The following is a 40799-nucleotide window of genomic DNA, read 5'->3' on the forward strand; positions in this document are numbered from 1 at the left end:
GACCAACCTACGAATACGAAGCGATCGCGCTTGAGCCAGTCGTCTAATACGTCAAACCACCCTCTACTAGGGGCGCGTCCAACTGCGATGGTCATCGGACTAAAATCCTCTTTTTACTAAAATTGCAACGTTTCTAAGACAGTGCGGAGAGCCAGTGTAACCGACTGCCGTGAGGAATTAACGTTTTTTTTGACAATCTCAACAGCATAAAAGCAACTGAGATTCTGAGAGAAATGCTCATTAGTGAAATCAGCATTTCTCTTTCTTTATGCCATTACACGTACCATCGGCTAGTAATCTAGCTTGTGGTAACTTAATGATTCTTAACTTATCATACTACTCAGGGTTTTTGCCTGATACACAGAAGCAAATCAGTCATGAAACACAAACCTTATAAATAATATGAATATCAGAAATTTTACAATTTGACACAACTTTTCTCAGAAATGTAAAAAAATTTAGTCTACCTCGACGTAGATAGGGAACTCATTCCCAAAAGGTGAAAAACAGGCAGGGAGCAGGGAAGAAAGAGGACAAAGGGGCAGGGGAAGCAGGGGGAAAAAAGAATTACTGAACAATAACCCTCTTTGCTCAAGAGCCTCTCCTGCTTATCCGAACCGCATTTGGGTAAAAAGAATTTTTATCAGCCATTGAGTGTAGAAATTTAAGACTTAGTGCCCTAACAAATTATATAAGTAGCAAGAACAGCGAAGGGGGCGGTTAAGTTTTTGTCAACAATGTTTGGTAAAATAGTCTAGATGGTTACTTCGCCGCCACAGTCGTTGATACACCTCTGGAAAAACTATGTGAAACGTTGGACAAGGGGAAAGGAAGTTGGCACATCTTGACTAATACAAATAGCCTAAGTGGTTTGTCCCTTAGTGCAGGTAAGGCATCATCCGGGACAGTAAAATTTGTAGGGTGCAGGGTAAAAAATTCATCGTCTACGGTAAAGTATACCGTGGACTTAAAACAGAGCTTCAATGCCTCCTAAGCAAGAGCCGGATTGGTATAGAAGCACACACTCCATGCAAGAGCATTGAGTGTGCAAGTATGTGACAGCGAGTATCTCACGGGGCAATGGTAGTTCAATGACGGCATCAATAACGATTAACAAAGGCGATCGCCTCCTGCATCAAAATGTTCTCGGTTCTCGTCGGTTCAGTAATTACTGCTGGGCAACTATCGTTACGTTGGGAGCAAGCGGCTTTTTATTAGCTGGGATATCCAGTTATTTAAAAGTTAATTTACTCATAGTTTCCGATCCAACTCAACTAGTATTCGTCCCCCAAGGATTGGTGATGGGTTTATATGGCACTGCTGGCTTGCTATTAGCCACATACCTGTGGCTAGTGATTTTATGGGACGTAGGAGGCGGTTACAACGAATTTAATCAGGAAACTGGCACAATCAAAATATTCCGTTGGGGATTTCCTGGCAAAAACCGTCGAATTGAGATTGACGGCCGTATAGAAGATGTACAGTCCGTGCGAATAACCGTCAAAGAAGGTCTTAATCCTCTTCGCGCCCTCTATCTACGCATTAAGGGCCGGCGAGATATACCCTTAACACGGGTTGGACAACCGTTATCTTTAACAGAGTTGGAAACAGAAGGCGCAAAATTAGCCCGTTTTTTGGGAGTGTCATTAGAAGGGCTGTAAGCGAGTGGGGAGTGGGATGAGGGAGCAGGGGAAGAAGAATTATTGCTTAATGACTAATTCCCAATGCCCCTCAAAACGATAAGATACTCTGGTTAAATCGGTAACAGGCAATGCGGTTAAAAATTTCACAATTTTTGCTTTCTCTTGTGATTATCAGTGCCTTGATGTTGGGAGGATGTTCAACACAGCAAGTCGCTTCTAATACATCTTCTCCAATCTCGACAGCTACCTCGACCACAAGCGAGGCAAGCAGCAAGACAACTACTGAAGCAACATCTTCATCTCAAACTAATAATGAGAGTATTCCTGGACTAGCAGATTTACCACGCCTCGATGGCAAGGCTACTGTGGTACTTACGGTTAAAGGCTCACCGATTACTATCGAAGTAGATGGCACTGATGCCCCCATTACAGCTGGCAACTTCGTAGATTTAGTGCAGAAGGGTGTCTACGATGGTTTAGTTTTTCATCGAGTTGTACGCGAACCCCAACCGTTTGTAGTTCAAGGGGGCGATCCCCAAAGCAAAGACCCGAAAGTTTCAGCAGATAGACTAGGAACAGGTAGTTATATTGACCCAAAAACGGGAAATGCTCGTTATATACCTTTAGAAATTAAGCCAAAAGGTTCAGATACTCCAATTTACAATAAACCCTTTGATGCTACTGCTCAAGCCGTAGTATTACCTCATAAACAGGGTGCAGTAGCGATGGCGCGATCGCAAGCACCAGACTCCGCTTCTGCCCAGTTTTACTTTGCTTTAACGGATTTGGCGTTCTTAGATGGTAACTACGCCGTGTTTGGCAATGTCACTCAAGGCTTTGATGTTGTGAACAAAATTAAGCAAGGCGATCGCATTGACTCTGCTAAAGTCACTCAAGGCGCTGAAAATCTGAAAATACCAGGGAAGTAGGAGAAAGAGGGCAGGGGGAGCAGGGGTAGATGAGGGAGCAGGGGGAGATAAGAGATTAGCGATTATTGTTCGGTTATCTCCCTCATCTCTCTCATCCTCTTATCCTCCCAAATTGCAAATTGATTAAGGTTTGTGTTACTGGTATTGGTTTAATTTCCGCCTTGGGTGGAAACTTAGAGGATAGCTGGCAAAATTTGCTAGCAGGTAAATCTGGAATTCGATTACATCAACCTTTTCCAGAATTTACACCACTTCCTCTAGGTTTGATTGGTCAACAACCATCTGAATTGACAATGTTAACTCAGATGGTTGTAGCTTCTGCTTTGCAAGATTCTGGGTTAGTTTCACATGCAGCTGATTGTGCTGTAGTCATTGGATCGAGTCGCTCTTATCAAGCGTCTTGGGAAATTCTGGCGCGGCAAATGTATGAAGACGCGGCGGATTTGCCCGTGTCCTCTTTTGGAAATTGGCTAGATACATTGCCTCACATGAATGCGATCGCAGCTGCAAGACAAATCGGTGCATCAGGTATAGTTTTAGCACCGATGGCAGCTTGTGCAACTGGAATTTGGGCGATCGCTCAAGCAGCTTTGCTTATCCAAACTGGGCAATGTCAACAGGCGATCGCTGGCGCAGTGGAAGCGCCGATTACACCCCTAACTTTGGCTGGGTTTCAGCAGATGGGTGCTTTGGCGAAAACTGGGGCTTATCCCTTTGATTTGCACCGGGAAGGCTTAGTATTGGGCGAAGGCGCAGCTGTCTTTGTCTTAGAATCAGCAGAGTTGGCAAAACAGCGTCAAGCAAAAGTGTATGGTGAAATTCTCGGTTTTGGCTTAACCAACGACGCATATCATGCTAATTCACCAGAACCTGAAGGCAAAAGTGCGATCGCTGCCATCAAACAATGTCTAGAACGTAGTTGTCTCTCACCAGGCGATATTGATTACATTCATGCTCATGGCACAGCTACCCAGCTAAATGACCAAATGGAGAGCATGGTAATCCAGCGTTTGTTTCCCCAAGGGGTAGCAGTTAGTTCCACCAAGGGAAGCTCAGGCCACACATTAGGAGCATCTGGAGCTTTAGGTGTGGCTTTTTCTCTCATGGCCTTAAAGCATCAAATTTTACCACCTTGTGTAGGATTGCAGCAGCCAGAGTTTGATTTAGATATTATTACATCTGCACGTTTAAGTAAAATTAGGCAAGTGCTATGTTGCAGTTTTGGCTTTGGTGGGCAGAATGCAGCGATCGCACTAGCAAGGTAGAAACTTGTTAGTTTAACTATCTGACCGACATTATATATAAGTTTTACTTAAGTATTTACTTTTAATATATAATTATCCTGTTTTTGCAGTAATATCAGGATATGAAAAATAAAACTGTAACAAAAACTACAAAATATCTATTTTCCCCAAAAAAAGGATAAGCTAAATACAGATGATATCCGGTTCGTAAAGATACCGTGATTAGGAGAAAATTTTATGATTTCAAAATCTCTGTTGCTGCCAGAACCTGCTTCTCCAGCGCATATATGCCCATTTGATCAAGCCTGTAGCTACTTAGAAGCGGCAGCTAAAGAATTAAATTTAAATCAGGGTTTGCTGGAAATTCTTAGCCACCCGCGTAAGGTTGTGACGGTTTCCATCCCCGTGAAATTAGATAATGGGGAAATACAGGTTCTTGCTGGACACCGGGTGCAGCACTCCGATGTTTTAGGCCCCTATAAGGGCGGAACCCGTTACCATCCAGCTGTGACATTGCGCGAAGTATCTGCTCTAGCAATGCTAATGACCTGGAAATGTGCTTTATTAGGTATTCCTTACGGTGGTGGCAAGGGTGGCATTGCTATAGATCCCAAACGCTACAGTGTTGGCGAATTAGAGCGAATCACCCGTCGTTATATCAGCGAGTTGATTAAAGATATTGGGCCTGCTGTAGATATTCCTGCCCCAGATATGGGTACTTCGTCCCGTGAGATGGCTTGGATGATGGACACTTACTCTGTGAATGTTGGTCATGCTGTACCAGGGGTTGTAACTGGGAAACCGCTTTCTATAGGTGGTTCACTGGGACGAGAAATGGCAACTGGACGTGGCGTGATGATTATTGTCCGTGAGGCGCTGGCACAGCAAGGTAAATCTTTAGCAGGTATGCGAGTAGCTATTCAGGGTTTCGGTAACGTTGGCTGTGCCGCAGCAGAATTATTACATCAAGCAGGCGCGAAAGTTATTGCTGTTTCAACGGGTGCTGGAGGAATATTTTCCGAAGTCGGTCTTGATATTCCCAAGTTGAAAGTCTATGCTGCTGAAAATCGCAAGAGTATTATGGGTTTCCCGCAATCTGTACCAATTAGCAATGCAGATTTATTAACTTTGCCCTGCGATGTTTTAATACCGGCGGCTTTAGAAAACCAAATCACTGAAGAAAATGTGAATCAAGTGCAAGCGCGAATTGTTGCAGAAGCGGCTAATGGGCCGATTACCCTTGAGGCTAACTTGGCGTTAGAGGCACGGGGTGTGACAGTGTTACCGGATATATTGGCGAATGCTGGCGGTGTCGTAGTTAGTTATTTGGAGTGGGTGCAGGGCCTTTCCTACGTATTTTGGGATGAGGAGCGCGTTAACCGCGAAATGGAGCATTTGATGGTACAAGCTTACCATCGGGTGATTCAGCAGTCGGAGGTACGGCAAATTCCTCTGCGATTAGCTGCTTATACTTTAGGGGTAGGTAGAGTGGCTCAGGCATTGACTGACAGAGGTCTTTATCCTTAAGATTTGGACATAAACAGCAGTTTTTAATTGAATAGAGAACATATAAGGGCACAATATTATTGTTGTGCCCTTATATGTTATTAATAGCGAGTATTTTTATTAAGCGATCGCTACAATATTACTAGTACTAAATGTCTGTTCTCTGACAATCATCCACTTAGTACATTCTTTATTTCACCAAACTTGATTTTGTGCAACTTCACCAAGAATTAGTATTAGTAATCATTGCCCAGAAGGTGCAGCAGCATGAATTAAGTCTGGCTTCTCGTCACTAGGAGGACGCTCAATAGTTTGATCCGATGTGGGACGTTGCTGGCGCTCGCTAGTTTGAATCTGCACAGGTTTACCTGTCTCAATTGACTCGTAAAGCGCTTGAATGATCGAAACATCAATCAACCCTTCCGTACCTGATGGTTCTGGGTTTTTATCTTCGAGAATACAATTAGAGAAGTAAGTAAATTCAGCTGCTAGTTGATCGTGATCCTCAAAGGTACGCTCTTGAGTTTCACCATTAATTGTCAGGTAATGCTTGATTTCTCCCTGCCAAGGATATGCAGGATTTACTCGTAAATCGCCTTGAGTACCTACAATCCGATAGGTTGAAACACTTGCTCCTCAAAAGCTACAGGTAAATGTTGCCAATCGCTCATTCGGGAAACGTAAAATAACGCTAGCCATTTCTTCCACTTCGCTGAAGCGTTGTTCTCCATTATTGGCAGCTACAGCAAATACTTCAATAGGTTCATCTTGAAATAAGTAACGTGCAGCATTAATGCAGTAGACGCCAATATCATAGAGCGTGCCACCACCTGTAACATCTCGTAAACGAATATTGCCTTCTTCTACTTGCTGAGTAAAAACCGAGTTGAAAATACGTGGTTCACCAATTTGTTTTGAACGCAAAATTTCAACTGCTTGTAAATTGGCTTCTTCTAAATGTAAACGGTAGGCAATCATCAGCTTCACATTATTGTCATTGGCAGCTTTAATCATTGCCTCACACTCTTCTTCTGTTACTGCCATTGGCTTTTCACATAATACATGAATTGCCTGATTAGCAGCCCGCACAGTGTAGTCGCAATGCAAGTGATTGGGCAGCGCAATATAAACTGCATCAATCTCGCCACTTGCCAAACACTCCTCATACTCTTCGTAAGAATATGTATGTTCTATACCATACTTTTTGCTCAGTTCTTCGTTTTTAGTGGAGTCATCTGAAACTAGTGCCACTAATTCTGAGTTTTCGGCGTTGGCAAAGGAAGGTAAAGCTGCTTCTTGGGCAAACCAACCTAAACCAACAACGGCGTAACGAATTTTGCGCTTACCATTTGTAGCAGTCATTATTTTACTCCCTGATGACGAATACTTTGGTGATTTAAATGCACTTATTACGTGCAAATCATGGTTTACTGTTTATGCAACATATTAGAGAAAATTGCATTATTACATTGCTAATACAGCTTCTATATCTGGAATAAATTTAGCTTTAGCTTCCGTTTTAGCCATTTTTTCCCCTCAGTAATAATCAATTTATTTATAGGGCTGAGAATTTGGAGGCTGATGAATGGGATCTCGTCTATTCTCAACGACTTGTTAAATTAAAACCTCATTCTTTCAGTAAGCTTTAGTTTAGACTTAGGGAATATTTTCGGTATTGTACCTTGACTGAAATTCATAACCTCAGAATGATGGATACTGAGTATGTAGCGTTAGCAGCCTAAGGCTATGACTTCAATTATCAAATCAACCACCTGTGGACGCAAAAAAGGTGGCTATGGCACTAAAATGATGAATGCGATCGCTTCTGAACTTACAGATGGTGCATGGGAAATGTCAGCTTTACCTAATGGACAAATGCGAGTCACACTGAGTTGGCATTTACCCTAATTCGATCTAGCTAAATTAAAAAAAATAGTAGGAGTTCGGTTAGTGTATGGTAAAACCAATAATCCAATCAGCAACTCAAACCTTATACGACGAAGATTATTATCTGTGGCTGAGGACAACTATAAACCAACTTCGTACTAAACAGTTTTCTGCTGTTGATTTAGATAATTTGTTAGAAGAATTAGAAACTATGGGTAGAAGGGAGAAGCGAATAATTGAAAGTTTATTAATTAAGCTTCTTCAACATCTACTAAAACTCAAGTGTTGGGATGACGAACGAGAACGCAATCAAGGACATTGGAAAGGGGAAATCAGGAATTTTCGTAGAGAGATTAAAAAAGCTCTGAAAGATAGTCCTAGTCTTAAGCCTTACATTTTAGAAATCTTTGATGAATGTTATCAAGACGCAAGGAAAGAAGCAAGCGATCGCTCTCAACTTGCCATTGACATATTCCCCATTATACCCATTGGCTCTTTAGAGCAAATTTTAGATGAAAATTGGTTTCCTGAATATAACCACAATCATCACGGTAAACCCGATTAAAATGAATACGCAATTGGGATTTCCATAGGAGTATGCAGCCGTGCAGCCGGACTTAATAGGCTTGGAAATTAGTAAGGGGGAACTGAGACGTTTGACTGGGTTCGATCCAGAAGACGTTTTTCGCCCCTCGGTTTTGCGAGATAGCAAGAAGCGATTAGGGTTTTTGATCAATGAAATGCTGGTGACGCTGGCGCTAACGCCAATAATTGTTGGTTTTATTTACGCATTTATTATTCTGCCAACAATTGGTTCTTCAATTCGACTAGGAATTCTTTTACTCATTTTAGTGCCAATGCCGATATTAGTGGGGCGATGGATGTGGCGACAGGTGACTTGTCCTGAAGGACTGACAATACTTTTAGATGAAGTTGATAAATATCATGACTTGGTTGCTGCTATAGATATTAATGACCAATTGGCAGCATCAGGAAACGTAGAAAGCAGTTTCCATGACCGAGATCAAGTAATCGCGGCCCTGCAACTCATTAGAGAAGATTTAGTCCGCGCTCTGAAAACGGAACGAATTTTGCGGGATAATAAAAAATTGCTTGCTAATAACCAAGAGTTATTTGTAAATAATTTAGCCAGTCTGCAAGCTTTACAAGTTAGTAGTCAAGCAGGCGAATATGCTCAACTGCTAAATCAATCATTGCAAATTGCGATCGATGTGCAAGCAGAAATCAGAAAATTGCACAAAGGCTGAGTAGAGTTTTTTTTTGCTGATGACTTTCTTAAATAACAATCGCCCCATTGACCTAAATGAGCAACAAACCAAAAATAATTGTCCTGGATGATGACCCTACGGGTTCTCAAACAGTCCACAGCTGCTTGCTGCTAATGCACTGGGATGTGGACACTTTACGCATCGGGTTGCAGGATGATTCGCCGATTTTCTTTGTGCTAACTAATACTAGATCGCTAACGCCAGAGTTAGCTGCATCTGTCACTAAAGAAGTTTGCCATAACCTGAAAATCGCTTTGAATGCTGAAGGAATTGACGATTTTCTGATTGTCAGCCGTTCTGATTCTACTTTGCGGGGACATTATCCTATTGAAACTGATGCGATCGCACAAGAACTTGGCCCTTTTGATGCTCATTTTCTTGTACCAGCTTTTTTTGAGGGCGGACGCATCACCCGCGACACTGTGCATTATTTAATTATTGCTGGTGTACCCACCCCAGTGCATGAAACTGAATTTGCCCGTGATTCAGTCTTCAGCTACCATCACAGTTACTTACCCAAGTACGTCGAAGAAAAGACTAAAAGACGAATTAGTGCCGAAGCTGTAGAAAGATTTCTCCTAGCTGATATTCGCGCTGGTAGTTTGGAACGCTTGTTACAACTGAGTGGTAATAAGTGCGCTGTTGTAGATGGTGAAACTCAAGATGATCTCAACCGCTTTGCAGTAGACATATTAGCAGCAGCAAGTCAAGGGAAACGCTTTTTGTTTCGCAGTGCAGCAAGTATTTTAACAGCTTTAGCAGCTTTACCACCCCAACCCATTACTGCCGAAAATATGGCACAGTACGTGCGCCAAGGCAAACCAGGTGCAGTGATTGTTGGTTCCCATGTGAAAAAGACTACCCAGCAATTAGAGGCACTATTGCAAGTAGAAGGAACGGTGGGAATTGAAGTGAATGTAGCGCAATTACTTGATGATGCAAATCAATCTGCCGCATTACTAACTGAAATCCAAGAAAGGACACGGGCCGCACACGAGGCTGGCAAAACACCAGTGGTTTATACTAGCCGTCAGGAACTGAATTTTAAAGATGTTAAAACACGATTGGAGTTTGGGGAAAAAGTTTCAGGTTTATTGATGGATATTGTACGCGGTTTACCATCTGATATAGGATTCTTAATCAGCAAGGGTGGCATTACTTCTAATGATGTCTTGAGTAATGGACTAGCTTTAACTTCAGCTCGTTTAATCGGTCAAATTTTAGCTGGTTGTTCAATGGTGTTAACGCCTTCCGATCATTCCCAGTTTCCTGATTTACCTGTGGTGCTGTTTCCCGGTAATGTCGGCGATGCTGATGCCTTGGGGACAGTTTATCAGAGGTTGACTGTGCCAATTTGAGATTTAAGATTTGAGATTAAATAATCTTTTGCTTCATGCCAGACTAACTTCTTGCTACGCGCTTTTAGCCCTCGTGGGTAATACAAATCCAAAATACCAAATTTAAAATTCAAAATCTGTGTATCCTTTGTCTTTTGGCTAGTAATGCATGACTTCTGATTCTGCGGTTCCCGATCTAAAGTCAAATTCTGCACTTCCTAATGCAGAACCAAACTCTATCCTTTCTGAGGTAGAGGGAAATCCTACTATTTCTGATGTAGAGTCAGATCCTATCCCCCCTGATGCGGAGTTAAAATCCGTCCTCCTTTATCTAAAATCAAATACTTTCCTTGAAGATGTAGAGTCAAATCCTGCTAAACCAGATGTAGAGTCAAATACTGATCCGGCATCAGATTTTATTCTTACTGATTTAAATCCTAATGAGTCAGCCATATCAGGGTATCGCGTAAATGACAATAGTCAAGTCCAGTTAAAAAGTAAGGAGGGACGGCTGTTATTAATTCTGCCCCCGGAATCTCAAGTATCTGCTTCAGAACTCAGTTGGTCTGATATTTGGCAACAAATAAGACAGCGTTTGAATGCAGGCGATCGCTTTCGGATATCTAATACACCTGTGCATCTAATGGCACAAGACCGCCTAGTAGATGCCAGACAACTCCAAGAATTAGCCGAGGCTTTGAGTGATGTCCAACTACGACTAATATCAGTCTCAACTAGTCGGCGGCAAACTGCGATCGCTGCCGTCACATCTGGGTATTCTGTAGAACAACTACAGCCCGTAACTTCTCTGAATTCTGAGGCAAAAGCTACAGCCATACCTCAAGAAGATGCGCTTTATTTAGAAATAACAGTCCGTTCTGGAATAGAAATTCGTCATCCTGGTACAGTAATTATCTTGGGAGATGTAAATCCAGGTGGTATTGTAATTGCAGATGGAGATATTATCATCTGGGGTCGCCTCCGGGGAATCGCTCATGCTGGTGCTGGAGGCAATCGTGAGTGTCTGATTATGGCCTTGCAAATGGAACCAACCCAACTACGGATTGCAGATGCTGTAGCTAGGGCACCAGAAAAACCGCCAATGCAGTTTTCTCCAGAGGTGGCACATATTACGCCCCAAGGAATTCGCATCGCTAGGGCTACTGATTTTTCCAGAAACCAATTTACCAAGAGCAATCAAGAACCATAAATATTTAGTTAAAGAATGAAGTATAAAGGATGAAATAACATAAATATTCATACCTAGCCCTTATCAGGAAGAACAGATATTTCTTCATACTTGATAAGATACTTCATACTTTATACTGCAATTTACTGTTTTATATTTTCTGAACCCTTATTGACCGCATTTCTATCATGACTCGCATTATAGTGATTACCTCCGGCAAAGGAGGAGTGGGTAAAACCACAGTTTCAGCAAATCTGGGCATGGCTCTAGCTAAAATGGGGCGTCAAGTTGCCTTGGTTGATGCGGATTTTGGTCTGAGAAATTTGGATTTGCTGCTAGGGCTAGAAAACCGCATCGTCTATACTGCGGTGGAAGTCTTAGCCAGAGAATGCCGCTTAGAACAAGCCTTGGTCAAAGATAAGCGCCAACCTAATCTCGTACTTTTGCCGGCAGCCCAAAATCGCTCTAAAGATGCAGTCACGCCTGAACAGATGAAGTTATTGGTGAATGCACTGGCGCAAAAATATCAGTACGTGATCATCGATAGCCCTGCCGGCATTGAGAATGGGTTTAAAAATGCGATCGGCCCAGCAAAAGAAGCACTAATTGTCAGCACCCCAGAAATTTCCTCAGTTCGTGATGCTGACCGGGTAGTGGGTTTACTAGAAGCACAAGGTATCAAGCGTGTTCATTTAATAATTAACCGTATAAGACCCGCAATGGTGCAGGCAAATGATATGATGTCAGTGCAAGATGTTCAGGAACTTCTCGCCATTCCCCTGATCGGGGTAATCCCTGACGACGAGCGTGTTATTGTATCTACCAATCGCGGCGAACCCTTAGTGTTAGCGGAAAATCCCTCTTTAGCTGCCACAGCCTTTGAGAACATTGCTCGTAGATTAGAAGGGGAAAGTGTCGAATTTCTGGAGATCGACTCGTCCCAAGACAGCATCTTCGCCCGTATACGAAGGTTGTTCAGGACAAAGATTCTTTAACTTACTTTTCCAGTCTTTGCGCCAGACATATTCGTAATGATTGAACTTCTAGAACGACTTTTTTCTCGCGGTACTGATAGCAGTCGAACTCAAGTTAAACGTCGCCTGCAATTGGTGATTGCTCACGATCGCGCTGATATAGATCCTCAAACGTTGGAAAAAATGCGGAAAGAAATCTTAGATGTAGTCTGTCGCTATGTCGAAGTTGAGACGGAGGGCTTAGAGTTCTCCTTAGAAAGCAACCAACGAACGACAGCTTTAATTGCTAATTTGCCCATCCGCCGAGTCAAAGGAGCTATACCTGAATGGGAAAGGGGTGATTAGTCTCTGTAGTTTTAATTTTAAGTAAAAATACTTAAAATTTTAGTTAAATAATCCTTAATTCTGACAAATCATACTAATTTTAGTTGATAGTTATGGACGAATTTTAGGATACGCTTCATAAAGTGAGTACTGCGAGAACTATTCTCTTCAGAGACTTATTGCGTGGGAGCGATCGCCTCAAGATTTTTCTCGGATTGCTGAACTGAATGCCCAGTACGCTGATTTAGCAGCAGATTTTTCGGACTTATCCCTTGTGGCAATTTCTGAACACCTGAATGTTGCTGCAATCGCCACACTGGATGAAGATTTTAATATTTATCGACGTTATCGTAACCAACCATTTGAACGAGTTTTCTACCCTTAAGTAACAATGCCCGGCAATGCCTGCCGTTCTTGCTAGCCTACGCACAATTCAGAACCCAAATATTCCAATAAATAAAAAAATCTCCCGTTGTCGTCACTGCTGACAACGGGAGTATATAAAATATTTAATAAATTATCGGTAGGCTACATGTGGCCCTGCCCAAATTTCTGTAACCTTTTTACCAAAAATAATTGGCTGATCTTCATCTGTTGTAGTTATAGTCTTGCCATCATTAGCAACTTGCATTAATGGCCAGTTTTCCTCACCTAATTCACCTGCACGGAACAATACACGATCCGGTTGCTTTTTACTCCAACCTAACAATACTGCAATTTTTTCATGTTCCTCCTCATTAGCATTAGCAGGAGCAACTGTATTAGCGTGATTTTTTTGCCGATCCCAAATCACTGCACTATCTGTAGAATCACCTGTATTAAATATACCTTCAAACTTGCGTGCTAAGAAGCGATCGCCTTTTTCTGACCAGCTAACTGGAACTAATACCCCAATTTTACCACTGGGATCAGTTTCTTCAGACGACGCACCCTTTACAGCCTTTACCTGTAATAAAGGATCGCTAACAGGAGTTGTTGAAGCCATTACCCACAACTTATTGGTGTGCATATCTTGGACAAACAGCACGCTAGTTACCCGACTGTTATACATTTGGGGTTTTACCTCCAGTTGCACCCGGCTATAAACTGCATATTTACCATCTGGAGAAACCACGGGTATGCTGCGGTAGTGACGCACTCCCGAACCACCCTTGGAACCAATAGCTTCTTGAGTCGCTGTAATCCATTTCCAAGGAATAGGATGAGGACTACCTATAGGATCTATTTGTTCTGCTTGGGACTCATCATGAGGTTCAGAAACAGGTATTTCCGTTGTTGTGGTTGGTTGTGATTCTGTAAGAGTTGGTACTACTTGAGTTGCTGTCAATGATTCAGTTAAAGACTTTTCTCTAGAGAGAGAATTTTCTTGTCCTTTTAAAGACTTTATATTAGCAGCTTTGAGTTTTCGGATTAAATTAAGTTGACTAACAGGAACATCTGTTAATGGTGCGAGTTCAACTGCTGCCAAAGAATCAGGAATAGTTAAATTGTTGCTTGACACAAAACTATGTATTTGAGCCAAAGAGTCTATTTTATCGGCTAGTAATACTTGCGGTTCCTGGACAGTAGTACTTTGTGTTGGCACAGAGTCAAATTCTTCTATTAAGGAGTCAGTTTGCTCTGTTTTTGATATTTCAGCTATCTCAGGTTCCCCAACTACAGCTATTTCCTTTGATACAGAGTCAGAATCTCCAGTCATTGAAGTTAGCTTAGATACTTCAAATTTTATCGGTAACGAGTGAGCCGATGCCCCTAGTAAGGGTGCAATCAGTATTGCAACGACAACGTAATTGAGAAATGGTTGGGCGCGGAACCATCCTGACAGCAAAAGGGGTTTAAGCATTTGTAGACTCTCTAGAGGGGCGGTTGCTATGTGAGAAGCAATACCTATGCAGCAATGGGCAGGCGGTAATTATATGTATAACAAGAAACTAAAAACTTTGACGAGATTTTTACTTCAAAGTTCGCAGAGTTTTACAAAATTAAGTATCATTGTCAACACCTTTTCTTGCTTAGGTACTTGATGTTTTTGTACAAGAATATGTGAGTATAGTAAATATGCTGACAAGTCAGTAATTACTACACAATATATAATCTTGCCGTTGCTATACCTAACCACACCAAAAACAGGTATTAGTCAAAGGAATATTCAGCGTGTAATAACGCTGGCAACCAAGAGTGAGATAAATCGGCGATTGGGGATCGTACTAGCGATCGCTAGTACACAACAAACAAGCCAGGTTACACACTAATATAAGAGGGCAAACCCTCATAATGGTAAACGTGAGGCGTTATGTGAAAAACTCTTAAGGCAGACGCACAATACATCATACTCAGAAAATACTGCTGTCAGCAACCTAAAGTTATAAACTGCAATCTTAACTACAGAAATAGTTAGAAGACGCAATACTTTTTTAGAAACCCAATTGTATTTAACGCTAATTAGGTGCAAGTTATCGGGAACACAACAAAACTTACTCGGTAGATGCTCTAGCGGCTCGTAACGAGACACCACTAAACTATTAGGCTCACTAAAGGTAGATGCAGTTGATACTAGTTATTACACTTGTCAACTTAACTATTAAGTTAATCAATAAGCCTTTCGTTTCACCAATACGAAAATATTGTACCACCAAACAGCCGATATTATTTACCATTAATTAATCACTAACGATTAACAACTAATTATTAATGAAAATTGTATTCTTTGGTACACCGCAGTTTGCTGTACCCACATTGGAAAAGTTATTGAATCACCCAGAATTTGAGGTGTTGGCAGTTGTCACCCAACCAGATAAACGCCGGGAACGGGGAAATAAACTAACTCCTTCACCTGTAAAAGCGATCGCTACTGCTCACAACTTACCAGTATGGCAACCCGAACGGGTGAAAAAAGACACCGAAACTTTAAGCAAACTCAAACAGTTAGATGCAGATGTGTTTGTTGTTGTCGCTTATGGACAGATATTATCGTCAAAAATCTTAAATATGCCAAAATTGGGCTGTATTAATGTGCATGGCTCGATTTTACCCAAATATCGGGGTGCAGCACCGATTCAGTGGTGCTTGTACAACGGTGAGAAGGAAACGGGGATCACGACAATGTTAATGGATGTGGGAATGGATACCGGCCCAATGCTACAAATAGCCACTACACCCATTGGATTACTAGATACTACCCAAGATTTAGCCTTTATACTAGCTGGGATCGGTGGGGATTTGTTGGTAGAAACTCTGTTGAAGTTGGAGCGTAAAGAAATTCAACCAATTCCTCAAGATAATTTGGAAGCTACTTATGCACCTCTGATTCAAAAAGAAGATTATGTTTTAGATTGGTCAAAAAGCGCTATCCAATTACACAATCAAATCAGAGGCTTTTACCCTAACTGTACAGCTACCTTTCGTAACAACCTGTTGAAAATCACTGCTTCTGCTCCCCTTGGTTCTGTAAGCGATGTCTGGCGACAAGCCGCTTTGCGTCTACGCGATCTCCCACCAGAATTACAAGAATTAATGCATAAATTGCCGGATTTGTCAAATGTATCAGACAGACCAGGAGAAGTAATTAACATTACTAAAGGAATTGGGGCAATTGTCCAGACTGGAGAAGGTTTGTTGCTCTTGCGAGAGGTTCAGCTAGCTGGTAAACGTCCCCAGTCGGGATGGGATTTTGTGAATGGTACCCGCTTAACCGTGGGAGAAGTTTTTGGTGCGGGTAGTTGAGGGAAATGTAGCTTTAGTTTCCCGCAGGGTGGGAGAGGAGGGAGAATAACTTTTAACTCCTAACTCCTAACTTCTAACTTTTCATAAAAGCGGCAAGATTCGCAAGGGCCATCTGGGTTGACTGCACAGCGAATGAGTTCTGAATGAGCATTGTAACAGCAAGTGGCATCACCAATTACCCAACGTCCCGCTACCAAACTTTTCTCAGATGGTCGTTTAGCAGACTGCACATAAATGGCAATATTATGTAAGCGGTAGCGCCCACCTTTAAGTTGGTATCGATGGCGGCGTTCTAAAACCGCGTAGGTTTTACCTTCAAAATCGAGATAGTTTCCGGGTTGGGGTGTCCAATCAAGTTGCACTTTACCGAGTGACTCACGCGGATGCGTCAGAATCACCTCAGTTTGTAAAGAGTCTGGCTCCATAAGCTTATGTGATTTGATTTACATTATAAGGATGGTATCGCAATAGCTTTCTTTAGCTTACCGAATTTAGATTACAATTAATGATTAACTCTTCGCGTCCCTACAGATTAGGGCAACCAAAATTCAGGTAAGATAGATTTGCCCAAGTCACGGAAAGTTTGGTTGAGCGATCGCGCCACTTGGATATGCGCTTCATCCTCTTCTACAGCTAAAATCTCAGATGGCTGACCTTCTCCCAAATAAGACACCACCAAATTTGCCGCCTCCAAACCCGTAACATAAGCTTTTTCTTGTGACCAGGAACCATGACGGTTCACAATCCAATCCCCACTCATAAACACATTCTTAAAACTTGTCTTAGCGGGCAACATATAACGATAGCTACCAGGTGCAAAGTGAGTCACCGCTTGAGGTAGCCGAATTACACTGCTATCAATTATCTTTGCCTCCCGAAACGCCGGGATACAAGTTGCTAAATAACCCTGAACTATTGCTAAAATTTCCTCATCACTCAAATTGAGAAACTGATTTGCGTGATAAAAATCAGCTTCAATTACTGTTCCTGGCTCATTCCGATATTCATCATGTAGAGTATTCAAATCAAAAAACGTCCAACCTGTAGTTGCGTCGAATCCAAAGCAAGCATTAGAAGGACGAGGAATATCAATTTTGCGGTCAAACCATAGTCGCGTTGCTAAAACATCAATTGCTCCTAAATTGCTCAAATTACGAAATTCTTCATGGCTTTGTAAACTAGGGCTAGTTGAGACAATTTTCTTCATCCCCGTGATCCCAACTGCAAAAATCACCGCATCTGCTTCAATTACTTCATCACCGCAAACTACACCCTTGGCTCGATGATTGCTATCAACAATTAAATCTGTAACTTGACGCTTGGGTAATACTCGCGCACCAGCTTTTTCGATACGTTCCACCCAAGGACGAAATATTTTTTCTCCAACAGTTCCTCGACACCAAACTACATCAAAATCGGGTTGATGAGCCAGAATAAAAAAGTAAAGCATCCCTAAAGTTGCGGCGGCTGAACATTGTTCACCAGGGGCAAACAACCCCACCAATAACATTGGTTCAAAGGCCTCGCGGTAAAGCCGTGCAGAAACGTTAAAATCTTTGAACAATTCACGGGCAGTTACAAAGTCATAGCGCCGCCAAGCCGCATCAGAGTTGTCAAAATCAACGACAGTATAAAGTAAAGGTAAGGCGCTGAGACGGTCAATTAGCGGCAGCCGCTTAAATTGAGTGTAGAGAAAAGTTCCCAGTGGCGAGGGAAGCCGTGGCAAGTCTTGAAAAATTGGTGATTCAACTTCCAAACCTGCTGGTGAATATTGCGAAGAACGAGTCCAAGTAGTAAAAGGATTAATTCCTAATTCATTGATTAGGGAAAAAATATTTTTGTAAGGATACCAAAAGCCATGAATGCCAGCTTCAACAGATTTTCCGGTGGTTGTTTGCCAACCTGCCACCAATCCACCAGGATAGGGGCCTGCTTCTAGAAGCGTCACATCATAACCTTGTTTTGCCAAATGGTAGGTTGCTCCTAAACCAGCCCAACCAGCACCTACAACTACCACCCGTTTTTGTTGTGACCCTTCTACCATCCCAGCCTCCGATTGTTGCAGTCTATCAACTAATGTATACGAACTTGCCGTTTTCATCAGATGACAGCTTGCTATTACAACGGTTTTCGTACCCTGCGGGTACTCCGTTGGAGAACTCGAAGAGTAGCCGCTACGCGTCTATGGATAAGCTAATCGTCATTCATTTTTCCAGACTGATTCGCTTGTAGTAACGGCTTCAGCCCTGGTGTTATGCAACTTAAATGCTCATCAGCTTACAATACGTGCTTTGGTAGCATAGCTGTGCTACCTTACGAACCATATTCCATTGAATTAAAAACAGTTATAGACTTTGAGAAAGGCTAAGGCAGAGTAATTCAGTACAAATTGCTTGCGGTTAATGCTGAGTTAAGAGTATAACAGGAAACAGACTTAACTATTGATGAGGAATAATCATAATGTCTCAATTAGCACATATAAAATCCAGTCTGAATGACTTTGAATTACGAGATGGCATTTATTTTCCTAGTGACTATGAACAATTGAATAATACTCAACATAAAAAAAGATGGGACGCAATTGGTAAAACATACTATGGTTCCCAAAAAGTAGAAAAACTTGCAGATACATCGCCCATCAAACAAGATTACACTCTGTTAACTGGCACACCTGGAGGTACTTGGAACAAATTTCCATTGAATAAATCTGTTGGTTCTATTTTAGAGATTGGTTGTGGTTATGGTCGCGCACCTTTACATCTATCTAAAGCTAAAAATTTGAAATGCGAAAAATATTATGGAATTGACATTTCTGAACCGTTGTTGCGGCGGTTAATCAAGGTTAAACAAGAATACAATTTTTTTCCTGAAGCTGAATTTAACTTGATTTGTAATTCTGCTGAAATATTGCCTTTAGAAGATAATTCTATAGATTTGGTAATTTCTAACTGTGTCTTTATGCATATCCCAGATGCACAATTAAGAAATTTGCTGGCTGATATATCTCGCGTACTAAAACCTGGTGGAATTTTCGTTTTTAATCATTCCTTTCACAACAAGTCTTGTCCTTCTCATATTATCCATAATTTTATCAGAAGGCTGAATCCATTTGTAAGAAATCCAGTTTATCTGAAGCAATATACATCTGCTGAAATCAATGAAATGTTAGCAACTGCTGGGATAAAAGCTAAGTGTCCCCAATACAGTGTCGAACCAACGCAAGAATATGCAATTTTGCCGGAAACCATTAAAGGAATTCCTCTGCCGTTTGCTAATGCCATTAATAGAAGCCTTAAGCCATCAGATAGTTTAAAGGAAACTTTAGCTTATGGTTTTAGTGCCTACAGTACTCAACTCGACTAATTAAGATGTTGTCACAATGAACTGAATACCAAAGAACTACGGAAGCACAACAATGTTGTGCTTTTATTTTTCCAATCAATGTAATCTACCAACTTTTACCAACATGTTTTGACTAAAGTTGGTAAATTAGGGATTAGTTGAGCTAATTCTTCCCTCTGCAACTATGCCATTGGATTTATCGCCTCTTTGGATATCACTCAAAACTTCGTTACTTGCTACATTTATCACATTCTTCTTGGGTATCGCAGCTGCCTACTGGATGCTGGGATATCGTGGCAAAGGGAAATCGTTGATTGAAAGTATCTTTATTGCGCCACTGATTTTACCACCTACGGTTGTCGGTTTCTTGTTGCTGCTATTTTTTGGCAAAAATGGCCCTGTAGGGAAACTCATGGAGGCTTTTGACTTCACCATCGTCTTTACTTGGTATGGTGCAGCGATCGCAGCTACCGTAGTTTCTTTCCCTTTGATGTATAAAACTACATTGGGAGCTTTTGAACAAATAGACGGTAATTTACTGCGAGTAGCCAGAACCCTTGGTGCAACTGAAACCACAATCTTTTGGCGCATTAGTTTTCCCCTAGCATTACCCGGAATTGCAGCCGCCACAATGCTCGCTTTCGCCCGTGCTTTGGGAGAATTCGGGGCGACGCTGATGTTGGCTGGTAACATTCCTGGACAAACTCAGACAATCCCAATGGCGATTTATTTTGCTGTGGAAGGGGGAGCAATGAATGAGGCGTGGTTCTGGGCGATCGCAATTATGGTGATTTCTCTATCTGGAATTATTGCAGTCAACTTCTGGCAAGAATTGAAGGAAAAGAAGGGGGGAGTAGGGAGTGGGGAGTGGGGAGTGGGGGGCAGGGGGCAGGGAGCAGGGGGCAGGGGGCAGGGGGCAGGGGGAGCAGGGGGAGAAATTCTTTGTACTCAGCAATCTAGCTTTGAATCTGGTGGATTGTTTGTCAACATTGAAAAAATACTTCCTAGCTTTGATTTAAAAGTTGCTTTTACTACTGATGAGCAACCCTTGGGATTATTGGGGGGTTCTGGTGCAGGTAAGAGCATGATTTTGCGCTGCCTTGCGGGGATAGAAACGCCGACAAGAGGGCGCATAGTTTTAAATGGGAGAGTTCTGTTTGACTCAGAGCAAGGAATTAATTTACCCAGTCGCGATCGCCGCATCGGTTTTTTAGTGCAGAATTATGCTCTGTTTCCGCACATGAGTGTGGCGCAAAATATCGCTTTCGGCTTGCCCAAAGGACTATCGGCTGGGAGTATTAGAGTACAGGTAGAGGAGCAACTAATAGCGATGCAGTTGCAGGGATTAGGCGATCGCTATCCGCACCAACTTTCAGGGGGCCAACAACAACGGGTAGCTTTGGCAAGAGCATTAGCAAGTCAACCGGAGGCGCTGCTTTTAGATGAGCCGTTCTCGGCACTTGATACCCATCTGCGTAGTCAATTAGAGCAGCAAATGACAGAAACTCTTGCTGGCTATCAAGGTGTGACTCTATTTGTTACCCATAATATGGAAGAAGCTTATCGAATTTGCCCGAATCTATTGGTGTTGGAGCATGGTAGAGCCGTTCATTATGGCAGCAAACACGATATTTTTCAGCATCCAGCTACTGTTAGTGTCGCCCAACTTACCGGATGTAAAAACTTCTCCCGCCTTATTCCTCAGTCATCGCAAGAAGTGGAAGCGATTGATTGGAGTTGTACCCTGAAAGTAATTGAACCAGTTAATAGCGAATTATCTCACATCGGCATTCGCGCCCATCAGTTCATTTTTACCAACGACTCATCACAGGAAAATACCTTTCCCTGCTGGTTAGTGCGAACAAGTGAAACGCCTCACCGGATGACGTTGTTTCTCAAACTACATTCGGCTAGCAAGAATTCTCAAGATTATCATCTGCAAGCTGAAGTTTTCAAAGAAAAATGGGCGACTATGAAAGACCAAGCTTTCCCTTGGTATGTGCGTTTAGATCCTCTGCGGTTGATTTTGATGGAGTGAACGCAGAGATATACTTCGCAATCTCAATTTTACAAACACAACCAATATGCTGTACTGTCACGCTTCCAGAGTTTGATATGCTCAACCCAACTTACTATTCTATTTAAGGGCGCGATCGCGAAGACAAGCGTGTAGAATGTGTTAGTTAATAGGGTAGGCATCTTTCACTTAAATCCCTATTGTGTAAGAGGTCAAGATGGTACAGACACCCCCAAGTCCAGAAACCGAAACCCTATTGATTGAGTTGCCTAAGACAATCGGGTTGTACGTCACCCAGGCACAGTTTGCAGCCCTAGCAGTAGCCAACCGAGACTTGAGACTGGAAAGAACCGCAGATGGAGAGTTAATTGTGAACCCACCAACGGGCTGGGAAACTGGAGAACGCAATTGGAGTATTTCTGGAGAGTTGTATTTGTGGTGGCGTAATTCGGGCGAACTGGGTAAAGCCTTTGACTCTTCGACTGGATTCATTTTACCCAATGGTGCGACTCGCTCCCCCGATGCCTCTTGGGTGAGCCAAGAACGTTGGCAGGCAATCATTCCAGAACAAAAAGGAACCTTTGCTAATATCTGCCCGGATTTTGTTGTAGAGTTACGCTCTAGCTCAGATCGGCTTGGGTCTTTGCAAGCTAAGATGAGGGAGTACATTGACAATGGCGCTCTGCTGGGCTGGTTAATCGATCCGCAGCAGCGACGGGTGGAAATTTATCGACCGGGATTAGCAGTGGAAGTGTTGGAGAATCCTGCTGAATTATCGGGTGAAGCGGTGTTACCAGATTTTGTGTTGAATTTGCGTCGGGTGTGGGATTGAAAATTGAATATCTCTTACATGACATCTACAATCTGCCAGGGGAGTGTCACTTTCTTGCAGAGATTTCCCCAGTCAATCCGACTTCTTTGCTCTAAAATTTGAATCGGATGCCATGAGTCGAAAACCTTATCCCACAGACATTTCCGATACCGAATGGGATTTGATTAAATCAATGATTCCAGTTATCGTAAGCGCAAACGTGGAAAAAAGCGTGAAATCGATATGCGAGAAGTGGTAAATGCGATTTTTTACTTCTAATGTTACGATGTTCGTTGTAAAGTTGATTGCAATTTGAGTAAGCGATCGCTCGCTGCTTGTAATGTCTCAGGTCTTTTGCTGAAGCAAAATCTGATCAATGAATGTCCTTTTTCTGGTTGGCTGAAAAAGCTGGAACCTGGAACTACGGCAACACCAATATCTTTAATTAGATGGTAAGTAAATTCAACATCAGTTTTGTAGCCGAATTTGGAAATATCTGCAAGAACGTAATAGGCTCCTTGGGGAACGAAATAGGGAATGCCAACTTGATCTAGAATCTGTAAAATCCTATCTCGTTTTTGGTGATAAAGTTTGCCTAGTTCTTCATAATATGATGGTGGCAGTTGCATGGCAGCAACTCCGGCTCGTTGCAATGGTGCAGGAGCGCCAACGGTGAGAAAATCATGGACTTTGCGAATGGCTCCTGTCAATTCGGGGTTTGCCAAAATGTAGCCGACTCGCCATCCGGTAACGCTATAAGTTTTGGATAGACCGTTAATAGTAACGGTGCGTTCTTCCATACCGGGAAGGGTTGCTAGGGCAATATGTTGAGTACCGTTATAGAGAATATGTTCATAAATTTCATCAGTGAACGCTAACACATCCCATTTTTGACAAAGTTCAGCAATTAGGGTAAGTTCTTCACGGGTGAAGACTTTACCTGTGGGGTTGTGGGGTGTGTTGATAATAATAGCTTTGGTATTGGCATTGAAAGCTTGACGCAACTGTGCTTCATCAAATGTCCAATGGGGGGGATGCAGTGTCACATACCGGGGTATAGCACCAGCTAAAATCGCATCGGGGCCGTAGTTTTCATAATATGGCTCAAATACAATTACTTCGTCACCGGGATCAACTGTCGCTAACATCACAGATGCCATTGCTTCGGTGGAACCGCAAGTGACGGTGATTTGGGTTTCGGGATTGATATCTAAGCCGAGATACCAGTGGACTTTATTGGCGATTGCATGACGAAATAAGCGATCGCCCCAAGTAATAGCATACTGGTTGACATCTGCCTCTATTGCCTTACAAGCTGCCTGTTTCAACTCCAAGGGACAGGAAAAATCAGGGAACCCTTGCGCCAGATTCACCGCATCGTATTGCAGTGCCACCCGCGTCATTTCTCGAATCACCGACTCTGTAAACTGTTCTGCCTTCGCTGATATTTTTTGGCGCACAATCTCACTCATCCCTGTACCTCGGTTGATCTTTATTGCCGTTAACTGTAAATTCCTGTAAATCAGATAAAATCCATAATATCGATTAATTTATCGTAGTATACTCAAATTTCAGATTCAGAGGGAATGCAACCTTATAATCTATATACTTAATTATTGATATTAATAGTCAATTACTGAAGTACTGATCCAGAATCATCATGAAATCTTTGCACCGTCCCGATCTCTATAGCTGGTCTAATTTCAATCCGGCAAGAAATATTGATTTTAATGGGATTGCCTGGATTCGCCCAGATGGCAACATCTTGATTGACCCAGTAGCCCTATCAAACCATGATTGGAATCATCTCAAATCCCTCGGTGGTGTAGTTTGGATTGTGCTGACGAATTCCGAGCATGTCAGGGCAAGTAAAGATATTGCCGATCAAACTTATGCTAAAATAGCTGGCCCTGTGGCAGAAAAAGATACTTTCCCTATACCTTGCGATCGCTGGCTGTCTGACGGTGAAGAACTTGTCCCAGGACTAGAGGTAATTGAACTCCAAGGCTCAAAAACTCCCGGTGAATTGGCTCTGTTACTGGAGGAGACAACTTTGATTACAGGGGATTTAGTCAGGGCACGCAAAGCAGGTAGTTTAACAATTTTACCAGATGACAAGCTGCTGAATCGAGAGGAGGCTGTTGCTTCTGTTCGCAGGTTAGCAGAACTGAGTCGGGTAGAAGCAGTGCTAGTGGGGGATGGTTGGCCTGTCTTCCGCGACGGACGCGATCGCTTAAAGGAACTTGTAGCGACGCTGTAAATGGTAGGGTAGCACAGCTAGCTGTGCTACCCTACAGGAGATTGTGGTTCAAATATATAAAAAAGTTGTAAGAAGAATTGTAAAGATTACAGGTTGATAGAAGTTAAGACAGCTAAATAATAGCGCCTATATTTGACTCTGTTTAATTATCAAGAGCAAAGCGCGATTCTCCTGTGAAAAGGCTGTGCGATCGCGTGCAGAATATTTACAGTGTTGCCTAAAATTATGGATAATTCCCCAGTAGTCGCTCAAGCAGATGCATCCTTAGCAAATTACACTCAGGAAAATATACATCTAGTGGAGTCAGCAGTTGGATTGAATTCACCACCAAAGGAAAAGATCGGAAGTGACTTTGACTCTCGCATGATGCTGCGGTGTTTGGAACTTGCTCGCCGCGCTTTAGGACGGACTTCGCCAAATCCTTTAGTGGGAGCGGTGATTGTCAAGGATGGCGAGATTATCGGCGAGGGGTTTCATCCTCGTGCAGGTGAGCCTCATGCAGAAGTGTTTGCCTTGAGAGCAGCAGGGGATCGCGCTCGTGGTGCAACAATCTATGTGTCACTAGAACCTTGCAATCACTTTGGGCGTACTCCCCCGTGTTCTGAAGGATTGATCCAAGCAGGAGTGGCAAAAGTGGTGGTGGGTATGGTTGATCCCAATCCACTGGTAGCTGGAGGTGGGATTGCTCGTTTACGTGCAGCGGGGATCGAGGTGTTGGTAGGAGTAGAAGAAGCAGCTTGTCATCAGCTAAATGAAGCTTTTGTGCATCGCATTCTCTACAAACGACCTTTAGGAATTTTAAAATATGCCATGACTTTAGACGGCAAAATTGCTACTACCTCTGGTCACAGCGCCTGGGTAACAAGCCAAGAAGCCCGCAGTGAAGTACATCAGTTGCGGGCGGCTTGTGATGCAATAATTGTCGGCGGTAATACAGTTCGACAAGATAATCCTTACTTAACCACGCGTCAGGTGGAGGCACATAATCCCCTACGGGTGGTGATGAGTCGCCATCTCAACTTACCGGAAAATGCCCATCTGTGGCAAACTGCGGATGCTCCAACTTTGGTGTTGACAGAAAAGGGTGCTAATCCCGACTTCCAAGAACTGTTGCTCAAGCAGGGGGTGGAGGTGGTGGAATTAACATCACTTACACCAGATAAGGCTATGGCATACTTGTATGAGCGCGGTTTTTCTAGCGTCTTGTGGGAATGTGGTGGAACCTTAGCTGCTAGTGCGATCGCTCAAGGAGCAGTACAAAAAGTTTTGGCATTTATTGCCCCGAAAATCATTGGTGGTAGCATTGCTCCCACACCTGTGGGCGATTTAGGCTTTACTACCATGACTGAGGCGTTGTCTTTAGAACGTGTTCGTTGGCGTGTAGTCGGCTCTGACTGCTTAGTGGAAGGTTATTTTCCCCAAAAAGCCAATAGTCAATAGTAATAACACTTGACTATCAATTAATTTATCGTAATTTTGGTATCATGAACACTGACGTTCATGGGCAATATCACGTATAAGGGCTAGCCGAGATTGAATGTAGTGGCACAGATAATCAGTTTCGTTAGAATCTAACAAGACTTGTGTTTCGGTTTGTTTCACTAACCACTGCACCAAGCTAGCATCATCCAGTTGTAAGAGGAGCTTGGCTTGGGCAGTTTCAACCACTGACCAAAGCTGACGCATGATTGTAGGAGTCATCAGACCTCAATTGAATAATTAGCTTTGCTGTCTTTAGATTACACAATTACCATCGCACTTTACGACATGAATGTAGAACCTGAGACAAGTATTATTAAAAAGTTAATAATGGTATTTATAACTTTATGAAGATTAAGAATTTGATACTTAGTTTTGAAAATGGGAACCGGGAATTGGCTATTAAGTAAAACGGCGTGAATAATTAAAGGTTTGTATTAAGGACTTCAGCCCTTACTACACAGTCGATTACAATCATTTTACATTATTTAACATAGTTCGATTTATTCGCACCGACTTACTTAGTTACGACTCATAATTTAACTAATGACTAATGACTAATAACTAACTATATTAAATCATAAATTTGTTTTATAGGATACAAAATATAAATTTTGAGGACAATATTTATTACGAAATTAACACCTTTTGGCTGTAGATGGACTTACAAAATCATGTAAATTTTCATCCCAAATGCTGATGTAAATAAAATCACATTGTTGGCGGATAATCTGACCCTTAACTGAGCCATTATTAAAACTAAAATTATCAGATTGACGCTGTTGTACTTGTTTTAGTCCCTGCTTTATATCTTCAGTGGCTTGCCCATCTAACATTCCATTCAAGGTAGTCTCCATTATCTGCGGGTCTACCGATTCGGCAAAAGATACCTCAGTTTGACGCAGCACTTTAGAATTACGATCAAATAAGTAGCCAAGGTCAATTTTGTTTGGCACTAGTTTGTAAACGACAGCACGAGTCTTGCCCCATGCGCCTCTTAAATCTTGATTTGGTTTGCCGAGGGTAGCTTCTACGATGTTTCTTGGTGTACCTGTAGGGAATGCGGGAACGCTTTGCCTGCTGGTAGTGGCAGCTAATTTACTGCGCGGTTTCTTTTGTGGCGTGGAACGCATTTCTGGTGTGGGAACTGGGTTGGCATTGCCCAAAGCAGGTATCGCCTCATTCTCTGGTTCTGGCTGTGGTGTAGATACAACTGGTGCTTGAGTATCTGAAGTTACATGCTCCTTCTCTGGCTGTGGTATAGATACAACTGGGGGATCAGAGGTTGGCAAAGGATCAGGAATTACTCGCCGTCGTGCCGGTGAAGCCGATACAACTGGGACTGGAGAAGTTTGGGACGAAACGGGCGGTTCAGTAGATGCAGGAGAGGGCAATGATGGCGATGGAGTAGAACTTGTGGCAATGGTTGTTTCTGGTTGTGGCTGACGAGTCATGTTAGAAATTGCTACTGCACTAAGCAAGCCGCCTATGAGTAAACTACCAACAATCACAGCAGGTTTTTGCCAGTTTCCACCAGAGGAAGACGGTGCGAGCGCAGAATTTTTTTGCGGAGAATATAATGGCTGAGTTTGTCTTGATGTCGTGGAAGAAAAATTAACTGTAGGAGTATTTGCAGCTAACTCAGTAGGTATATTACTAGCAGACTGCAAAGCGTGTAGCATTTTACTAGCAGTGCTGTAGCGATCGCCAGCATGAGGCTTAATTGCTTGATTGAGTACCGCCGCCAATTGGGAAGAGACATGAGGGGCGTGATCTTGCCAAAGAATTTCCCCAGTTTTCAGATCAGTTTGTAGTTCTTGCGGGTGTTTGCCAGTCAACAGATAAATCGCCGTTAAGCCCAAACTGTAGATATCAGTGGCGTAAACTGGGCGGCCAACGGCTTGTTCGCTAGGCATATAACCAGGCGTACCAATCACGAGCGATCGCGTCGGGTATCCCGGAGAACTCATTACTGAACGGATTGTTTCTTTGACTGCACCAAAATCAATCAAAACTGGCTTGCCATCAACAGAACGGAGAATAATGTTCTCAGGCTTGATATCCCGGTGAATAATGCCTTTGCTGTGGACATAATCTAAAACCCAAAGCAGACTCAAGAGAATTTGGCGAACAGCAGTTTCACCCTCAAATCCTTTGGCTTCGACAATTTTTGTCAAAGTTTGCCCGTGAATCCATTCTTGGACGAGGTAAAATTGCCCATTCTCAGAAAAGTAGGCGTAGAGTTTCGGAATTTGATTACTACTTTCACCCAAAAACTCCAAGGTTGCTGCTTCCCGTTCAAACCGTTGTTGGATAATTTGGTAGGTTTGCGGGTCATTATTGGTTATCGGTTTTAGTTGCTTGATTACACAGCGACGGCGAGAAGGCATGTGGACATCTTCAGCCAGAAAGGTTTCGCCAAACCCACCAGCGCCGATTACCTGGATAACTTGATAGCGATTGTTTAGCAGGGTTATTGTCATGAAAAATCACAAGCGTAAACGCCGGAGACATTTTGCCTCTGGGCTTGTCGTCAGACATCGCCCTTGTTCAAATGTACATCACATGAGTTGATGAATTATGGATACTAGACCTCTTGCAAAAGTCTATCCCCTTTTCCACATCCCCTGAAAAGTCAGGTTTAGCGACAGCATTTGCTTGTTGCGTTCATCCGAAAACGAAATAGCTGATTAACCAACGTTTTACCCCACCCTAACCCTCCCCTTGTGAAGGGGAGGGAACCGGAAATCTCATTTCCCCCCTTTATAAGGGGGGATTAAGGGGGGTAATTAGACTTGTGTGTACACCAGCCTTAGTAAGGAGAGGGGAGACTTTGACTTTTGTCAAAAGCAGGGTGAAGTTAAAAACCATATTTAGATGTTATTTAATTTACATTCCTTAGTCTACTGAAGTAGACTTTAGCTTGTAGCCTTGAACTTTAGTTCCAGGCGGGTGACAAAGCCAACCCTTTATGCGCTAAGTAAACTCTATAGTCTCAACAAACTCTAAAATACTTTCCTTGATGTCTTCAGCTTCTTCTTCAACGGAATCGGGAGTTTCGCCGTTAATAAAGCTGTGCTGACTACTAACTATATACAAAAATTCACCACTAATAAAGGTGAGTAGCCCTCGGTAAGCGTCTAATCTGATCGCAGTTCCATTATTTTCTTGCTTAGAAATTGTCGAACCTTTAGGCATATCAATTAATACGTAGTAAGCGCCTCGCAAAGTATTTTCTAGATATTCGGTATACTCCACAGAAGCATCTGGGACATTGGCAAAAATCGCCTGGGGTACATACTTGTCTACTAAAATTGTTTGTAAATATTCTTCTTGTCCAACAGACTCCAGTTCCTCTAACTGTTCTAGAGGGAAAGGATAATAATCGATTCTCAGCAGAGTACCAACGTCATCGGAAAAGCCAACGACTCCTTCCTGACTTTGAATTCTACCGCCTTGCTGCGGATCAACCGGAATCGGTACAGCAAAATTACCTAAAGGAGATTGATATGTCTGTTCGCTAAAATCTTCTATGACTACTGTTTCATCTTCGTCGTCTGTATATTCTTCATTTTCTGCTTCCTTAAAGGCTGCAATTACCTCCTTAATGATTTCCTCTGCTTCTTCATCCTCAAGTTCTAAAGCTGCTTGTAGCTTTTTGAGGTAAGCTTGTTTCGATTTCGGGATGGAGAGTTCATCGTCTAAAAGCACTATCACCCCAGCAGCAAAACCATCCAGCACTAATTCATCTGAGAGAGATACTTTGGCGACATTAAACAAAGGCCCAATTCCCTCTTCTTCTGCAATGGAGATGAGTCTATCAACTATTTCGGTGATTTCATCTTCTGAGTATTCCTCGAAAACCTCGAATTCCCAGAGGATACCCGCTAAACTTTCTGCATCGACATCTTCAACCAATGAATCAGCGATCGCAGTGACAGTTGCGATCGCTGCTACCGCTTCCTCTGGACTCAGTGATTCCTCTGATGTCTTTGGTGAGTTAAAAACCTTGTCATATTTGGTCATAAATGCTACCTGAATTAGTTCCTTGATAGTAATAACAGATTGAAAGTGACAATGGTCAGTTTACCAATGGAACGAATCTTCTATAGAAAAAGTTGGCTAACAGGTAGTTTACTCACTATTGGTCAGGTATAACAAAATTTTATTGACAGTTAATCTTCAAGGAGTTGAGGTCTTCTAAAATCTGTTGTCGAATATACACTTAAACATGAGTTAGGCTCAATATTTACCGCAAGTAAACTTAATCAAATATTGTAAATTTTTGTTATAAAGCAGTTATCGTTAATATCTGCTATATTCCTTTATTTTTATCCTCTAGCAGATGAATTACATCTATCGATAGAATTATAAACTAGCTGCCGATAGATACCTACACCGTGGGATGGATGTCACAATACCAAAGTTTGTAGTGACACACAATACTCGAAACGTTGTACTGTTGGTCTACAAATATGAATCACATTAAATTTTGAGTTCTTTTATGGTACAAACTCCTCCATCTCAGTTTTCCCCAGATCAATATAAAGTTGATTCTGCACAAGAAAAAGTACAAGCTATTATAGAAACACCACCATCAGATACTGAGATTGACTTAGAGTTTCTTTACACCAGAGATATTGAATTTCGTCAGGAAACCATTTACTTTCTTGTGGTTGATCGCTTTTATGATGGCGATCCAGATAACAGCGAAGGTGCAAACTCAGAACTGTACGATCCAAGTAGACAAGATTGGGGTAAGTACTGGGGTGGCGACTTGCAAGGTGTCATCAATAAGTTAGACTATCTCAAAAACATGGGGGTGACAGCCCTTTGGTTAACTCCACTGTTTGAGCAGGTTGAAGAGTTATTTGTTGGAAATGCAGCGCTACATGGCTATTGGACAAAAGACTTTAAACGGATTAATCCTCGCTACATTGCTGATGGAGAAAATCCTTCTTTAAATGCTACGCAAGAAGAAAAAAATACCACCTTTGATCAGTTAATTACAGAACTGCACAAGCGGAATATGAAGCTGGTGCTAGATATTGTCTGCAACCATAGCAGCCCTGACACTAGCGGTAGTAAAGGTGAATTGTATGATGATGGCGTTAAAATTGCTGATTTCAATGATGATGTCAATAATTGGTATCACCACTACGGCGAAGTACAAAACTGGGAAGACGATTGGCAAGTACAGAACTGTGAACTATCTGGTCTAGCAACCTTCAATGAAAACAATACTGAATATCGTCAGTATATTAAATCAGCCATTAAACAATGGCTAGACCGGGGTGTGGATGCACTACGGGTGGATACTGTCAAGCACATGCCTATCTGGTTTTGGCAAGAATTCACTGGTGATATGACCAATCACAAACCAGATGTATTCATTTTTGGTGAATGGATTTACAGTAATCCTACTGACGATCGCTCGGTAGAATTTGTTAACCACTCAGGCATGACACTGCTAGACTTTGGGTTGTGCGTGGCAATTCGAGCCGCACTAGGGCAAGGTTCAGAAATGGGATTCCAGACAATTCAATACATTTTTGACCAAGATTATCGCTATAACGGGGCAACAGAGCTAGTTACCTTCATCGATAATCATGATATGTCCCGCTTCCAATCGCTGAACCCCGATCCAGCGATGTTGAAGGTTGCGATCGCCTTAATTATGACCTGTCGCGGTATTCCCTGCATCTATTACGGTACAGAACAATATCTGCATAATGACACCGATGGCGGTAACGATCCCTATAACCGCCCAATGATGGAAAATTGGGATACTGATAGTGAGATTTATCGTTGCATCAGACTGTTGTCTGGCTTACGGCGACTGAATCCAGCCGTATCAATGGGTAGCCATTGGCAAAAATACTTAACACCAGATACTTACTGTTATGTACGTCGCTATCGTGACTCTGTGTGTTTTGTAGCTTTAAACCGGGGAGGAGAAGTTACTTTACCAGAAGTAGAAACAGAATTGCCCGATGGAGAACATACTTGCGTAGTAACTCGCAATAAGTTTGAGGTGAAAGACGGCAAGATTTATGACTTGGTATTAGAAGAACGGGGAGTGCTAGTTTTCAGCCACGTTGGCGAACGAATCAAAGCACAAACAATTGTCCGTATCCAACTCAATGGCGTGGATACCCAACCCGGTGAAATCATTGTGGTGACAGGAGATTGCCCAGAGTTAGGTAACTGGGATATCAGCAAAGCATATCCTTTAGAGTACATCAACTCAAATACCTGGTCTGCGGAGATTCCCTTTGATGAAAGTACTGGTAAGCTGATTGCTTATAAATATGCCATGTGGCGGGAAGGGCGATCGCCTCTGCGCGAAAATCTCGTTAACCGTCGCTGGGTAATTGCGAAAGAAGGCACTGTAAAATGGCGTGATAGCTGGGCATCGGGAAGAGAATCGTAGAAATATAGAATGAAGAGTGAAGGATTAAAATTTTGATTCTTCACTTTTTATTATTTATAAATTTTAAGTAACAAAAAATACACAAATAGGCGTATAAAACCGCATTGTGCGCCATAGTATAGTAGTTTCAATATATTTTAGTTAATAGTGATCTGGATCACACCACTTTGTGAGTTAAAATAAGTAATATCAAGCAGATAAGCAGCCAAAAATTGTTAAATAGAGGGGCAGAAAGGCTTTAGCTTTTACAGTATAAAAGAATAGATCGTAGCTTTATAATCGCTAAACTCAGCAGTTTTTAATACTTACCAACCAAGTCATCTAAAAAAATGAGAAAAAGGTAAATGGTAATGTTCGACCTCTTACTTAAAAATCAATTCAGTGCTCCAAAAAAACTAAAATTTAAAAATGAAATTTTGGCACGAGTTCAAGGTCGAAATTCAGAAGCTTTAAATGACGAAATAAAATTTTATAAAACTGAATTGCTTCCTTATTTTATAAAGTTGAGTCAACAAAATCCTATTTTTAGTGTTACAGAACAATTACGGCTTTTAGTGGGTGTTTGGACACCAATCTGGTCTACAATATCGTTTCATGAAAGTTTACCGCAAAGAATACAAGAGCAGTCTTTCCAAATTTTCCAACATGATGGTTACTGTGCCAGTGTAGCTCGCTATTTAATGGGAAAAGAGCAGTCTTTATCCGAGAATTTTCAATCACGATTACCTGCTTATGATTTCATGATACTTCACAAATATGAAGTTCAAAATGGTAAATGGTATCTTCAAAATATTGATAGATTTCAGGCTTTTACAAATAGAGACATTCCTCTAACTTTAGAATCAGTCTACAACTGGTTTACTCACGTAGTGAATACTAAAGTTAAATTTAACGCCTTGAAAGGGGTTTTACCTAAAGCTCTAAACTTAGAAAATATAGAGATAAATCATATTAATGGATTTCAAAAAACATCCTTAGTAACTTCTCAAGTGTTTGAGCATTTATATATAGATAATGACTTACGACTTGTGAAAACTCAAACAGATGCCTCACATTTACCCAGTTATACGATTGCAGTGAAGAGGCAATAAGTATCGATTGATGAATGCCTCAGCTACCTTTTGATTCAGACAACGATCGCCAAATTCTTGTTTAATTCCACCGCATATATAATACCTTAACTCCTGGGAGTGTATTCATATTCGACATTGCAACGACAGGACAAGTCGCACAAGGAAACACAAGTAAGGCGTTTACTGAAGGAGAGGGCTGGGTAGTACTAGTTGAAAGTGAACTCCAGCGCGTGGGCTTTGGAGGTGAAACAATGCGTAGTTATGGTAAATACCTACTGAGAAAGCCTCATGTAGCATTCATTGTACGCAAATTATATGAATAAATATCTGAATCAAATCCAATATCTAATTTTTTTTGCTATGGTGATCCCAAAGGAATTATTAAGTAATTACGAGGTGTCAATCAAGTAACTAGTCAATAATTTTGTATTTTAATATACAAAAGTATAGAGAAAATATCTCTATATAGTGGATCTGTTTTGTTACTTATTCGGTTGGGCAATCCGCGCTTCAATATCTTCCAATGTTTGTAACAATAGGCGACTTGCCTGCAATTGCCAACCCCATTTTTGAATTCTAAAAGCTAATACAGTTCCAACTATAGCAGCTAACAAACAGATGGGTTGATTTAAAGAAATTCCGAATAACAAACCCAATCCAGCAATTCCCCAAAATGGTAAAGCTGCTGCTTGTCTTTGTTCTTCCACAATTTGAGTAATCATATTAGAAGATTGCTTACTAGCGAGCAATGCCTCTTTAACCTGCCTCTGTTCGGCTGCGGACACTGATAAACCTATTTTGCGCCGTAGTTTTTCCATTTTACGGGCATCAGTGCTGTACTCTGTTAGCTCATCTTCTGCCATTTTCAGCAGTCGTTCTAGTTGTGCCATTGTGCATTGCATCCGATATTACGATACAGCTATTATCCCGAATAATTGTTATTTATAGACTATAGTTTGGCATTTAATTGCACAATACAAAATCACGCTAGTAGCTGTAATATCTAAAATTGAATATGGAAAAAATATACTAGCGGTTACGCACTGAGAAACTGAGTATAAACTTAAAAGGTAATTATGGCTACAGTATCTAAAAGCACATTATCTCTATCTTCCCAAGAGCGATCGCTCATCTTGTGGTTTGATGAAGTTGGTATTGCTGATATTCCCGTAGTTGGTGGTAAAAATGCCTCACTGGGCGAAATGATTCAACAGCTAACGCCCAAAGGTATTAACGTTCCCACTGGATTCGCCACCACTGCTTACGCTTATCGTTATTTCATCAAATCAGCAGATTTAGAAGCAAAGCTACGCAAACTCTTTGCTGACTTGGATGTTGAGGATGTCAAAAATTTACGAGAACGGGGAAAAAAAGCGCGATCGCTATTAATCCACACCCCATTTCCTGTAGAATTGCGAGAGGCGATCGCTAAAGCTTATCAAAGTCTTTGTGAACGATACAACGCAGAGACAGATGTTGCAGTGCGTTCTAGCGCCACCGCCGAAGACTTACCCGATGCTAGTTTTGCTGGACAACAGGAAACTTACCTTAACGTTGTCGGCGCTGAAGGAGTTTTAGCAGCTTGTCACAAGTGCTTTGCTTCCATATTTACCGATCGCGCTATTTCTTATCGTCACACCAAGGGATTTGACCACTTTAGCATTGCTCTGGCTGTGGGTGTGCAAAAAATGGTGCGTTCTGACTTAGCAACCTCTGGGGTAATGTTCTCTATTGATACAGAAACCGGATTTAAGGATGCTGCACTGATTACAGCCGCCTACGGTTTAGGTGAAAATGTTGTCCAAGGGTCAGTGAATCCCGATGAATACTATGTTTTTAAACCAACTTTAAAAGCTGGGTTCCGCCCAATTATTGATAAAAAATTGGGTAGTAAAGAACTAAAAATGATTTATGATGACGGCTCCAAATTTACGAAAAATGTGTCTGTTCCGCCCAGAGAAAGAGGTAAATTTGCCCTGAATGATGAAGAGATTTTACAACTAGCAAATTGGGCATGTTTAATTGAAGACCATTATTCCCAAGTCCACGGGATTTTCACTCCAATGGATATCGAATGGGCAAAAGATGGAATTACTAATCAACTTTTTATTGTGCAAGCGCGTCCCGAAACCGTGCAGTCACAAAAAACGGGAAATGTGTTGCGGAGTTATCGGTTGGTATTGGGGAATAGGGAATGGGGAATAGGGAATGGGGAAAAAACTTCTCAATCTCCACTTACTGATTCCCAATCTCCAATTCCTCTTGTTACAGGGCGGGCGATTGGGGAAGCGATTAGTCAAGGGAAAGCACGCCTAATTTTAGATGTTCAGAAACTCGAACAGTTCCAAGTTGGGGAAGTTTTGGTGACAGAGAGAACTGACCCTGATTGGGAACCAATTATGAAACGCGCCAGTGCAATTGTTACTAATTCTGGGGGTAGGACATGCCATGCAGCAATTATTGCGCGAGAATTGGGTGTACCTGCGATCGTGGGATGCGGCAATGCTACAGAAATTTTAAAACCTGGTCAAGAGGTAACAATTTCTTGCGCTGAAGGGGAAGAGGGAAAAGTTTATGCAGGCTTATTACCTTTTGAAGTGGAAGAAGTTCCTTTAGAGAACTTACCCCGCACTCGCACTCAAATTTTAATGAATGTGGGTAATCCCCAAGAAGCATTGAGTTTATCGGCAATTCCCAACGATGGGGTAGGTTTAGCACGGACAGAATTTATTATCGCTAACCAAATTCAAATTCATCCAATGGCATTGATTCACTATGATTTGTTAAAAGATGAATTTGCCAAAGCTAAAATTGCTGAAATTACTGCACTTTACGACGATAAACCCCAATATTTTGTAGATAAATTAGCCCAAGGCATAGGTAGAATTGCGGCGGCATTTTATCCCAAACCAGTGATTGTGCGAATGTCAGATTTCAAAAGTAATGAATATGCCAATTTGTTAGGTGGGCGACAGTTTGAACCCCATGAAGAAAACCCGATGCTGGGTTGGCGGGGAGCGGCGCGTTACTATGATGAAGGCTACAGAGAAGCTTTTGCCCTAGAATGTGATGCTATTAAACGGGTACGAGAAGAAATGGGTTTGACAAATGTTATCCCGATGATTCCGTTTTGTCGTACTCCCGATGAAGGGCGCTTGGTTTTAGCAGAGATGGCAAAAAATGGTTTAAAGCAAGGTGTTAACGACTTGCAGGTTTATGTGATGTGCGAGTTACCTAGTAATGTTATTCTGGCTGAGGAATTTGCTGAGGTATTTGATGGCTTCTCAATTGGTTCTAATGATTTAACTCAACTGACATTGGGGATAGATAGGGATTCGGCATTGGTAGCCAGATTGTTTGATGAACGCAGTCTAGCTGTGAAACGAATGGTAAAAATGGCCATAGAAGCGGCGAAAAAATGCGATCGCAAAATCGGCATTTGTGGACAAGCACCCAGCGACTATCCAGAATTTGCCCAGTTTTTAGTTGAACAAGGAATTGACTCGATTAGTCTGAATCCAGATTCGGTTTTAAAGACAATGCTGGAAGTGGCAAAAGTTGAGAGTTTACCGCCGCAGGCATCGCATAGCCAACGTTAGTTGAACTTCTAGATAATTGCTCATAGCATAGCGATCGCCATATTTTGTTTGTGTAATTCTCTACAAAACTTTTGACTGCTTAACCATAAGTATCTTACTATTTTGCAGAATGGCGATTTAGTTTAGCCAAAAGCAAGATGACAAATCTTTTGGAAACCGAACGCTTGATCATTCGCAGTTGGATACCCGAACGCGATGCCGAACAAGCGTTTGTAATTTATAATGACCCCGAAGTTACGCACTTTCTTGGTAAAGCTTCTCTGGTAACAAGTGTTGAGTCACAGCGTCAGCGTTTGATTGACAACATCAAGCAATGGCACCGACGCAACAATGGTACTGGATCTTGGGCAATTGTCGAAAAGGAAACTACAACAATTGTGGGAACTATCCTTCTTAAACAATTGCCCGACAAAGATGGTTTACCCACTCAAGATTATGAGGTAGGCTGGCACTTGAGGCGAGCTTCTTGGGGTAAAGGGTATGCAACAGAAGCAGGACAAGTTATGCTCAACTACGGATTTAGTGTGCTGAACTTGCCAGTAATTTATGCCGTAGTGAAGCCAGAAAATCATGCCTCAATCCGTGTAACAGAACGATTGGGTATGAAAGCAATAGGGCGGACAAACAAGTATTACGGTATTGAACTACTCCTGTTTCAACTAGATGCACCTGAAGAGTGGAGGGGGAGCAGGGAGTAGAGGGCAGGGGAAGCAGGGGAGGCAGGGGGAGAAAGAAATAATAACAAATGACAAATGACAAATGACTAAAAAGTGGTTCCGAATTGGGATGGTGAGTGTATTTCTTTTCTCACTCGCCTTGAGATTTTGGGGGCTGGAGCGATTCAACACTCTAGTATTTGATGAAGTTTACTTTGCCAAATTTGGTAATAATTATCTCACGCATACGCCATTTTTTAATGCTCATCCGCCGCTAAGTCAATATATGATCGGCATCGGCATTTGGATTGGCAGTCACATTCCTTTTTGGCACGATACGGTAAATGGACTGACAGGTTCAATGCGATCGCCTTGGACTTATCGATGGTTCAATGCCCTTACTGGCTCATTTATCCCTTTAGTTGTAGCTGCGATCGCTTATCGGTTGAGTTATCGCCGTAGCTTTGCTCTGCTTGCAGGTTTCTTCACAGCTTGTGATGGCATCTTTCTAGTTGAGTCTCGCTATGCTTTAAGTAATATTTATATTGTCATTTTTGGTTTATTAGGACACTGGTTTTTATTATTGGCATTAGATAACCAAAATCGGCGACGTTCTTTTTGGTTAGTTTTTGCTGGCATTGCTTTTGGTGCGTCAGTCGGTACTAAGTGGAACGGTTTATGGTTCCTCTCAGGTGCTTATCTTATTTGGATAGCAGCTTGGGTAATCTATTTGATATATTCTTTTCTTAACTCCAAACTCTTTTTTGCATCTTCTTCATCGAAGGAGGCAGAAAGTAGAAGTCAGGAATTAGGAGTTAGTACTTATTCCCCCTCATCTCAAACACCACTACAAAACCTAACTCAGCTAAATATTTTTCAGATGCTGTTTTATCTAGGAATTATCCCAGCTTTGATTTACAGCATCATCTGGATTCCTCACCTTCAACTAGATAAAACTTATGGATTTATTGCAGTACATCAGCAAATTTTGAAGTTTCATTTACATTTAGGTGGCAATAGTCCTAATGTGCATCCTTATTGTGCCGCCTGGTATAAATGGCCGTTGATGACTCGACCAATGGCATATTATTATCAAACGGCTGAAAGTATCACCGAATCTTTACCTGTGATGGGCCCGCCTTTACCTGCTGGTGCTGGACAAGTTATTTATGATGTCCATGCAATGGGCAATCCATTTTTGTGGTGGTTTGGTGTTGCTGCCATGTTGTTTTTAGTAGGGATGCTGGTGTCACAACCCGTAATTCATTGGGTGAAAGAAAAGCGTTTTTCAGTGCCTGCAACTCTGAGTGTTGATACTTGGATTGCCTTGTATTTAGTTATAAATTATGCTGCTAACTTAGCACCTTGGGTAGAAGTGACGCGGTGCGCTTTTATCTACCACTATATGTCTGCATTGGTGTTTGTATTTTTAGCGATCGCTTGGTTTGTCGATCAGTGTCTTCGCAGTTATTATCAACAACTCCGGGCGCTAGGTGTCACCATTACTTTTATCATTCTGGTTGCTTTTATTTTCTGGATGCCCATTTATTTGGGTTTACCCCTCTCACCTCACGATTATAAGCTGCGAATGTGGTTTAACTCTTGGATTTGATTGATGAAGTGGATCTAGAATTGCGTCGCAAAGGTGGATATTTGGGGATAGTGCGCCGCAAGGATTTAAAACCAGAGATTTCTGCTGCTGTTTTTACCTGGAGCCGTGGAGCGGAGCGGAACATGGGTATGAAGCCCCGCCATAAAGGGCGCTCTTACTGGGGCGGAGTACAAGCTCCGTCTCAGTTTTCCCCCTTGCTCCCTGCCCCCTTCCCCTGCCTCTTTTGACTATAACTACTCCTCATTCACTTCTCGCCTGACAAACAAAGCTCGATAAACAGGTTCACCCTTTTTTTGCGTACCTATTTCCCGTTCTGTGGGGACTGGTAGCGGATTTTCTGCTAACCATTCTTCTGTACCAACTTTCTGATAAGCTGGGTGAGCAGCAAAGCGATCGCGCATTTCCACAGCAACAAATTCCATATCTGATTGCAGAAATACAACTCCCCCAACCGCAAGATAATTAGCTAAATCTGCCACTAGTTCTGGTTGCACTACACGCCGTTTAGCATGGCGGGTTTTAAACCAAGGATCGGGGAATTGAATTGTAACTCGTTGTAAACTCTCTGGAGGTAGGGAAGATAACAGCGATTTCAGTGAGTTATTCACATTGCAAAACAAGTAGTGCAGGTTTGTTAAAGCCAACTCAGAACATAACTTATTCGCCTCCACCACTAGCGGTTCCCGAATTTCTAAGCCGAGAAAATTCCAGTTGGGTTCTATTTTGGCCATATTTACCAAAAACTGTCCTTTAGCGCAGCCAATATCTAAATGTAGCGGTTGATTTGGCTTTGCATAAATTTTTTCCAAGTCTTGGGGACTTGCTGGTGTTTGATACTTTTTTCCAAGTGGATTAACATGCTGGCGGACTCGGACTGCTGCCAAAATTTTCTCTCCTTTACGTGAAAATATCCTGTTGATTCTGATACTAATTTCTGCAAGTGTTCTTTTAATTACATCTTGGAAGGCTTTATCTAGTTCTGCTGTTTTCTAGGTAGAAAGGATCAACTATAGTTTAATTTTTCAGACCTTATTTAGTGACAAATCTAATAAATAACGGTTATAAAAGTAAGAGCTATAAAGCCAATTTAGATTGTTGCCTTAAATTTACCCCGTCATCTTTCAATTGTAAGTAATCTTGCACTAAGCAACCTTTTAGTTCACTGCTCTTGTTAATTAAGTAGAGCTGATTAAAGTGTAAATTATTATACTCTTTTTTTACTAGATATTTGGGTTAGCTTTCCAGGCAAAAAATAGGCAATATATGCTAGAATTGTATCAAATTATGGCAATTATTCAAGAGCAATTTAGAATAATTTTGCGCTTTGTTGAGTAAACAAGCTAAAATCTACGATTTTTGGAGATTTTTAGGTTATGACAACCTCACAGGAGAGGATTATCCCGATAGACTTGCGAACCGAAATGTCGCAGTCTTATCTGGAATACGCCATGAGCGTGATAGTGGGTCGGGCG

The 40799-nt window shown here is 41.9% G+C and carries 31 protein-coding genes and 3 pseudogenes; 24 read left to right on the forward strand and 10 right to left on the reverse strand.

Features of this window, described 5'->3' with window-relative positions; all coding sequences use genetic code 11:
• Positions 1-1091: 1091 nt before the first annotated feature.
• The 4 genes from V7K25_RS06155 (at position 1092) to V7K25_RS06170 (ending at position 5343) form a co-directional block, all read left to right on the forward strand.
• Complete coding sequence (locus V7K25_RS06155; protein WP_335156103.1) at positions 1092-1661, forward strand: photosystem I assembly protein Ycf4; 570 nt, start codon at positions 1092-1094, stop codon at positions 1659-1661.
• A 110-nt stretch (positions 1662-1771) separates the two neighbouring features.
• The gene (locus tag V7K25_RS06160; RefSeq protein ID WP_335156047.1) at positions 1772-2572 is read left to right on the forward strand and encodes a peptidylprolyl isomerase; all 801 of its coding nucleotides are present in this window, start codon (positions 1772-1774) and stop codon (positions 2570-2572) included.
• A 119-nt stretch (positions 2573-2691) separates the two neighbouring features.
• The gene (locus tag V7K25_RS06165) at positions 2692-3837 is read left to right on the forward strand and encodes a beta-ketoacyl-ACP synthase (RefSeq protein WP_335156049.1); all 1146 of its coding nucleotides are present in this window, start codon (positions 2692-2694) and stop codon (positions 3835-3837) included.
• Between the two features lie 216 nt (positions 3838-4053).
• Entirely contained in the window at positions 4054-5343 is a 1290-nt protein-coding gene (locus V7K25_RS06170; protein ID WP_335156051.1) for a Glu/Leu/Phe/Val family dehydrogenase, read from the forward strand.
• A 222-nt stretch (positions 5344-5565) separates the two neighbouring features.
• Here V7K25_RS06170 and V7K25_RS06175 read toward each other — a convergent pair.
• A pseudogene (locus tag V7K25_RS06175) lies at positions 5566-6684 on the reverse strand (Gfo/Idh/MocA family oxidoreductase).
• Positions 6685-7068: 384 nt separating this feature from the next.
• On the opposite strand from V7K25_RS06175, the gene V7K25_RS06180 reads away from it, so the two are divergent.
• The 8 genes and pseudogenes from V7K25_RS06180 to V7K25_RS06215 form a co-directional block, all read left to right on the forward strand.
• Positions 7069-7230, forward strand: coding sequence for a hypothetical protein (locus V7K25_RS06180; RefSeq protein WP_335156053.1), 162 nt, complete (start codon positions 7069-7071; stop codon positions 7228-7230).
• Between the two features lie 46 nt (positions 7231-7276).
• Positions 7277-7774, forward strand: a complete 498-nt coding sequence (locus tag V7K25_RS06185; RefSeq protein WP_335156055.1) for a DUF29 domain-containing protein — start codon at positions 7277-7279, stop codon at positions 7772-7774.
• Between the two features lie 40 nt (positions 7775-7814).
• Positions 7815-8477, forward strand: coding sequence for a hypothetical protein (locus tag V7K25_RS06190; RefSeq protein ID WP_335156057.1), 663 nt, complete (start codon positions 7815-7817; stop codon positions 8475-8477).
• A gap of 56 nt (positions 8478-8533) precedes the next feature.
• The gene (locus V7K25_RS06195) at positions 8534-9856 is read left to right on the forward strand and encodes a four-carbon acid sugar kinase family protein (protein WP_335156059.1); all 1323 of its coding nucleotides are present in this window, start codon (positions 8534-8536) and stop codon (positions 9854-9856) included.
• 148 nt (positions 9857-10004) lie between these two features.
• Positions 10005-11045: a septum site-determining protein MinC gene (minC, locus tag V7K25_RS06200; protein ID WP_335156061.1), complete on the forward strand. Its 1041-nt coding sequence runs from the start codon at positions 10005-10007 to the stop codon at positions 11043-11045.
• A gap of 167 nt (positions 11046-11212) precedes the next feature.
• Complete coding sequence (gene minD / locus V7K25_RS06205) at positions 11213-12019, forward strand: septum site-determining protein MinD (protein ID WP_335156063.1); 807 nt, start codon at positions 11213-11215, stop codon at positions 12017-12019.
• 36 nt (positions 12020-12055) lie between these two features.
• Positions 12056-12343, forward strand: a complete 288-nt coding sequence (gene minE, locus V7K25_RS06210; RefSeq protein WP_229556864.1) for a cell division topological specificity factor MinE — start codon at positions 12056-12058, stop codon at positions 12341-12343.
• A 175-nt stretch (positions 12344-12518) separates the two neighbouring features.
• Positions 12519-12707: pseudogene (locus V7K25_RS06215) on the forward strand (VapC toxin family PIN domain ribonuclease); the annotation flags it as partial.
• Positions 12708-12839: 132 nt separating this feature from the next.
• Here the strand turns inward: V7K25_RS06215 and V7K25_RS06220 are convergent.
• A complete protein-coding gene (locus V7K25_RS06220) occupies positions 12840-14165 on the reverse strand; it encodes a hypothetical protein (protein WP_335156067.1) in 1326 nt (441 codons plus the stop codon).
• Between the two features lie 848 nt (positions 14166-15013).
• Between V7K25_RS06220 and fmt the strand changes: the two genes are divergently transcribed.
• A complete protein-coding gene (gene fmt / locus V7K25_RS06225; RefSeq protein ID WP_335156069.1) occupies positions 15014-16045 on the forward strand; it encodes a methionyl-tRNA formyltransferase in 1032 nt (343 codons plus the stop codon).
• Positions 16046-16104: 59 nt separating this feature from the next.
• Here fmt and V7K25_RS06230 read toward each other — a convergent pair whose 3' ends face one another.
• Complete coding sequence (locus V7K25_RS06230) at positions 16105-16470, reverse strand: DUF6464 family protein (protein WP_335156071.1); 366 nt, start codon at positions 16468-16470, stop codon at positions 16105-16107.
• Positions 16471-16577: 107 nt separating this feature from the next.
• Complete coding sequence (locus V7K25_RS06235; protein ID WP_335156105.1) at positions 16578-18089, reverse strand: hydroxysqualene dehydroxylase; 1512 nt, start codon at positions 18087-18089, stop codon at positions 16578-16580.
• 416 nt (positions 18090-18505) lie between these two features.
• Between V7K25_RS06235 and V7K25_RS06240 the strand changes: the two genes are divergently transcribed.
• From V7K25_RS06240 to V7K25_RS06250, 3 genes are all read left to right on the forward strand, one after another.
• Positions 18506-19408: a class I SAM-dependent methyltransferase gene (locus V7K25_RS06240; protein WP_335156073.1), complete on the forward strand. Its 903-nt coding sequence runs from the start codon at positions 18506-18508 to the stop codon at positions 19406-19408.
• 163 nt (positions 19409-19571) lie between these two features.
• A complete protein-coding gene (gene modB / locus V7K25_RS06245; protein ID WP_335156075.1) occupies positions 19572-21425 on the forward strand; it encodes a molybdate ABC transporter permease subunit in 1854 nt (617 codons plus the stop codon).
• A gap of 196 nt (positions 21426-21621) precedes the next feature.
• Positions 21622-22236 carry a Uma2 family endonuclease gene (locus tag V7K25_RS06250; protein ID WP_335156077.1) on the forward strand — a complete coding sequence of 205 codons (615 nt, stop codon included), beginning with the start codon at positions 21622-21624 and terminating at the stop codon, positions 22234-22236.
• Positions 22237-22496: 260 nt separating this feature from the next.
• Here V7K25_RS06250 and V7K25_RS06255 read toward each other — a convergent pair whose 3' ends face one another.
• The gene (locus tag V7K25_RS06255) at positions 22497-23687 is read right to left on the reverse strand and encodes a pyridoxal phosphate-dependent aminotransferase (protein WP_335156079.1); all 1191 of its coding nucleotides are present in this window, start codon (positions 23685-23687) and stop codon (positions 22497-22499) included.
• 188 nt (positions 23688-23875) lie between these two features.
• On the opposite strand from V7K25_RS06255, the gene V7K25_RS06260 reads away from it, so the two are divergent.
• Positions 23876-24475 (forward strand): MBL fold metallo-hydrolase, encoded by a 600-nt coding sequence (locus V7K25_RS06260; RefSeq protein ID WP_322651156.1) that lies wholly within the window; start codon positions 23876-23878, stop codon positions 24473-24475.
• Positions 24476-24700: 225 nt separating this feature from the next.
• A complete protein-coding gene (gene ribD / locus V7K25_RS06265) occupies positions 24701-25915 on the forward strand; it encodes a bifunctional diaminohydroxyphosphoribosylaminopyrimidine deaminase/5-amino-6-(5-phosphoribosylamino)uracil reductase RibD (RefSeq protein WP_335156083.1) in 1215 nt (404 codons plus the stop codon).
• A 42-nt stretch (positions 25916-25957) separates the two neighbouring features.
• Here the strand turns inward: ribD and V7K25_RS06270 are convergent, their stop codons facing one another.
• From V7K25_RS06270 to V7K25_RS06280, 3 genes are all read right to left on the reverse strand, one after another.
• The gene (locus V7K25_RS06270) at positions 25958-26176 is read right to left on the reverse strand and encodes a hypothetical protein (protein WP_109012126.1); all 219 of its coding nucleotides are present in this window, start codon (positions 26174-26176) and stop codon (positions 25958-25960) included.
• Between the two features lie 416 nt (positions 26177-26592).
• Entirely contained in the window at positions 26593-28437 is a 1845-nt protein-coding gene (locus V7K25_RS06275) for a protein kinase domain-containing protein (protein ID WP_335156085.1), read from the reverse strand.
• A gap of 493 nt (positions 28438-28930) precedes the next feature.
• Positions 28931-29980, reverse strand: a complete 1050-nt coding sequence (locus V7K25_RS06280) for a hypothetical protein (protein ID WP_335156087.1) — start codon at positions 29978-29980, stop codon at positions 28931-28933.
• Positions 29981-30458: 478 nt separating this feature from the next.
• Here V7K25_RS06280 and V7K25_RS06285 point away from each other — a divergent pair, with 478 nt between their 5' ends.
• Both V7K25_RS06285 and V7K25_RS06290 read left to right on the forward strand, forming a co-directional pair.
• Complete coding sequence (locus V7K25_RS06285) at positions 30459-32387, forward strand: alpha-amylase family glycosyl hydrolase (protein ID WP_335156089.1); 1929 nt, start codon at positions 30459-30461, stop codon at positions 32385-32387.
• A gap of 350 nt (positions 32388-32737) precedes the next feature.
• Positions 32738-33478, forward strand: a complete 741-nt coding sequence (locus tag V7K25_RS06290; RefSeq protein WP_335156091.1) for a hypothetical protein — start codon at positions 32738-32740, stop codon at positions 33476-33478.
• A 464-nt stretch (positions 33479-33942) separates the two neighbouring features.
• On the opposite strand, the gene V7K25_RS06295 is transcribed toward V7K25_RS06290, so the two are convergent.
• A complete protein-coding gene (locus tag V7K25_RS06295) occupies positions 33943-34350 on the reverse strand; it encodes a hypothetical protein (protein WP_335156093.1) in 408 nt (135 codons plus the stop codon).
• Between the two features lie 186 nt (positions 34351-34536).
• Between V7K25_RS06295 and ppsA the strand changes: the two genes are divergently transcribed.
• The 4 genes and pseudogenes from ppsA to V7K25_RS06315 all read left to right on the forward strand — a co-directional run.
• Positions 34537-37059 carry a phosphoenolpyruvate synthase gene (gene ppsA / locus V7K25_RS06300; protein WP_335156095.1) on the forward strand — a complete coding sequence of 841 codons (2523 nt, stop codon included), beginning with the start codon at positions 34537-34539 and terminating at the stop codon, positions 37057-37059.
• A 137-nt stretch (positions 37060-37196) separates the two neighbouring features.
• The gene (locus tag V7K25_RS06305; protein ID WP_335156097.1) at positions 37197-37757 is read left to right on the forward strand and encodes a GNAT family N-acetyltransferase; all 561 of its coding nucleotides are present in this window, start codon (positions 37197-37199) and stop codon (positions 37755-37757) included.
• A 61-nt stretch (positions 37758-37818) separates the two neighbouring features.
• A complete protein-coding gene (locus V7K25_RS06310) occupies positions 37819-39327 on the forward strand; it encodes a dolichyl-phosphate-mannose--protein mannosyltransferase (protein ID WP_335156099.1) in 1509 nt (502 codons plus the stop codon).
• A gap of 11 nt (positions 39328-39338) precedes the next feature.
• A pseudogene (locus tag V7K25_RS06315) lies at positions 39339-39422 on the forward strand (peptidylprolyl isomerase); the annotation flags it as partial.
• A gap of 138 nt (positions 39423-39560) precedes the next feature.
• On the opposite strand, the gene trmB reads toward V7K25_RS06315, so the two are convergent.
• Positions 39561-40211: a tRNA (guanosine(46)-N7)-methyltransferase TrmB gene (trmB, locus tag V7K25_RS06320; RefSeq protein ID WP_335156101.1), complete on the reverse strand. Its 651-nt coding sequence runs from the start codon at positions 40209-40211 to the stop codon at positions 39561-39563.
• Positions 40212-40799: the final 588 nt, after the last annotated feature.

Source organism: Nostoc sp., from assembly GCF_036919495.1.
GTDB lineage: Bacteria > Cyanobacteriota > Cyanobacteriia > Cyanobacteriales > Nostocaceae > Nostoc.

What these genes read in the sequence shown, in the direction of transcription:
- V7K25_RS06155 (WP_335156103.1), top strand. Translation starts at nt 1,092, where the DNA reads ATGACGGCATCAATAACGATTAACAAAGGCGATCGCCTCCTGCATCAA.
- V7K25_RS06160 (WP_335156047.1), top strand. Translation starts at nt 1,772, where the DNA reads ATGCGGTTAAAAATTTCACAATTTTTGCTTTCTCTTGTGATTATCAGT.
- V7K25_RS06170 (WP_335156051.1), top strand. Translation starts at nt 4,054, where the DNA reads ATGATTTCAAAATCTCTGTTGCTGCCAGAACCTGCTTCTCCAGCGCAT.
- V7K25_RS06180 (WP_335156053.1), top strand. Translation starts at nt 7,069, where the DNA reads ATGACTTCAATTATCAAATCAACCACCTGTGGACGCAAAAAAGGTGGC.
- V7K25_RS06185 (WP_335156055.1), top strand. Translation starts at nt 7,277, where the DNA reads ATGGTAAAACCAATAATCCAATCAGCAACTCAAACCTTATACGACGAA.
- V7K25_RS06195 (WP_335156059.1), top strand. Translation starts at nt 8,534, where the DNA reads ATGAGCAACAAACCAAAAATAATTGTCCTGGATGATGACCCTACGGGT.
- minC (WP_335156061.1), top strand. Translation starts at nt 10,005, where the DNA reads ATGACTTCTGATTCTGCGGTTCCCGATCTAAAGTCAAATTCTGCACTT.
- minD (WP_335156063.1), top strand. Translation starts at nt 11,213, where the DNA reads ATGACTCGCATTATAGTGATTACCTCCGGCAAAGGAGGAGTGGGTAAA.
- minE (WP_229556864.1), top strand. Translation starts at nt 12,056, where the DNA reads ATGATTGAACTTCTAGAACGACTTTTTTCTCGCGGTACTGATAGCAGT.
- V7K25_RS06220 (WP_335156067.1), bottom strand. Translation starts at nt 14,165, where the DNA reads ATGCTTAAACCCCTTTTGCTGTCAGGATGGTTCCGCGCCCAACCATTT.
- fmt (WP_335156069.1), top strand. Translation starts at nt 15,014, where the DNA reads ATGAAAATTGTATTCTTTGGTACACCGCAGTTTGCTGTACCCACATTG.
- V7K25_RS06230 (WP_335156071.1), bottom strand. Translation starts at nt 16,470, where the DNA reads ATGGAGCCAGACTCTTTACAAACTGAGGTGATTCTGACGCATCCGCGT.
- V7K25_RS06235 (WP_335156105.1), bottom strand. Translation starts at nt 18,089, where the DNA reads ATGGTAGAAGGGTCACAACAAAAACGGGTGGTAGTTGTAGGTGCTGGT.
- V7K25_RS06240 (WP_335156073.1), top strand. Translation starts at nt 18,506, where the DNA reads ATGTCTCAATTAGCACATATAAAATCCAGTCTGAATGACTTTGAATTA.
- modB (WP_335156075.1), top strand. Translation starts at nt 19,572, where the DNA reads ATGCCATTGGATTTATCGCCTCTTTGGATATCACTCAAAACTTCGTTA.
- V7K25_RS06250 (WP_335156077.1), top strand. Translation starts at nt 21,622, where the DNA reads ATGGTACAGACACCCCCAAGTCCAGAAACCGAAACCCTATTGATTGAG.
- V7K25_RS06255 (WP_335156079.1), bottom strand. Translation starts at nt 23,687, where the DNA reads ATGAGTGAGATTGTGCGCCAAAAAATATCAGCGAAGGCAGAACAGTTT.
- V7K25_RS06260 (WP_322651156.1), top strand. Translation starts at nt 23,876, where the DNA reads ATGAAATCTTTGCACCGTCCCGATCTCTATAGCTGGTCTAATTTCAAT.
- ribD (WP_335156083.1), top strand. Translation starts at nt 24,701, where the DNA reads ATGGATAATTCCCCAGTAGTCGCTCAAGCAGATGCATCCTTAGCAAAT.
- V7K25_RS06270 (WP_109012126.1), bottom strand. Translation starts at nt 26,176, where the DNA reads ATGACTCCTACAATCATGCGTCAGCTTTGGTCAGTGGTTGAAACTGCC.
- V7K25_RS06275 (WP_335156085.1), bottom strand. Translation starts at nt 28,437, where the DNA reads ATGACAATAACCCTGCTAAACAATCGCTATCAAGTTATCCAGGTAATC.
- V7K25_RS06280 (WP_335156087.1), bottom strand. Translation starts at nt 29,980, where the DNA reads ATGACCAAATATGACAAGGTTTTTAACTCACCAAAGACATCAGAGGAA.
- V7K25_RS06285 (WP_335156089.1), top strand. Translation starts at nt 30,459, where the DNA reads ATGGTACAAACTCCTCCATCTCAGTTTTCCCCAGATCAATATAAAGTT.
- V7K25_RS06290 (WP_335156091.1), top strand. Translation starts at nt 32,738, where the DNA reads ATGTTCGACCTCTTACTTAAAAATCAATTCAGTGCTCCAAAAAAACTA.
- V7K25_RS06295 (WP_335156093.1), bottom strand. Translation starts at nt 34,350, where the DNA reads ATGGCACAACTAGAACGACTGCTGAAAATGGCAGAAGATGAGCTAACA.
- ppsA (WP_335156095.1), top strand. Translation starts at nt 34,537, where the DNA reads ATGGCTACAGTATCTAAAAGCACATTATCTCTATCTTCCCAAGAGCGA.
- V7K25_RS06305 (WP_335156097.1), top strand. Translation starts at nt 37,197, where the DNA reads ATGACAAATCTTTTGGAAACCGAACGCTTGATCATTCGCAGTTGGATA.
- V7K25_RS06310 (WP_335156099.1), top strand. Translation starts at nt 37,819, where the DNA reads ATGACTAAAAAGTGGTTCCGAATTGGGATGGTGAGTGTATTTCTTTTC.